57 protein-coding genes (1 of these 57 only partly in view) are annotated in these 54354 nt (G+C 70.2%); 32 read left to right on the forward strand and 25 right to left on the reverse strand.

The window, feature by feature from the left end; genetic code table 11:
- The first annotated feature begins 161 nt into the window (after positions 1-161).
- The 9 genes from ACFY3C_RS20420 to ACFY3C_RS20460 all read left to right on the forward strand — a co-directional run bounded on the left by ACFY3C_RS20420 (position 162) and on the right by ACFY3C_RS20460 (position 7970).
- On the forward strand, positions 162-806 hold the full coding sequence (locus ACFY3C_RS20420; RefSeq protein ID WP_390771756.1) for an HAD family hydrolase: 645 nt from the start codon (positions 162-164) through the stop codon (positions 804-806).
- Between the two features lie 93 nt (positions 807-899).
- Positions 900-1649, forward strand: coding sequence for a VC0807 family protein (locus ACFY3C_RS20425; RefSeq protein ID WP_386576961.1), 750 nt, complete (start codon positions 900-902; stop codon positions 1647-1649).
- An 83-nt stretch (positions 1650-1732) separates the two neighbouring features.
- Positions 1733-2956, forward strand: coding sequence for an MFS transporter (locus ACFY3C_RS20430; protein WP_390771757.1), 1224 nt, complete (start codon positions 1733-1735; stop codon positions 2954-2956).
- Positions 2907-4079 carry an acetoin utilization protein AcuC gene (locus ACFY3C_RS20435; protein WP_390771758.1) on the forward strand — a complete coding sequence of 391 codons (1173 nt, stop codon included), beginning with the start codon at positions 2907-2909 and terminating at the stop codon, positions 4077-4079. The genes ACFY3C_RS20430 and ACFY3C_RS20435 overlap by 50 nt, the downstream gene beginning before the upstream one ends.
- Before the next feature lie 158 nt (positions 4080-4237).
- Positions 4238-5053, forward strand: a complete 816-nt coding sequence (locus ACFY3C_RS20440) for a phosphatase (RefSeq protein WP_390771759.1) — start codon at positions 4238-4240, stop codon at positions 5051-5053.
- A gap of 129 nt (positions 5054-5182) precedes the next feature.
- Positions 5183-5395 carry a helix-turn-helix domain-containing protein gene (locus ACFY3C_RS20445; RefSeq protein WP_004984898.1) on the forward strand — a complete coding sequence of 71 codons (213 nt, stop codon included), beginning with the start codon at positions 5183-5185 and terminating at the stop codon, positions 5393-5395.
- 133 nt (positions 5396-5528) lie between these two features.
- Positions 5529-5627 carry a 30S ribosomal protein bS22 gene (locus tag ACFY3C_RS20450; RefSeq protein WP_003948845.1) on the forward strand — a complete coding sequence of 33 codons (99 nt, stop codon included), beginning with the start codon at positions 5529-5531 and terminating at the stop codon, positions 5625-5627.
- Positions 5628-5838: 211 nt separating this feature from the next.
- Positions 5839-6900 carry an NAD-dependent epimerase/dehydratase family protein gene (locus ACFY3C_RS20455; RefSeq protein WP_390771760.1) on the forward strand — a complete coding sequence of 354 codons (1062 nt, stop codon included), beginning with the start codon at positions 5839-5841 and terminating at the stop codon, positions 6898-6900.
- A 14-nt stretch (positions 6901-6914) separates the two neighbouring features.
- Positions 6915-7970 carry a lysophospholipid acyltransferase family protein gene (locus ACFY3C_RS20460; RefSeq protein WP_390771761.1) on the forward strand — a complete coding sequence of 352 codons (1056 nt, stop codon included), beginning with the start codon at positions 6915-6917 and terminating at the stop codon, positions 7968-7970.
- A gap of 71 nt (positions 7971-8041) precedes the next feature.
- On the opposite strand, the gene ACFY3C_RS20465 is transcribed toward ACFY3C_RS20460, so the two are convergent.
- From ACFY3C_RS20465 to ACFY3C_RS20475, 3 genes are all read right to left on the reverse strand, one after another.
- Positions 8042-9271 carry a DUF5667 domain-containing protein gene (locus tag ACFY3C_RS20465; protein WP_390771762.1) on the reverse strand — a complete coding sequence of 410 codons (1230 nt, stop codon included), beginning with the start codon at positions 9269-9271 and terminating at the stop codon, positions 8042-8044.
- A 256-nt stretch (positions 9272-9527) separates the two neighbouring features.
- Entirely contained in the window at positions 9528-10310 is a 783-nt protein-coding gene (locus ACFY3C_RS20470; protein ID WP_389187076.1) for an ECF subfamily RNA polymerase sigma factor, BldN family, read from the reverse strand.
- 402 nt (positions 10311-10712) lie between these two features.
- A complete protein-coding gene (locus ACFY3C_RS20475; RefSeq protein ID WP_386576969.1) occupies positions 10713-11651 on the reverse strand; it encodes an HAD family hydrolase in 939 nt (312 codons plus the stop codon).
- Positions 11652-11745: 94 nt separating this feature from the next.
- Here ACFY3C_RS20475 and ACFY3C_RS20480 point away from each other — a divergent pair, with 94 nt between their 5' ends.
- The 7 genes from ACFY3C_RS20480 (at position 11746) to ACFY3C_RS20510 (ending at position 19317) form a co-directional block, all read left to right on the forward strand.
- Positions 11746-12027, forward strand: a complete 282-nt coding sequence (locus ACFY3C_RS20480; RefSeq protein WP_386576970.1) for a glutaredoxin family protein — start codon at positions 11746-11748, stop codon at positions 12025-12027.
- 246 nt (positions 12028-12273) lie between these two features.
- Complete coding sequence (locus ACFY3C_RS20485) at positions 12274-13047, forward strand: redox-sensing transcriptional repressor Rex (protein ID WP_386576971.1); 774 nt, start codon at positions 12274-12276, stop codon at positions 13045-13047.
- Positions 13044-14744: a glutamyl-tRNA reductase gene (locus ACFY3C_RS20490; protein WP_390771763.1), complete on the forward strand. Its 1701-nt coding sequence runs from the start codon at positions 13044-13046 to the stop codon at positions 14742-14744. Before ACFY3C_RS20485 ends, ACFY3C_RS20490 begins: the two co-directional genes overlap by 4 nt.
- Positions 14741-15700, forward strand: coding sequence for a hydroxymethylbilane synthase (hemC, locus tag ACFY3C_RS20495; RefSeq protein WP_386576973.1), 960 nt, complete (start codon positions 14741-14743; stop codon positions 15698-15700). Before ACFY3C_RS20490 ends, hemC begins: the two co-directional genes overlap by 4 nt.
- Positions 15697-17406: a uroporphyrinogen-III synthase gene (locus ACFY3C_RS20500; RefSeq protein WP_386576974.1), complete on the forward strand. Its 1710-nt coding sequence runs from the start codon at positions 15697-15699 to the stop codon at positions 17404-17406. Before hemC ends, ACFY3C_RS20500 begins: the two co-directional genes overlap by 4 nt.
- 300 nt (positions 17407-17706) lie before the next feature.
- On the forward strand, positions 17707-18699 hold the full coding sequence (gene hemB / locus ACFY3C_RS20505; protein WP_386576975.1) for a porphobilinogen synthase: 993 nt from the start codon (positions 17707-17709) through the stop codon (positions 18697-18699).
- Between the two features lie 264 nt (positions 18700-18963).
- Entirely contained in the window at positions 18964-19317 is a 354-nt protein-coding gene (locus ACFY3C_RS20510) for a DUF805 domain-containing protein (protein WP_386576976.1), read from the forward strand.
- Positions 19318-19396: 79 nt separating this feature from the next.
- Here ACFY3C_RS20510 and ACFY3C_RS20515 read toward each other — a convergent pair whose 3' ends face one another.
- Entirely contained in the window at positions 19397-20149 is a 753-nt protein-coding gene (locus tag ACFY3C_RS20515) for a DUF4232 domain-containing protein (RefSeq protein WP_390771764.1), read from the reverse strand.
- A 183-nt stretch (positions 20150-20332) separates the two neighbouring features.
- Here ACFY3C_RS20515 and ACFY3C_RS20520 point away from each other — a divergent pair, with 183 nt between their 5' ends.
- Positions 20333-21661 (forward strand): helix-turn-helix domain-containing protein, encoded by a 1329-nt coding sequence (locus ACFY3C_RS20520; protein ID WP_390771765.1) that lies wholly within the window; start codon positions 20333-20335, stop codon positions 21659-21661.
- Between the two features lie 13 nt (positions 21662-21674).
- Here ACFY3C_RS20520 and ACFY3C_RS20525 read toward each other — a convergent pair whose 3' ends face one another.
- A complete protein-coding gene (locus ACFY3C_RS20525; protein ID WP_390771766.1) occupies positions 21675-21986 on the reverse strand; it encodes a hypothetical protein in 312 nt (103 codons plus the stop codon).
- 219 nt (positions 21987-22205) lie between these two features.
- Between ACFY3C_RS20525 and ACFY3C_RS20530 the strand changes: the two genes are divergently transcribed.
- The gene (locus ACFY3C_RS20530) at positions 22206-23408 is read left to right on the forward strand and encodes a PLP-dependent aminotransferase family protein (RefSeq protein WP_390771767.1); all 1203 of its coding nucleotides are present in this window, start codon (positions 22206-22208) and stop codon (positions 23406-23408) included.
- A 16-nt stretch (positions 23409-23424) separates the two neighbouring features.
- On the opposite strand, the gene ACFY3C_RS20535 is transcribed toward ACFY3C_RS20530, so the two are convergent.
- Genes ACFY3C_RS20535 through ACFY3C_RS20545 form a run of 3 tightly spaced genes read right to left on the reverse strand, consistent with a single transcriptional unit; the run spans position 23425 to position 25273 of the window.
- Positions 23425-24240 carry a DUF4253 domain-containing protein gene (locus ACFY3C_RS20535; protein WP_390771768.1) on the reverse strand — a complete coding sequence of 272 codons (816 nt, stop codon included), beginning with the start codon at positions 24238-24240 and terminating at the stop codon, positions 23425-23427.
- Between the two features lie 32 nt (positions 24241-24272).
- The gene (locus ACFY3C_RS20540; RefSeq protein ID WP_390771769.1) at positions 24273-24461 is read right to left on the reverse strand and encodes a DUF397 domain-containing protein; all 189 of its coding nucleotides are present in this window, start codon (positions 24459-24461) and stop codon (positions 24273-24275) included.
- On the reverse strand, positions 24458-25273 hold the full coding sequence (locus ACFY3C_RS20545) for a Scr1 family TA system antitoxin-like transcriptional regulator (RefSeq protein ID WP_390771770.1): 816 nt from the start codon (positions 25271-25273) through the stop codon (positions 24458-24460). The genes ACFY3C_RS20540 and ACFY3C_RS20545 overlap by 4 nt, the downstream gene beginning before the upstream one ends.
- A gap of 112 nt (positions 25274-25385) precedes the next feature.
- Between ACFY3C_RS20545 and ACFY3C_RS20550 the strand changes: the two genes are divergently transcribed.
- Positions 25386-25895: an ATP-binding protein gene (locus ACFY3C_RS20550; protein ID WP_390771771.1), complete on the forward strand. Its 510-nt coding sequence runs from the start codon at positions 25386-25388 to the stop codon at positions 25893-25895.
- On the opposite strand, the gene ACFY3C_RS20555 is transcribed toward ACFY3C_RS20550, so the two are convergent.
- Positions 25835-26506 (reverse strand): hypothetical protein, encoded by a 672-nt coding sequence (locus tag ACFY3C_RS20555; RefSeq protein WP_390771772.1) that lies wholly within the window; start codon positions 26504-26506, stop codon positions 25835-25837. The two genes, ACFY3C_RS20550 and ACFY3C_RS20555, sit on opposite strands and share 61 nt — an antisense overlap.
- Before the next feature lie 194 nt (positions 26507-26700).
- Here ACFY3C_RS20555 and ACFY3C_RS20560 point away from each other — a divergent pair, with 194 nt between their 5' ends.
- Positions 26701-28068, forward strand: coding sequence for a helix-turn-helix domain-containing protein (locus ACFY3C_RS20560; RefSeq protein ID WP_390771773.1), 1368 nt, complete (start codon positions 26701-26703; stop codon positions 28066-28068).
- Between the two features lie 7 nt (positions 28069-28075).
- Here the strand turns inward: ACFY3C_RS20560 and ACFY3C_RS20565 are convergent, their stop codons facing one another.
- The 3 genes from ACFY3C_RS20565 to ACFY3C_RS20575 all read right to left on the reverse strand — a co-directional run bounded on the left by ACFY3C_RS20565 (position 28076) and on the right by ACFY3C_RS20575 (position 30991).
- Entirely contained in the window at positions 28076-29698 is a 1623-nt protein-coding gene (locus tag ACFY3C_RS20565) for a cation acetate symporter (protein ID WP_390771774.1), read from the reverse strand.
- The gene (locus ACFY3C_RS20570; RefSeq protein WP_390771775.1) at positions 29695-29982 is read right to left on the reverse strand and encodes a DUF485 domain-containing protein; all 288 of its coding nucleotides are present in this window, start codon (positions 29980-29982) and stop codon (positions 29695-29697) included. Before ACFY3C_RS20570 ends, ACFY3C_RS20565 begins: the two co-directional genes overlap by 4 nt.
- 355 nt (positions 29983-30337) lie before the next feature.
- Positions 30338-30991, reverse strand: a complete 654-nt coding sequence (locus ACFY3C_RS20575) for a TetR/AcrR family transcriptional regulator (protein WP_390771776.1) — start codon at positions 30989-30991, stop codon at positions 30338-30340.
- Between the two features lie 109 nt (positions 30992-31100).
- Here ACFY3C_RS20575 and ACFY3C_RS20580 point away from each other — a divergent pair, with 109 nt between their 5' ends.
- Complete coding sequence (locus ACFY3C_RS20580; protein ID WP_390771777.1) at positions 31101-31601, forward strand: hypothetical protein; 501 nt, start codon at positions 31101-31103, stop codon at positions 31599-31601.
- Between the two features lie 46 nt (positions 31602-31647).
- Here the strand turns inward: ACFY3C_RS20580 and argS are convergent, their stop codons facing one another.
- Positions 31648-33417: an arginine--tRNA ligase gene (gene argS, locus ACFY3C_RS20585; RefSeq protein WP_390771778.1), complete on the reverse strand. Its 1770-nt coding sequence runs from the start codon at positions 33415-33417 to the stop codon at positions 31648-31650.
- 128 nt (positions 33418-33545) lie between these two features.
- Here argS and lysS point away from each other — a divergent pair, with 128 nt between their 5' ends.
- Positions 33546-35285, forward strand: coding sequence for a lysine--tRNA ligase (gene lysS, locus ACFY3C_RS20590; RefSeq protein ID WP_390771779.1), 1740 nt, complete (start codon positions 33546-33548; stop codon positions 35283-35285).
- A gap of 54 nt (positions 35286-35339) precedes the next feature.
- Here the strand turns inward: lysS and ACFY3C_RS20595 are convergent, their stop codons facing one another.
- From ACFY3C_RS20595 to ACFY3C_RS20610, 4 genes are all read right to left on the reverse strand, one after another.
- The gene (locus tag ACFY3C_RS20595) at positions 35340-35966 is read right to left on the reverse strand and encodes a hypothetical protein (protein ID WP_390771780.1); all 627 of its coding nucleotides are present in this window, start codon (positions 35964-35966) and stop codon (positions 35340-35342) included.
- A gap of 30 nt (positions 35967-35996) precedes the next feature.
- Entirely contained in the window at positions 35997-36689 is a 693-nt protein-coding gene (locus tag ACFY3C_RS20600) for a hypothetical protein (protein ID WP_390771781.1), read from the reverse strand.
- The gene (locus ACFY3C_RS20605; RefSeq protein WP_390771782.1) at positions 36686-37207 is read right to left on the reverse strand and encodes a sigma-70 family RNA polymerase sigma factor; all 522 of its coding nucleotides are present in this window, start codon (positions 37205-37207) and stop codon (positions 36686-36688) included. Before ACFY3C_RS20605 ends, ACFY3C_RS20600 begins: the two co-directional genes overlap by 4 nt.
- Before the next feature lie 179 nt (positions 37208-37386).
- Positions 37387-38664: a hypothetical protein gene (locus ACFY3C_RS20610; RefSeq protein WP_390771783.1), complete on the reverse strand. Its 1278-nt coding sequence runs from the start codon at positions 38662-38664 to the stop codon at positions 37387-37389.
- 432 nt (positions 38665-39096) lie between these two features.
- Between ACFY3C_RS20610 and ACFY3C_RS20615 the strand changes: the two genes are divergently transcribed.
- Entirely contained in the window at positions 39097-40107 is a 1011-nt protein-coding gene (locus tag ACFY3C_RS20615; RefSeq protein WP_390771784.1) for a trypsin-like serine peptidase, read from the forward strand.
- A gap of 10 nt (positions 40108-40117) precedes the next feature.
- Here the strand turns inward: ACFY3C_RS20615 and ACFY3C_RS20620 are convergent, their stop codons facing one another.
- The 3 genes from ACFY3C_RS20620 to ACFY3C_RS20630 form a co-directional block, all read right to left on the reverse strand.
- Positions 40118-41416, reverse strand: coding sequence for a DUF2637 domain-containing protein (locus tag ACFY3C_RS20620; protein WP_390771785.1), 1299 nt, complete (start codon positions 41414-41416; stop codon positions 40118-40120).
- A 99-nt stretch (positions 41417-41515) separates the two neighbouring features.
- A complete protein-coding gene (locus ACFY3C_RS20625) occupies positions 41516-42397 on the reverse strand; it encodes a DUF3558 family protein (RefSeq protein ID WP_386576997.1) in 882 nt (293 codons plus the stop codon).
- Between the two features lie 126 nt (positions 42398-42523).
- Entirely contained in the window at positions 42524-43360 is an 837-nt protein-coding gene (locus ACFY3C_RS20630; RefSeq protein ID WP_390771786.1) for a DUF3558 domain-containing protein, read from the reverse strand.
- 216 nt (positions 43361-43576) lie between these two features.
- On the opposite strand from ACFY3C_RS20630, the gene ACFY3C_RS20635 reads away from it, so the two are divergent.
- Positions 43577-44770 carry an RtcB family protein gene (locus tag ACFY3C_RS20635; RefSeq protein ID WP_390771787.1) on the forward strand — a complete coding sequence of 398 codons (1194 nt, stop codon included), beginning with the start codon at positions 43577-43579 and terminating at the stop codon, positions 44768-44770.
- A 16-nt stretch (positions 44771-44786) separates the two neighbouring features.
- Here ACFY3C_RS20635 and ACFY3C_RS20640 read toward each other — a convergent pair whose 3' ends face one another.
- The 3 genes from ACFY3C_RS20640 to ACFY3C_RS20650 are packed head-to-tail and all read right to left on the reverse strand — an operon-like array spanning position 44787 to position 46098.
- The gene (locus tag ACFY3C_RS20640; protein ID WP_390771788.1) at positions 44787-44933 is read right to left on the reverse strand and encodes a hypothetical protein; all 147 of its coding nucleotides are present in this window, start codon (positions 44931-44933) and stop codon (positions 44787-44789) included.
- Positions 44933-45706, reverse strand: a complete 774-nt coding sequence (locus tag ACFY3C_RS20645) for an SDR family NAD(P)-dependent oxidoreductase (RefSeq protein ID WP_389187145.1) — start codon at positions 45704-45706, stop codon at positions 44933-44935. Before ACFY3C_RS20645 ends, ACFY3C_RS20640 begins: the two co-directional genes overlap by 1 nt.
- A 53-nt stretch (positions 45707-45759) precedes the next feature.
- Entirely contained in the window at positions 45760-46098 is a 339-nt protein-coding gene (locus ACFY3C_RS20650; RefSeq protein WP_390771789.1) for a YnfA family protein, read from the reverse strand.
- A gap of 116 nt (positions 46099-46214) precedes the next feature.
- Between ACFY3C_RS20650 and ACFY3C_RS20655 the strand changes: the two genes are divergently transcribed.
- Complete coding sequence (locus tag ACFY3C_RS20655) at positions 46215-46679, forward strand: hypothetical protein (protein ID WP_390771790.1); 465 nt, start codon at positions 46215-46217, stop codon at positions 46677-46679.
- A 54-nt stretch (positions 46680-46733) separates the two neighbouring features.
- Positions 46734-47213 (forward strand): MarR family winged helix-turn-helix transcriptional regulator, encoded by a 480-nt coding sequence (locus ACFY3C_RS20660; RefSeq protein ID WP_386577004.1) that lies wholly within the window; start codon positions 46734-46736, stop codon positions 47211-47213.
- Here ACFY3C_RS20660 and ACFY3C_RS20665 read toward each other — a convergent pair.
- Both ACFY3C_RS20665 and ACFY3C_RS20670 read right to left on the reverse strand, forming a co-directional pair.
- Complete coding sequence (locus ACFY3C_RS20665) at positions 47210-48616, reverse strand: MFS transporter (protein WP_390771791.1); 1407 nt, start codon at positions 48614-48616, stop codon at positions 47210-47212. The genes ACFY3C_RS20660 and ACFY3C_RS20665 overlap by 4 nt on opposite strands.
- Before the next feature lie 103 nt (positions 48617-48719).
- A complete protein-coding gene (locus tag ACFY3C_RS20670) occupies positions 48720-49124 on the reverse strand; it encodes a winged helix-turn-helix transcriptional regulator (RefSeq protein WP_390771792.1) in 405 nt (134 codons plus the stop codon).
- Between the two features lie 133 nt (positions 49125-49257).
- Here ACFY3C_RS20670 and ACFY3C_RS20675 point away from each other — a divergent pair, with 133 nt between their 5' ends.
- The 6 genes from ACFY3C_RS20675 to ACFY3C_RS20700 all read left to right on the forward strand — a co-directional run.
- Positions 49258-50148, forward strand: coding sequence for an NADP-dependent oxidoreductase (locus tag ACFY3C_RS20675; protein WP_390771793.1), 891 nt, complete (start codon positions 49258-49260; stop codon positions 50146-50148).
- Between the two features lie 42 nt (positions 50149-50190).
- The gene (locus tag ACFY3C_RS20680; RefSeq protein WP_390771794.1) at positions 50191-50619 is read left to right on the forward strand and encodes a GNAT family N-acetyltransferase; all 429 of its coding nucleotides are present in this window, start codon (positions 50191-50193) and stop codon (positions 50617-50619) included.
- An 81-nt stretch (positions 50620-50700) separates the two neighbouring features.
- Positions 50701-51834: an LLM class flavin-dependent oxidoreductase gene (locus ACFY3C_RS20685; RefSeq protein ID WP_386577009.1), complete on the forward strand. Its 1134-nt coding sequence runs from the start codon at positions 50701-50703 to the stop codon at positions 51832-51834.
- Positions 51831-52451 (forward strand): FMN reductase, encoded by a 621-nt coding sequence (locus ACFY3C_RS20690; RefSeq protein WP_390771795.1) that lies wholly within the window; start codon positions 51831-51833, stop codon positions 52449-52451. Before ACFY3C_RS20685 ends, ACFY3C_RS20690 begins: the two co-directional genes overlap by 4 nt.
- 123 nt (positions 52452-52574) lie before the next feature.
- Positions 52575-53312, forward strand: a complete 738-nt coding sequence (locus ACFY3C_RS20695) for a response regulator transcription factor (protein ID WP_386577012.1) — start codon at positions 52575-52577, stop codon at positions 53310-53312.
- Positions 53312-54354 carry the 5' portion of an ATP-binding protein gene (locus ACFY3C_RS20700; RefSeq protein WP_390771796.1) on the forward strand. It continues 391 nt past the right edge of the window, so the window shows 1043 of its 1434 coding nt (coding positions 1-1043); it begins with the start codon at positions 53312-53314; its stop codon lies beyond the right edge, outside the window. Before ACFY3C_RS20695 ends, ACFY3C_RS20700 begins: the two co-directional genes overlap by 1 nt.

Below are 54354 nucleotides of genomic sequence, written 5' to 3' on the forward strand. Positions count from 1 at the left end.
GGAAGCTAAGCCTCACAGCGCCGATGGTACTGCAGGGGGGACCCTGTGGGAGAGTAGGACGCCGCCGAACAAATTTTGGGAAAACCCCCGCATCTCCGGATGCGGGGGTTTTCTGCGTTCAGGGTCCTTCAGGGTCCTTCAGGGTCCTTTAGGGTCGAGATATGCGCTATGACCTGATCATCTTCGACAACGACGGTGTCCTCGTGGACAGCGAGCCGATCTCCAACCGGCACCTGGCCGCCTATCTGACCGAGCTGGGGCACCCGACGTCGTACGAGGACTCCATCCGGGACTACATGGGGTCGGCGATGCATCGGATTCATGAGCTGGTCCTGGAGCGGACCGGGCAGCGGCTGCCCGAGGGCTTCGACGACGTCTTCCACGCGCGGGTGTTCGCCGCTTTCGAGCGGGAGTTGAAGCCTGTGGTCGGCGTCGATGACGTGCTGGAGAAGCTGGTCGCGGGCGGGGTGCCGTACTGCGTCGCCTCCTCCGGGAGCCATGAGCGGATTCGGGTGGGGCATCGGGCGACCGGTCTCGACCGGTGGTTCGAGGAGGAGAGGATCTTCAGTTCGCAGGATGTGGGGCGTGGCAAGCCGGCGCCCGATCTCTTCCTGTACGCGGCCGAGCGGATGGGCGTCGCCCCGGAGCGGTGTGTGGTCGTAGAGGACTCTCCGCTGGGCGTGCAGGCGGCCGTGGCGGCCGGGATGGACGTGTACGGGTTCACCGCGATGACGCCGGCCGAGCGGCTCACCGGCGCGAACCAACTCTTCTCCAGCATGGGGGAGTTGGCTGACCTGCTGGTATGACCCGAGCCATCGGCTCGGTGCTGACATTTGTCATGCGGACCTCCGGACGAACGTTTCTACTGGCGGACCCCTCCCGGCGGCGAAGCTGAGGGCATGACGAAGAACACGGGGATCCAGGGCCGGAGCGACGACCGGAAGCAGAGCCCGAGCGCGCTCGACAACTTCAGGCCGCTGCTCTTGGACGTGGCGGTGCCGCTCGGCTCGTACTACCTGTTCAAGGACGGCTTCGGGATGAGCACCTTCGCGGCGCTCGCCTGGAGCAGCGTGGTGCCTGCGGTGCGGACCCTCTGGAGCCTGGCGAGGGAGCGGAAGGTGAACGGCCTGGCCGGGCTCATCCTGGTCGTCAACGTCGTCTCGCTGCTGCTGAGCTTTGTCTCCGGCGACCCGCGGCTGATGCTCGCCAAGGACAGCGGGATCAGCAGCACCGTCGCCATCGGGATCCTGGTCTCCGTCCGGCTCGGGAGGCCGATGATGACGGCCGGCATGAAGCCCTTCCTGGTGAAGGGGGACGCGGCCAAGGAAGCCGCCTGGGAGCGGTTGATGTCCGGGGCGGTGGCCGGGTCCGCGGACTTCCGGCGCAAGGAGCGGGCGTTCTCCGTCGTCTGGGGCCTGGCGCTGCTGGCCGAGTGTGTCGTGCGGGTCGTGGGCGCGTACACCATCCCCGTCGACACCATGGTGTGGCTCGGGACGGTCATCATGGTCGGGACGATCGGGATCGCCACCGTGATCAGCGGTGGTCTGGCCGTTGGGCCGATGGAAGGGATGCTGGCCGCCGAGGTCGAGGCCGAGATCGAAGCCGAGGACAGCACGGCCGCGGCGCCCGTGGCCGCCGTCGCCGCCTGACACCCTCCGCTCGGGAAAGCTGAAGGAAATTCATCTTTGGCTGGATCTACCCACAGGTAGCCCGGGGCCCTACGCTCGCCGCCATGACTGATGTGCTGCGGCGCGGCAGGGCCTCGTTGGCGTTCAGCTTCTTCGCGCAGGGCGCCACCTTCGCGCTGCTGGTGACGCGCATCCCGGCGATACAGGACCGGTACGGCATCTCCGACGCGCTGCTGCCGGTCTTCCTGGCCGCCGTACCGATCCTCGCCGGGGTCGGCAGCGTGACGACCGAGCAGATGGTGAAGCGCATACGCCCGAGCCGGCTGCTGCGCTGGTCCCAGCCGGTCGTGCTGCTGGCCCTGCTCGGGGTCGGGGCGGGCGATGTGATGGCCGAGGTGGGGCTCGCCCTGGCCGCGTTCGGGCTGGCCGTGGGGGCGCTGGACGCCTCCATGAACATGCTCGGGGTGAGCCTGCAGCGCACGTACGGGCGCAGCATCATGCTGAGCTTCCACGCCGCCTACAGCCTGGGCGGGATCGTCGGGGCCTCGCTCGCCTGGGCCGGGGCGCACTGGCATCTCGCGCTGTGGGTGTCGTATCTGCCGGTGGTGGCCGTGCTGCTGCCGGCGACGCTGGCGGGGAGCCGGTGGTACGTCGACGGGGATGCGGCGCCCGTGGCGGAGGAACGGGGTGGTGGCACGGTCGTCTTCAAGGTGCTGCTGCCGCTGTGTCTGGTGATGACCTTCGCCTACATCGGGGACTCGACGGTCTCCAACTGGAGCGCGAAGTATCTGAAGGACGTGCTGGGCAGCTCGGAGCAGCTGGCTACGGTGCCGTACAACGTGTACATGGTGACCACGCTGGTGGGGCGGGCCATCGGGGACCTCGGGGTACGGCGGTTCGGGGCGGCCGCGGTCGTACGGCTCGGGGCGCTGGTGGCGGCCGGGGGGTTCGCGGTGGTGTCCGTGGCGCCGGACGCGTGGCTCGGGATGCTCGGGTTCACCCTGCTGGGGCTGGGACTGTGTGTGCTGGTGCCGCAGACGTTCGCGGCGGCGGGGCGGCACGCTTTTGAAAAACACGGCCCCGGGGCTTCGGACGCGGCGATCGCCCGGCTCAACATCTTCAACTACGTCGGGTTCCTGATCGGTTCGCCGCTCGTGGGGGCGCTCGGGGACGCCTGGAGCTACCGGGGCGCCATGCTGGTGCCGATGGTGTTGGTGCTGGTGACGCTGGTGTACGCCAGGTCGTTCGCGGCTCAACCGGACCGATACGGTGGCGGGCATGAGCGGCCGCGCACAGCTGATGTGGGACGAGGCAGTAACGGGCTATGACTTCGGCCCGGACCATCCGATGGATCCGGTCCGGCTGGAGCTGACCCGGAAACTGGTGGGTGCCTTCGGGCTCGACCGGGAGCTGGAGGTCGTCGCGGCGAAGCCGGCCGGGGAGTCGACGCTGCGGCTGGTCCACCGGGAGGACTACATCCGTGCCGTGAAGGCCGCGTCGGCGGATCCGGGGTCGGCGCGGGGGGCGTACGGGCTGGGGACGACGGACGACCCCGCCTTCGCCGGGATGCACGAAGTGTCCGCGCTGATCGCGGGGCAGTCGGTGGGGGCCGCGGAGGCGGTGTGGCGGGGGGACGCGCTGCACGCCGTGAACTTCGCCGGTGGGCTGCATCATGCGATGCCCGGAGGTGCGTCGGGGTTCTGCATCTACAACGACGCGGCGCTCGCGATCGCGCGGTTGCTGGAGCTGGGGGCCGAGCGGGTCGCCTATGTCGATGTCGACGTGCATCACGGGGACGGGGTGCAAGCCGCGTTCTGGGAGGATCCGCGGGTTCTGACGATCTCGCTGCACGAGCATCCCCGTACGTTGTTCCCGCAGACCGGGTGGCCGGAGGAGACCGGGGCCGGGGCGGGCGAGGGTGCCGCCGTGAACGTGGCGCTGCCGGCGGGCACCGGGGATGCGGGGTGGGTGCGGGCGTTTCACGCGGTGGTGCCGGAGCTGCTCGCGGAGTTCCGGCCACAGGTGATCGTTTCGCAGCACGGGGCCGACACGCACTTCGAGGATCCGCTGGCTCACCTTGCCGTGTCGTTGGATGCGCAGCGGGCTGTTCAGGTGGCTTGCCATGAGTTGGCGCATGAGTACGCGGACGGGAAGTGGGTCGCTCTGGGGGGTGGGGGGTACGCGGTGGTGGAGGTGGTGCCGCGGTCCTGGACGCATCTGGTGGGGATTGCCGCGGGGCGGGAGGTTGCTCCTGAGGCGGTGATTCCTGAGGGGTGGCGGCAGGAAGTGTTCGCTCGGACTCGGCAGTTGGCTCCGCAGCGGATGACTGATGGGCGGTGGCCGGTGTCGTTCGCGTCCTGGTCCTCCGGGTACGACCCTGCTGATCGGGTTGATCAGGCTGTGCTGGCTGCTCGGCGGGCTGCGTTTCCGCTGCGGGGGCTGCTGCCGTGAGCGTCCAGGGGGCTCCGCCCCCTGGACCCCCGTTTCCCATCCTCCCACCCGTCTCGGTCGGCTGAGAAGGCGCCCAAAGGGGAACCCGTTACGCCAACCGTGCGGTCTTTCCCCGTTCCCTGCGCCGTCGTACCCCCCAATGAGTCACCATCGCACCCGTGTTGACCGCCGATGCCCTCCGCGCGCATCTGCTGGCTGTCCGGATGGCCGGGGAGGTGGGCACCTCTCGGGAGGACAGTCTTCGTAGTTATCGGCTCTTCGCTGCCCGGGATCCGCGGGTGTTGATCGGGATCGATCCCGAACGGGTCTGGGGGCCTGGGGAGTTGCTGGCTCTGATGGCCGAGAAGTGTGGGGTCTCGGCCGATCCCCGGCATACGTCCGGGCCGGATGTGATCGATCCGGAGCGGACTCTCGCCGCGTTGGACGCCTTCGCCGAGCGGGTCCGGAGCGTGGCCCGGCGGGGTGCGCCGGTGCTGCTCGGGACCGGGCATCCGCATCGGCTGCTCGGGTTCTACGGCGGCTTGGCGGACGCTCTGTCGGCGGCGGGGTGTGAGGTGCTCACCCCGGCGCAGGGTCGCTGTGTCGACATATTGACCCGGTTCGGTCTACGCACGTACCACCTGGACTACGTACGAGGTGTTGCCTTGGTGCGGGAACCGGAGAGCGAGCGCCCCGGTTGTGAGCCGGGCGTTCATTGTCATTCACCGCTGCCGGTTCGGGTCGCCCTGGCGGCCGCCGCCGACGCCGGCGGGCCGCTGCCCGAGCTGGTGATCGGTGACCATGGCTGGGTCTGCGGGGCAGGTCAGCTGGGGTTTGAGGCCATTGGCCTCGCGGATACGGATGACCCTGCGCTCTTTGTGGGGGAGGCGGAGGGGGTGGTGTCCGTCGCCGTTCCGGTTGATGACGCTGTGCGGTCTGATTACTACTGGCCGCTTACCCGCTACGTACTCAATCGAGCGTGTCTGTCACAGTAGGCCGCCGATGGGTGCACCTCTTCCCCACTCGCATCACCCGCCCCTACATTGGGGAGTGAGCACGCAACGACGAAGAGTCACCGGAAGGGGAAGCCGGTGGCCGTCGAGTGCGGAAGGTTCAGGTGTGTCATGGCTGCAGCTGGCGAGAGGCCTCTGAACGAGGTTCAGTTCCTTACCGTGGCGGAGGTCGCCTCGGTGATGCGAGTGTCGAAGATGACCGTGTACCGGCTGGTGCACAGCGGTCATCTGCCCGCGATCCGGGTGGGGCGGTCCTTCCGCGTCCCGGAGCAAGCGGTACACGAGTACCTTCGCGAGAGTTATGTGGGGGTGGAGACGGCCTGACGACGCTTCCGGTAACCCCGGAAGACCCCTCGATTACGACCTCGGCGCTCGGGCGGGTAGGCTAGCCCCTCGTAGGTCGTGTGGGCCCATGGCGCCCAAACAACCGAGTGATGAGAAGTGAGCGAGGGTAGTCGTGGGCTCTGTTATCAAGAAGCGGCGCAAGCGGATGGCCAAGAAGAAGCACCGCAAGCTGCTCAAGCGCACGCGCGTTCAGCGCCGCAACAAGAAGTAAGCGGCGCCGCGAGAGCGTGTCCCTGTGGCCCCCTGTCCGTAAGGGCGGGGGGCCACAGTCATGTCCGGGGGTACTCGGTCCGGACCAGGGGTACTCGGCATATTCCGATTGGGGAATTTCCGTCACCTCGTGCATCGGGCGGTCATCACAGCGCAACATCGACCCGCTAGGTTGGCCGCACACGGGTATCGCGGGAAGGAAGGCGCTGATCTTGGGGAAGGTCGTGCTCGTCACCGGAGTGGCCCGGCAGCTGGGCGGCCGGTTCGTGCGGCGGATCCAGCGGGACCCCGAGGTGGATCGGGTGATCGCCGTGGACGCGGTGCCGCCGGCGCACCATCTGGGTGGGGCCGACTTCATCCAGGCCGACATCAGACAGCCCACCATCGCCCGGGTGCTCGCCGAGACGGGCGCCGACACGGTCGTCCACATGGACGTGACCGGTACCGCGCTGGGCAGCGGCAGCCGGGCCACGGTCAAGGAGACCAACGTCATCGGCACCATGCAGTTGCTGGGCGCCTGTCAGAAGTCGCCGACCGTGCAGCGGCTGGTGGTGAAGTCCAGTACGAACGTGTACGGGTCCGCGCCGCGGGATCCGGCCGTGTTCACCGAGACGATGCCGCCCAAGTCGCTGCCGAGCGGCGGGTTCGCGAAGGACGCGGTGGAGGTCGAGGGGTATGTGCGCGGGTTCGCGCGACGGCGGCCGGACGTCGCCGTGTGTGTGCTGCGCTTCGCCAACATCCTCGGGCCGACCGCGGACACCCCGCTCGCCTCGTACTTCGCGCTGCCGGTCCTGCCGACCGTGTTCGGCTACGACCCCCGGCTGCAGTTCGTGCACGAGGACGACGTCATCGAGGTGCTGCGGATCGCCTCCCACGAGCCGCGCCGGGGCACGCTGAACAGCGGCACGTTCAACATCGCCGGCGACGGCGTGCTGCTGCTCTCGCAGTGCTCGCGGCGGCTCGGGCGGCCCATCGTGCCGCTGCTGCTGCCCGCGGTCACCTGGGCCGGTTCCCTGGTGCGTACGCTGGGCATGACGGACTTCTCGCCGGAGCAGATCCGGTTGCTCACCCACGGTCGGGTGGTGGCCACGGACCAGATGCGCGAGACGCTGGGCTTCCGGCCCAAGTACACGACGGCGGAGACGTTCGCGGACTTCGCGCGCAGCCAGGGACCCGGGCTGCTGCCGCCGGAGGCCCTCGCGGGGGCCGTCGACCGGATCGCCGCGCTTGCCGCGAAGGGCAGCGGGCACCTTCCGACGCAGAGCGCCAATTGAGGAGCGCAGCAACGATGGCGGACGCCAAGGTCATTCCGTTCGACGACGACCGGTCCCGTGGGGGCGCCGCCCAGCGGCCCTCGCGGCGCCGGAGCGCGGGCAGCAGGCGCGGCGCGGTCGGTGAGTCCGCGCCGGTCCGGGAGGTCCAGCCCCTGCCCACCAGGGCCGCTGAGCAGGATGATGTCTCTGTGACCGGGGAGGATCAGCCGTCTGCCGGGCCGCGGCACGACGGTGGGCTCGAACGCCGTATCGCGAGCGGCCTGGCCTTCCTGCGCCGCCGGCTCACCGGGGACTACGAGGTCGACGACTTCGGTTACGACGAGGAGCTGACCGACCAGGTCCTGATGTCGCTGCTGCGGCCGGTGTACGAGAAGTACTTCCGGGTCGAGGTGAAGGGCATCGAGAACATCCCGGCCGAGGGCGGGGCGTTGATCGTCGCCAACCATTCCGGGACGCTGCCGCTCGACGGCCTGATGATGCAGGTCGCCGTGCACGACAACCACCCGGCGGACCGCCATCTACGGCTCCTCGCGGCGGACCTGGTCTTCGTCCTCCCGGTGGTCAACGAACTCGCCCGCAAGCTGGGGCACACCCTCGCCTGCGCCGAGGATGCCGAACGGCTGCTGGGGCAGGGGGAGCTGGTCGGGGTGATGCCGGAGGGCTTCAAGGGCATCGGGAAGCCGTTCGGCGAGCGGTACAAGCTGCAGCGGTTCGGCCGGGGCGGTTTCGTCTCCACGGCGCTGCGGCAGGGCGCGCCGATCATCCCGTGCTCGATCGTCGGGGCCGAGGAGATCTACCCGATGATCGGCAACTCCAAGACGCTTGCGCGGGTGCTCGGTTTTCCGTACTTCCCGCTGACCCCGACCTTCCCGTGGCTGGGGCCGCTCGGGGCGATCCCGTTGCCGACCAAGTGGACGATCCAGTTCGGGGAGCCGATTGCGACGGACGGCTATCCGCCGGAGGCGGCCGAGGACCCGATGCTGATGTTCAACCTGACCGACCAGGTCAGGGAGCAGATCCAGCACACGCTTTACAAGTTGCTGGTGCAGCGGCGGTCGGTGTTCTTCTGAGAGGTGTACGGCAACGGGGGCGCCCCTGCTCGGAAAGGGGCGCCCCCGTTGCTGTGTTTCCTGTGGGGCTACTAGGTCGCGTCCTCGCCGTCGATGCCCAGGCCGGGCAGCAGGCCCGGGAGGAGCGGCGGGAGGGTGACGTCCGGCTCGGTCAGCGGCGGTTTGGTGGTGGACGTGGTGCCGCCGTCGTCGCCGATCTTCGGCGGGTCGAGCAGACCGCCCGTGTCGCCCCCGATCAGGCCGCCTCCGCTGTCGCCCGTGGCGGAGCCGCTGGGGCTGCCGGAGCCGCCCGCGTGCTTGCCGGCGGAGGGGGTGCTGCCGGAGCTGGGCGCGGTCGCGCGGTGGGTGCCGGAGGTGCCGGTGGACGCCGAGCCGGAGCCCTGTCGCGTGCCCCCGCCGGTCTGGGCGGGCTGCTGCGGGAGCAGGGACTGCAGCGGGGCGACCTCTTCGTCTATGGCGTCGAACACCGACGACACCTGCTGTTTGACGTCTCCCAGCTGCACCGGCAGCTTGTCGCTGAGCAGGCTCCAGGCCTCGCGGTGCGACCGGGAGAAGGCGTCCAGGGCCTGGATGGGGCCCAGGGAGCCGGGGTCGCGCTCATAGGCCGCGTGCAGCAGGCGGTGGCCTTCGGTCACGTCCTGCTGCATGCCGGACAGGGTGCGGCGGATCTCGCCGATGGACTCGTGGTCGAGGTGACCGCCGCGGCCGCGCTCCATCAGCCGACGGGCCTCGCTCAGCCGGGTGGAGGCCTGGTCGAGATAGGTCTGGCCGCGCTCGTCGTCTCCGTCGCTCAGGTAGTTGAGTTTGATGTCCTCGATGCCCCGCTTGAGGCCGTACAGCGAGTCGCCGGGCAGTGCGTCGGAACTCGCGGCGGCGACCCCGCCGAAGGCTCCGGCGGCCACACCGACGCTGAGCCCGCCCGCTGCGAGCCCCTTGGTCAGCCTCGAACGCGGGCGCAGCTTGCCCAGCGGGCTCGCCCGGTGCGCCCCCCGGCCACGGCCGCGCTGCTCGGGCACTGCCGCACCTGCCGCCCCGGTCCCCTCCTTGAGCATGGCCTCCATCGCGGCCACCAGTTGGGCGCGCTGGACGACCTTGACCTCGGGGTCGAGCTGCGGCCTGGGCAACGCGCCGAGGCCCGCCGCGAGGGCCAGCAACACGCCCCGCTCGGTCCCTTCCTCGGCGGTCGGCGGCGGATCCGCCACCGCTGCGGACTGCTCGGCCGCCGTGTCCCGGTCGGACTGCTCCTCCAGGGCCTGGGCGAAGGCGTTCGCCCGCCGGTGGGCCGATACGTTCGCGATCACAGGCGGCACCTCCTCTCGTCATCACCGTCGACTCCCCAGGGGGTCCTGAGGGTTGCACGCCCACGACCACTTCCACTCGATCGAGCGATCAGGGTCGGCCAGGACGTGACCACAGGGAGCCTGTATCCCGCACAACGAGCGGCTCGGCACTTGGGTTACGGACGGCGGATGATCGGGTCAGATTGGCAACGGGCGTTCACGGAACGTGAGTTGAACGTCGCCTGCCGTCGCCCTGAGTGGCGGACGGCAGTGGGCCTCAGCGGGCGTCGTCCGGCAGGAGCCGGGCGAGGGTGCGCACGGCCCGGTACTGGAGGGTCTTGATGGCGCCCTCGTTCTTGTTCATCACCCGGGCGGTCTCGGCGACCGAGAGGCCCTGGAGGAAGCGGAGCGTCACGCACTCCTGCTGCTGGGGGTTGAGCCGGCGTACGGCGTCGAGGAGCGCGGCGTTGGAGAGGGACTCCAGGACGGAGTCCTCCGGGGAGCGCTCGACCTCGTTGGCGTCGAGCATCTCGCCGGTGGTGACCTCCAGGCGGAACCGGCTGGACTTGAAGTGGTCCGCCACGAGGTTCCGGGCGATCGTCACCAGCCAGGCGCCGAAGTCGCGGCCCTGCCAGGTGAAGGTGCCGATCCTCCGCAGCGCCCGCAGAAAGGTCTCACTGGTGAGGTCCTCGGCGGTCGCCTTGCCGCCCACCCGGTAGTAGATGTACCGGTACACCGTGTCGCTGTACTGGTCGTAGAGCCGTCCGAAGGCCTCGGCCTCGCCGGACTGGGCGCGCTCCACGAGGTCCATCATCCGGGCGCTGTCACTGTCGGCGGCCGGCCGGCGGGCGGTCGTGGCACCGGACGTGCGGCCGCGTCTGCCGACAGCCGCGCTTCCCTCGGCCAGTGCGTAGCACGGGCCGACGGGCGCTGCGGCGGTGGCGAAGGCGGGGACGGCGTACGCGGTGGGGACGACGCCGCGCAGCGTCTCTTTGACCGCCGCGACTGTTGCGCGCAGCGTAGCCAGGCCCGAGGCGTCAACCCCGACGTGTGGGTACACGGGACTCCCAGAGGCAGAGCTTCCATCACGTGCAGTGCGGGACCTTTCACCCGTCGTAGCGACGGAGGGGTACCGGTTTGCGTCTGAGGAGAATAACGCTTCGTGCAGGCACTGCTACACCGAGTTGCTCAAATCATCGATTGCGTCGCTTCTGTAACCGATTGACGCCCCTTCAAGTGCCGTAGATTGATCGGTCGTTGATCGGAAAAGGGTGGGTTTCGGCGAAGTGGGGGGCGTGTTGGGGAAACGCGGGCACAATCCGGCGGCAGACATCACGATTCGGCACCCATGGGCACATGACAAGTGGCCCGGCGTTGCGCCCGGGCGTGACTGGGAGCGCCCCGAAGGGGCGCGGGGCTGATCGACAGCTCTACGGCGAGTACCCGCTGATCACGCGCGGGACTAGCGACGGCGCCGGCTCAGTGCGATCGCTGCTGCGGTGCCACCGGCGACCGCGCCGACGCCCGCTGCCGCCGGGATGCCCACCTTCGCCGCCTTGCGGCCCGTGCGGTAGTCGCGCAGGCGCCAGTCCTTTTCGCGGGCGTGTCTGCGCAGTTTGGTGTCGGGGTTGATCGCGTAGGGGTGGCCGACCAGGGACAGCATGGGGATGTCGTTGTGGCTGTCGCTGTAGGCGGCGCAGCGGGAGAGGTCCAGGCCCTCCGCGGCGGCCAGGGCGCGTACCGCCTCCGCCTTGGCCGGGCCGTGCAGCGGTTCGCCCACCAGCTTGCCCGTGTAGACGCCGTCGACCGACTCCGCCACCGTGCCGAGCGCGCCCGTCAGGCCGAGGCGGCGGGAGATGACCTGGGCGATCTCGACGGGGGCGGCCGTGACCAGCCACACCTTCTGGCCCGCGTCCAGGTGGGCCTGGGCGAGGGCCCGGGTGCCCGGCCAGATGCGGTCGGCCATGTACTCGTCGTAGATCTCCTCGCCGATCGTCTCCAGTTCGGCGACGCGGTGGCCCTTGACGATGGAGAGGGCGGAGTCGCGGGCGTCCTGCATGTGCTCGGGGTCCTCGACGCCGGCCAGCCGGAACCAGGCCTGCTGCCAGGCGAACCTGGCCAGGTCGCGGGTCTCGAAGAACTTCCGCTTGTACAGGCCCCGTCCGAAGTGGAACAGCGCGGCGCCCTGCATCACGGTGTTGTCGAGGTCGAAGAAGGCGGCGGCCCGGTCGTCGCCGATCACCGGGAACTCCGGTTCCTGCTCGGCGGCCTGCGCGGCCTCCTGCGCCTCCTGCGCTTCCAGCGAGGACTTGCGGGCGGCCTCCGCCGAGGCCTCGCCTGCCAACACGCTCCGCGCCGTGGCGGAGCGCCTACGGGGAGTGAGCCATCCGAGAGCGGCCATGGCGTGAGCATAGCCAGTTTGTTCGGTGGTTCCGGAGTCGAGAGGTTGGAAGGGTGTGAACTCTCCGCGTCCGCGTCGTTAAAGAAGCGCGAGAATGGCCGACATGAGTCCCCTCTTCCGGCGTAAGGCCGCCCCGCAGGAGCGACTGGTCACGCTCATCCGCAAGCCCGGCTGCCATCTGTGCGACGACGCGCAGGCGGTGATCGAGAAGGTCTGCGGCGAACTCGGCGTCCCCTGGGAACAGAAGGACATCACCCAGGACCCGCAGCTCCACGACCAGTACTGGGAGCAGATCCCCGTCGTCCTCGTCGACGGGGAGCAGCACACCTTCTGGCGGGTGAACGAGGGCCGCCTCCGCAAGGAACTGACCGACTAGTACAAGTCCGCGCCGAACGTCCCTTAGGATCGACGGCGGTTTGGTCTCGGGGGCGGGATTCACGAGGAGTGTGTCGGTTTTGCCCCCAGGAAGGGCCCAGGGATGACGCGCGTGACCCCGGTCACGTTGGCCGGGCAAATCGGACACCATCTTTGTGCACGCGTTCACAAAGACATAGCCTGCTGTCGACGGGGCGGTCTGGGGACGTATGACCGCCTGCAGCCCCGCTCAACCCGCAGGAGCACCGTGGCAACTGGCCGAACACACCGACCGGCGACCCGTAGCCGAGGGATTCCCGAGGCCACCGTCGCCCGGCTTCCGCTGTACCTCCGAGCCCTGACCGCACTGTCGGAGCGCTCGGTACCCACGGTCTCCTCCGAGGAACTGGCCGCCGCGGCGGGGGTCAACTCCGCCAAGCTGCGCAAGGACTTCTCGTACCTGGGCTCCTACGGAACGCGCGGTGTCGGCTACGACGTGGAGTATCTCGTCTACCAGATCTCCCGTGAACTCGGCCTGACCCAGGACTGGCCGGTTGTCATCGTCGGTATCGGTAACCTCGGCGCCGCCCTGGCCAACTACGGCGGCTTCGCCTCCCGTGGCTTCCGGGTCGCAGCGCTGATCGACGCCGACCCGGCGATGGCCGGAAAGCCGGTCGCGGGCATCCCCGTCCAGCACACCGACGACCTCGAGAAGATCATCAAGGACAACGGGGTCTCCATCGGTGTCATCGCCACCCCGGCCGGTGCCGCCCAGCCGGTCTGCGACCGGCTCGTGGCCGCCGGGGTGACCTCCATCCTGAACTTCGCGCCGACCGTGCTGTCCGTCCCGGACGGCGTCGACGTACGCAAGGTCGACCTCTCCATCGAGCTGCAGATCCTCGCCTTCCACGAGCAGCGCAAGGCCGGCGAGGAGAGCGCCGAGGGCGGCCCGCTGCCCGCGGCCGCTCCCCAGGGCGCGGCCGCCGACGATTCCGCCGACCAGGGACCCGACGGGGACGTACCCGCCGTGATGCCGGCATGAGTCTCCTCGTCGTGGGTCTGAGCCACCGCAGCGCCCCGGTCAGCGTGCTGGAGCGGGCCGCGCTGAGCCCGGACGCCCAGGTCAAGCTGCTCCAGGACACGGTCGCCGCCGAGCCGGCCACCGAGGCCGCGGTGCTCGCCACCTGCAACCGCATCGAGCTGTACGCCGACGTGGACAAGTTCCACGCCGGTGTCGCCGAGCTGTCCACGCTGCTCGCCCAGCACAGCGGAGTCGGCCTCGAGGAGCTGACGCCGTACCTCTACGTGCACTACGAGGACCGGGCCGTCCACCACCAGTTCTCGGTGGCCTGCGGTCTGGACTCGATGGTCGTCGGCGAGGGGCAGATCCTCGGGCAGATCAAGGACTCCCTGGCCCGCGCCCAGGAGCTGCACACCGCGGGCAAGCTGTTGAACGACCTGTTCCAGCAGTCCCTGCGGGTCGGCAAGCGGGCCCACTCCGAGACCGGCATCGACCGGGCCGGCCAGTCCCTGGTCACCTTCGGCCTGGAGCAGCTGGCCGCGGGCGGGGACGTCGAGGAATGGGCCGCGGGCCGCCGGGCCCTGGTCATCGGTGCCGGGTCGATGTCGTCCCTGGCCGCCGCCACGCTCGCGCGCGCCGGGGTGGCCGAGGTCGTCGTCGCCAACCGCACCGTCGAGCGCGCCGAGCGCCTCGCACAGATCCTGACCGAGGCCGACGACACGACGGTGACGGCCCGTGCGGTACGGATGGACGCCGTGCCGGACGAGCTGACACGTGCCGACGTCGTCGTCTCCTGCACCGGCGCCACCGGCCTGGTCCTGACGGCCGAGGCGGTCGCGCAGGCGGTCGAGGGCCGCACCGGGCAGCCCGTGGCCGACCTCGCCGACGATGCTCGTACGACCGTGAAGCCCGCGCTGCCGGCCACCGGCGTCGCCGCCGAGGAGAACTGCCCGCTGGACCTGGCCGCCGTACAGGGCGCCACCGGCTTCTCCGTGCATGGCGAGGCCGCCGTGGCCGGCATGAACGCGGCCACCCTGGAGCAGCACGCGGCCTGGGTCGCGGGCGGCACCGTGGACCGGCGCGAGGCAGCCCGGCGCAGCCCCGAGGTCGACGCCGAGCTGATCACCGCGCTCGCCGCGACGGCCGCGACCGTCGGCCGTATCCCCGAGCGCCGAAAGCCGGAACCGGCCGCCGTCATCCCGCGCCCGGCCCCGGCCGTGTTCTTCCTCGACCTCGCCATGCCCCGCGACATCGACGCGGCCGTGCACCGGCTGGCCGGGGTGCGGCTGGTGGACATCGAGTCCCTCGCCGAGGCCTCCGCGGACGCGCCGATGGCGGCCGACGTGGACCAGGTCCGGCGTATCGTCTCCGACGAGGTCGCGGCCTTCGGCGCGGCACAGCGGGCGGCACACATCACGCCGACCGTCGTCGCGCTGCGCGCCATGGCCGCCGACGTCGTCGCCGGTGAGATCGCGCGGCTCGACGGCCGCCTGCCCGACCTGGACGAACGCCAGCGCGGCGAGATCAGGCAGGCCGTGCACCGAGTCGTCGACAAGCTGCTGCACGCGCCGACCGTACGGGTCAAGCAGCTCGCGGCCGAGCCCGGCGGCGCCGGGTACGCGGACGCGCTGCGCACCCTGTTCGACCTCGACCCCGAGACGGTGGCCGCCGTCTCCCGGGCCGAGGACAGCACAGACAAGAAGGACCGACCGGCATGACTGAGAAGGCACTGCGACTGGGGACGAGGCGGAGCAAGCTCGCCATGGCCCAGTCCGGGCAGGTGGCGGAGGCCGTGAGCCGGGTGACCGGCCGGCCCGTCGAGCTGGTCGAGATCACCACGTACGGCGATGTCTCCCGCGAGGCGCTCGCGCAGATCGGCGGTACCGGTGTGTTCGTCACGGCGCTGCGCGACGCGCTGCTGAAGGGCGAGGTGGACTTCGCGGTTCATTCGCTCAAGGACCTGCCGACCACGCAGCCCGACGGGCTGGTCCTGGCCGCGATCCCCGAGCGCGAGGACCCGCGGGACGTGATCGTCGCCCGGGACGCGCTGAAGTTCACGGACCTCCCGCGGGGCGCCCGCATCGGTACCGGCTCCCCCCGCCGCATGGCGCAGCTGAACGCGTACGCGCGCGCCCACGGCCTGGACATCGAGACGGTCGCGATCCGCGGCAACGTCGACACGCGGATCGGATACGTCCGCGACGGCGAGCTGGACGCCGTCGTACTGGCCGCCGCCGGACTGAACCGGATCGGCCGGATCGACGAGGTCACCGACTTCCTGTCGGTCGACACGGTTTTGCCCGCCCCCGGCCAGGGGGCCCTGGCGATCGAGTGTGCCGCGGACAACGCGGACCTGATCGCGGCGCTCGGCGAACTCGACGACCCGTTCACGCGGGTCGCCGTGACCGCCGAACGGTCACTGCTCGCGGCCCTGGAGGCCGGCTGCAGCGCCCCCGTGGGCGCGCTGGCCGACCTGCTGGCCGACGGGGAGATTGTCAAGGAAATGCGCCTGCGGGGCGTCGTCGGCACGACCGACGGCACCCGCATGGTGCAGCTGTCCACCACCGGTCCCGTGCCCCAGACGGATGACCAGGCGATGGCACTCGGTCGCGAACTCGCCACCGAGATGCTCGCCCAGGGCGCGGCCGGTCTGATGGGGGAGCGAGCACATTGAGCCCCACCACCCTTCCCGCCGGTCCGGAACACGGGCACGTCACCTTCCTCGGTGCCGGACCCGGGGATCCGGGACTGCTGACTCTGCGCGCAGTGGAGGCACTGTCGAACGCGGACGTCCTGATCGCCGAGCACGAGGTGCTCGACGTGATCCGGACGCACGCCCGGCAGGGCGTCTCCGTGGTGCGAACGGACGGGGATTCCTCCTCGGTGTCGCCGCCGGGCGCGGGCACGCCGCAGCTCACGGTCGTTGACGGTGCGTCAACAACCGCTGCGGTCCCGTCCCCTGCCCGGGATGCCGCTCATCTTGTCATGGAGGCCGCGCGGGGCGGCAGGCGGGTCGTCCGTGCGGTGTCCGGGGACCCGGGACTAGATACGTACGCGGCCGAGGAAATGCTCGCCTGCGCCGACGCCGGTGTGCCCTTCGAGGTCGTACCGGGTGTGGCGGCCGCGGTCGGCGTGCCCGCGTACGCCGGTGTACCGCTGCGGGACGCGCAGGGCGCGGACGTCCGGTTCGTGGACGCCCGTACCGCCTCCGACCGGTGCTGGACGGAGGTGGGCGCCTCCGACGGCACGGTGGTCGTGTCGACGACGCTGGACGCGGTGGCGGCGGCCGCCGGCGAGCTGGTGTCGGCGGGCCGCAAGCCGGACACCCCGATGTCGGTCACGATCGCCGGTACGACGACCCGTCAGCGGACCTGGACGGCGACGCTCGGCACCGTCGCGCAGACGCTGAAGCAGGCGAAGGCGCTGCCCTCGCCGGACGGCGGCCGGCCGGTGATAGCCGTGGTCGGCGAGCGTTCCGCCGCCGCCCGGCGCGACCAGCTGTCGTGGTTCGAGTCCAAGCCGCTGTTCGGCTGGAAGGTGCTCGTGCCGCGCACGAAGGAGCAGGCGGCGTCGCTCTCCGACCAGCTGCGGTCCTACGGCGCCGTGCCGCACGAGGTGCCGACGATCGCCGTCGAGCCGCCGCGGACGCCCCAGCAGATGGAGCGGGCCGTGAAGGGGCTCGTCACCGGGCGGTACGAGTGGATCGCCTTCACCTCGGTGAACGCGGTCAAGGCCGTGCGGGAGAAGTTCGAGGAGTACGGGCTCGACGCCCGTGCCTTCGCGGGCATCAAGGTGGCCGCGGTGGGCGAGCAGACGGCCCAGGCGCTGGTCGACTTCGGTGTGAAGCCGGATCTGGTGCCTTCGGGGGAGCAGTCCGCCGCGGGTCTGCTGGAGGACTGGCCGCCGTACGACCCGGTCTTCGACCCGATCGACCGCGTCTTCCTGCCCCGCGCCGACATCGCCACCGAGACCCTGGTCGCCGGGCTCATCGAGCTGGGCTGGGAGGTCGACGACGTCACGGCCTACCGGACCGTGCGGGCCTCGCCGCCGCCGGCGGAGACGCGGGAGGCGATCAAGGGGGGTGGCTTCGACGCCGTTCTCTTCACGTCGTCCTCGACTGTCCGGAACCTGGTGGGTATCGCGGGCAAGCCGCACAACGTGACCGTGATCGCGTGCATCGGTCCGGCTACGGCGAAGACGGCTGAGGAGCATGGGCTGCGGGTCGATGTCATGGCTCCGGAGCCGTCCGTGCTGAAGCTGGCGGAAGCGCTGGCCGACTTCGGCCTGAAGCGGCGCGCTGCCGCGCTGGAGGCGGGGGATCCGGTGACGCGGCCGAGCGAGCGGCGGCCCGGGGCGCGTCGGCGCCGTACGACGACCTGAGGTACCAGGGGGCTCTGCCCCCTGGACCCCCGTTTTGCCCACGCCCACCCGCCCACCCGCCCACCGACACTGTCGGCTGGAGGGCGTCCGAGCGGTCTGAACCGTCAGTTGCGAAGCGCGCGGCCTGCCGCTGTCCGGCCACTCTTCGGCCGACCGAGTCGTAAGAGGCCCACTTCTCGACCGGCCGAGACGGGTGGGTGTGGTGGGCCAGCGGGGGTCCAGGGGGCGGAGCCCCCTGGGTGCTCGGCGTCGACAGGCCGTCGGCAAGAGGAGGCCGCGCCCGGGCGTAGCGTAGAAGCCATGACGAAGTACGGATCTTTCCCCGGTACGCGTCCCCGGCGGCTGCGCACCACCCCCGTCATGCGGCGAATGGTCGCCGAGACCCGGCTGCACCCGGCCGACTTCATCCTCCCCGCCTTCGTCCGGGAGGGCGTCAGCGAGCCCGTGCCGATCGCGGCCATGCCCGGTGTCGTCCAGCACACCCGCGACAGCCTGAAGAAGGCCGCCGTCGAGGCGGTGGAGGCCGGAGTCTCCGGGATCATGCTGTTCGGCGTGCCGGAGGAGAGCAAGAAGGACGCGCTCGGCACTCCGGGGACCGATCCGGACGGGATCCTCCAGGTCGCGATCCGCGATGTGCGCGCCGAGGTCGGCGACGACCTGCTCGTCATGTCCGACCTGTGCCTGGACGAGACCACCGACCACGGGCACTGCGGTGTCCTCGACGCGCAGGGGCGGGTCGACAACGACGCCACCCTGGAGCGGTACGCCGAGATGGCCCAGGTGCAGGCCGACGCCGGCGCCCATGTGGTCGGCCCCAGCGGGATGATGGACGGTCAGATCGGGGTCGTCCGCGACGCCCTGGACCAGATCGGCCGCGAGGACGTCGCGATCCTCGCCTACACCGCCAAGTACTCCTCCGCCTTCTACGGCCCCTTCCGCGAGGCCGTCGCCTCCTCGCTGCAGGGCGACCGCAAGACGTACCAGCAGGACCCCGCCAACTGGCGCGAGTCCCTGCGGGAGCTGGAGCTGGACCTGGCCGAGGGCGCCGACATGGTGATGGTCAAGCCGGCCGGTCCCTACCTCGACGTCCTGGCCCGGGTCGCCGACAGCGTGGACGTGCCGGTCGCCGCCTACCAGATCTCCGGTGAGTACTCGATGGTCGAGGCCGCCGCCGAGAAGGGCTGGGTGGACCGAGACCGGGCCATCTTCGAGACCCTGACCGGCATCAAGCGGGCCGGGGCGCGGAACATCCTCACCTACTGGGCGACCGAAGCGGCGCAGAAGCTGCGCTGAGGGACACGGTTCGAGATCGTTCCGGTTCCGAAAGGGCGGCGGACCGGCCTCGGTGCGGCTGCGGTTCGGAAACGGAACGAACTCGGTTTCGGTAACGTCCGGCGGCCGTACCGGGAACGGTAGGCGATCATGGGCGGACCTGCCCCGAATGCGAAGTTCCGGACGTTCTTCGACGCGAATGACGCGTCCGCCTCAAACCCCTAATCTCTGCGCCTGGCCTGATCCGTTCCGGAGGGTCTGAACGTCGATCCCTGGGGGGTTGCCATGAGCTATTTCATCGAGGCGCTGAAGAAGTACGCGGTATTCAGCGGGCGCGCGCGCCGCAAGGAGTACTGGCTGTTCATGCTGTTCGCGTGGATCATCTACATCGCGCTGGCCGCCATCGCCGCCGTGGCCCACACGCCCGCCATCGTGGCCATCGCCGTGGTCTTCCTGCTGCCGGCCCTGGCCGTCACGGTGCGCCGACTGCACGACACGGGCCGCTCCGGCTGGATGATCCTCATCGGGATCGTGCCGCTGATCGGCTCCATCGTCCTGCTGGTCTTCTACTGCTCGGACAGCCAGGCGGGCGCGAACAAGTACGGCCCGAACCCGAAGGAAGCCCCGGCGTTCGCGTAACGCCCCGCGAGTCGCCGTCCGTCGTCCGGCGTCCGCACACCGAGGCCGCCCGGGCCGTTGCCCGGGCGGCCTCGACGGTTCACCAGCCGGCGATGTCGTCCTGGTTCTGCTGCCAGTACGTGACCTTCAGCGAGCTGTCGTAGTACACGCCCTTCGCCGGCAGTGCCGGGGTCGCGGAGGCGCCACCGCTGCTGTTGGGGGTCATCCCCTGGAAGCCGACGGTCAGCTTGTGGCCCGTCATGCCGCCCTCACCGCTTCCATCGGCGGCGGAGAGCAGGACCGCCGCGTACCCGGACTCGCCGGGCGCGAGGGTCGTCACGGCCTGCGGGTGGGTCTGCTCGTCGGCCTGCGGGACCCACTGCATCTCGTCGAAGCGCAGGACGGGGAAGTAGGTCAGGTCGCAGTACTTCGAGCCGGTGTTCCTGACCGTGATGAGCATGTGGTTGAGCGGTCGGGACACCGACTGCGCGGTGACCTTGGTGTTGGAACCGTTGCACAGGACCCGGTTCTTCGGGTCCGTCGGGTCCGAGGAGCCGCCCGAACCGGCGGATCCCGAGCCCGAGGAACCGGTGGATCCCGAGCCCGACGACGTCGAGGAGCCCTTGGCGGAGCCGGACGAGCCCGAAGTGGAGCCCGAACCCGTCGACTTGCCGGAGGCCGGCATGGCGGTGCCCTTGCCGTCCGTGGTCGCGGCCGCCGCCGAGGAGGTCTTCGAGGAGGGCGTCGAGGCACCTTCGTCCCTCGTCCCCGTGCCGCTGCCGCACGCCGTGAGGGCGAGCGCGGTGAGGGCGACTCCGGTGACCGCGAGCAGGTGGGTACGGCGGGTGCGCATGGCTGGTCTCTTCTCTCGTCCGAGTGGTGGCGTGCTTGGATGGCCACAGCTTGTGGGGCGGTCCGTCCCGCCTGCCACACCTGGCGGACGATCAGGGACGCTGGAATGCCCGCATAGGCTCTGAGCTGCGGAAACATCCCTTCCCTGGAACGCGGGGACGGGACACGGGGACGGGGAGGAACAGTGCCGGACAGCACTGCAGGCGCCGCTTTCGCCGAATTGCTACGGGAGTTGAAGGACCGGTCGGGGCTCAGCTACGGCGTCCTGGCCAAACGGCTCCACATGAGTACGTCGACGCTCCACCGGTACTGCAACGGGGACGCCGTACCGACCGACTACGCCCCTGTGGAACGCCTGGCCCGCCTCTGCAAGGCCTCACCGGACGAACTGGTCGAGCTGCACCGGCGGTGGGTGGTGGCGGACGCGATGCGGGGTCGGGGCAAGACGGAGGCACCCGAGCCGGGGCCGGCGGGGAACGCGCTTGAGCCCGAACCGGATTCGCCGGCCGAACCGGATTCGCCGGCCGAACCGGATTCGCCGGCTGAGGCGGTTGCCGAGTCGTCTCCGAACGCGCCTGCCCCGACCGCTCGTCGTCGTACCCCTACCGTCGTCGTCGCCGGGATCGCCGTCGCCGCTGTGATCGGTGCCGTCACGCTGGCCGTGAACCTGACCCCGGGCAGCTCGGACGCCGGGGACGGACGTCCCCTCGCGGCGGCCTCGACGCCGGGTCACGCGACGGCGGACGGGCACACCTCCACGGCACCGCACACCCGCACCTCGCCGCCCGCTTCCCCCTCCGTCTCCGCGTCACCATCCGGGTCACCCTCCGCGTCGGCCGAGGGCGGACCGAAGACGGACGGCAAGGGCAGGGCCGAGTCCGGCGGCGGCGCCTCCGACGCCGCTCCGCTGACGGTGGCGACCAGTGCGTACACCTGGGACAGTCCCTGCGACGGGCGTTACTTGATCAACCGGCCTCCGACGGAGGTGGCCCCGCCGCCGACCGAGGAGGACGCGACCGCCTGGGTGGCCGCGCACGGCGCCGTCTCCTCGGGGAAGCAGGAGGTCACGCTCACCGTGCAGGGCACCGGCAAGAAGACCGTGATCGTGAAGAGCCTGACGGTCCGTACGATCACCAAGCGCACGCCGCTCGCATGGAACGACTACGTCATGGCCTACCCGGGCGTCGGCTGCGGCGGAAACGTCCCGACCCGCTCCTTCACCGTCGCGCTCGACTCCGCGCGCCCCGCCGTCCAACCCGAGGCAGGGCACCGGGACTTCCCGTTCAAGGTCAGCGAGTCGGACCCCGAGGTGTTCCACATCACGGCCGAGGCCTCGGCGTACGACGTGAGCTGGTCCCTGGCGCTGACCTGGTCCAGCGGCTCCCGCCACGGCGTGCTGCAGATCGACAACCACGGCCGGCTGTTCCGCACGAGCGGCAACAACGGGCGCCCCGGCTACGAGTTCCCGCTGGGCGGCTCGGGGTGGGTCAAGGAGGGCACCACCAAGTTCTGAGAGTGCCCGCCGCTCAGCCGCCGGGGCCCTGCGGATAGGTCTGCACGATGTACGCCCAGCGTGCCGCACCCACCACCAGGAAGAGCAGCGAGGGCGCCAGCCACCATCGGCTGAGGGTCTGGCGCCGTACGGGCAGCAGGGCGAGCAGGAACGTGACGACGCTGAGCGCGATCAGCAGCGCCGAGGCGACCTCGATACCGGTCAGCGTCGATTCGTCCCAGGCCCCTTGCGGCTGGGTCACGAGTGCCGCGTACGCGACGTAGGCGCTGAGCAGGTTCGCGAGGACGAGGATGACTCCCCATGGCCCTCGCAGCAGGACGGTCACTTCAGGGCGCTCCTCGCGTCGTCCAGATTCTTGTCGAAACCACGGCCGTAGGCCTGGGCCTTGTCATCCTGCCAGTAGGAGCGGCCAGGAACTCCTGGTCCTGTACTGAGGGTGGCGGCCGGTGCGGACGTCCGGATCGCGAAATGACCGGTGTAGGCAGCATGTAACTCCCTAGGCTGCGGACGGAGACGACCTCCCGGAGCCGAAGGAGAGCCGACCATGTCCGTTGCCGAACCCGCGCCGCCCCGCGCCGCCGTTCCGCCGCTTGCGGCCCGTGCCCGCAGCGTGGGCGGATCGCCCGTCCGGGACATCCTGGCGGTCACCGCACGCCCCGAGGTGATCAACTTCGCAGGCGGTCTCCCGGCGCCCGAAATGTTCGACCACGAAGGCATAGCGGCCGCGTTCCGGGACGTGCTGGCGGAGACCCCCGCGCAGGCGCTCCAGTACGCCACCACGGAGGGCGAGCCGGTCCTCCGGTCCAAACTGGCGGACCGCATCACCGCGTTCGGCCTGCCCACCGCCCCTGACGACCTACTCATCACCACCGGCTCCCAGCAGGCCCTGTCCCTGCTGGCGACGGCGCTGATCGAGCCCGGCGACACCGTGCTGGTCGAAAGCCCCTGCTATCTGGCGGCACTTCAGGTCTTCGGGCTGGCGGGGGCGCGCGTGGTGGCCGTGCCCGGGGACGAGGACGGGGTCGACCCGGCGGCGCTGGAGGAGGCGGTGCGGCGCGAGCGCCCGAAGCTCCTCTACCTCGTCCCCACCTTCCAGAACCCCACGGGCCGTACGATGCCTACCCCGCGCCGCGAGGCCGTCGCCGCCGTGGCCGCCCGCCAGGGGCTGTGGATCATCGAGGACGACCCCTACGGCGAACTCCGCTACGACGGCACCCGCCCGCCCTGGATCGCCGCCTGCCCCGGCGCCGAGGACCGTGTCGTCCTGCTCGGCTCCTTCTCCAAGGTCATGGCGCCCGGCCTCCGCCTCGGCTGGCTCCGCGCCCCCGCGGAACTCCGGCGCGCGTGCACGGTGGCCAAGCAGGCGGCGGACGTGCACACGGCGACCCTCAACCAGCTGGCCGCGGCCCGCTATCTGCACGTCCTGGACGCCCACGTGGCCCGCGTCCGCGCCGTCTACGGCGAACGCCGGGACGCCATGCTGGCAGGCCTCCCCGACGCCCTCCCCGAGGGCTCCACCTGGAGCCGGCCCGAGGGCGGCATGTTCCTGTGGGTCCGCCTCCCGGAGTCGTACGACACCACGGCCCTGCTCCCGGGCGTGGTGAAGCAGGACGTGGCCTACGTCCCCGGCGCCCCCTTCTACGCCACCGCCCCCGACCCCTCCACCCTCCGCCTGTGCTTCGTCACGCAGACACCCGAGGAGATCGCGGAGGGCCTGCGGCGGCTGGGCAGAGGGCTGCGGGGCTGAGTTCCGCCGGCGGGCGTCAGTCCCACCAGAAGGACCAGGTCGGCTCGCCGATCAGCCCCTTGGCGTACGCACGCAGCGCGTCCGGGCCGTTCTGCGTGACGTTGTCCGGGCAGAACGCGAAGTGCTCCGCCGCCACCGCCTCGGCCTCGGCCAGGGTGGCCGGCGGCGCCGCGACGGAGACGGTCAGCGTGTCGAAGGTCAGCGCCACCACCCGTATACCGAAGCGGTCCTCCCAGGAACGGAGGACGGTGCACAGCCGGGCAACGTCGTCCTCGTAGTTCAGCGGCCCCGACCAGCCGATCGCCGCGGGGATGTCCGCGGACCGCCGCGCCGGAACGAGGGCGAGGTGAGGGTCCTTCAGCCATGCCCGCGTGCCGTCCGTCAACGAGTTCGCTACCTGGGCGGCACGGGTGTCCGGATCAGCGGTGGGGGACAGGGCGGGCGCAAGACCGGGCCACTCGATCCCGAACGGCTCCGCCTCCTCGGCCAGTTCCTCCTCCGCGCAGTCCTCCCAGTACTCCGCGAGGACGTCCTCGGCGTCATGATCGCCCGGGTACGACACCTCGTCCGGCGCCAACCCCCAGTTCACCGGCCCGCCCTGATCGTCCTGCACATCCACCAGCACGGGAAGGAGCCCGGCACGCGCGGCCGGTGCGCCCAACGCCTTCCAGGTGCCGGGCGCGGCCGCCTTCTCCGCATGCCACAACAGCGGCTCGTGCCAGGGGCCTTCGTCCGTCGCGTCGATCAGCCTGCCGGGCGGCAGCTGCAGCCCGAGGGACCGACCACTCGGGTCCGTCGTCAACTTGGGCAGCGGGTTGGGAAGAGTCGCCATGTCAGTGACTGTAAGGGGCGGCACTGACAACGCTAGCGCGAGGTGAACTCCGTGAAGGCAGCCCAAGTGGCCGGGGCCACCTGGAGGGTTGGGGCGTCGGAGGGGGTCTGCTTCGAGTCGCGGATGTGGATGGTGTGGGAGGAGACGGCCACTTCGAGGCACTGGCCGCCCTCGCTACCGCTGTAGCTCGACTTGAACCACTGAAGTGCTTCGGCGCTCATTGTTCTCCTACCAGGCGGTCGAGCAGGCCCATCGAATCCTGCGTGGTCAGGGCCTGTGTCCGCAGCATCGCATACTTACGCGAAAGGATGGACACCTCATCTGCGTCAGAGACCCACTGGCTGCCGCGTTGCGACTCGGTGTACGCGACATGCTGGTGGTCAGGGGTTTCCAGGAGCGTGAACGGGCCGTCGACCCCCGCGTGGAAGGGACTGCTCAGCGGCAGGACCTGAAGCGAGACGCAGGGCAGTTCGGCCATCTCGCGTAGGAACCGCAGCTGTTGCCTGCACACCCCGGCCGAGCCCAGCTGCAGGAGCAGAGCGGGCTCCCAGACCACGAAGCTCAACGTCGGTGGGTTCTTTCGGCGCAGGATCTCCTGGCGGTCGAGGCGCAGCCTCAGGGAGTTCTCCAACTGCTCCTCTTCGTAGGCCGGAACGCGGTTCTGCAGGACCGCGCGCGCGTACGGCTCGCTCTGAAGCAGGCCAGGGATGACCGCGTTGTCGTACCAGGACAGGGTGATGGCCACCCGCTCCTGATCCATGTACTCCTCGGCCCACAAAGGAAACTGATCCACCTCCGGCAGATTTGCCACCCCCGCCGCCAACGTTCCCTTAGTCCCGAGGAACTCGTCGAAGATCTCGGCGATGTCCAGCTTCAGTGACCGTCGGCCCTGCTCGATCGATGCGATGGTCTCCTCGTTGATGTTCAGCGCGACGCTCAGGCCGGACTGGCTCAACCCCGCCGCCCTGCGTGCCGCGGCCAGTTGACGGCCGAGCATCTTCATGGCCGACTGGTTCTTCCGAGAAGTCGTCATGCTGCTGAACTCCCACGCCTGCCCGTGCCCGACCCCCGCACAATCCCGTACAAACGCTTTGTACGGGATCACGTACTGATCCAGACTAGTCACTCTGCGCGACAGTCGCCCCGTGAACGCGCAACTCGAACTCCCTTACCAACGCGACCAGTTCTACGGCCGCGCCCGCCGATCCGTGCCCGCGGCCAGGCGGTTCACAGAGTGGTCGTTGAGGTACTGGGGGCTGGCCGAATGGGACCGCTTCGCCGATCTGTCGCTCTGTGTGAGCGAGTTGGCCACGAATGCGTTGGTGCACGGGGCGCCGCCGGGGCGGGGGTTCCTGTTGCGGCTGCGGTACGACGGGCTGGTGGTGCGGGCCGAAGTGCATGACAGCGGATCCGGTGTGCCGAGGATCGCCGACGACCCGGACGAGGGCGGGCGTGGGCTGCTGCTCGTCGCCGCACTCAGTGACAAGTGGGGCGTGGCGGAACGCAGCCCTGGGAAGCTGGTGTGGTGCGAGTGGTACCGGGACGCTGTGGGTGCCGACCGTGTCACGGCCGGCACCCGGACGGGGTCGTGTCCTTACGCGGCGGAGAGCGCGTCGGCCGCGGAGGGCTCCCAGACCGAGATCCGCGGTGCGTGAACGTGTGCCTTCACCGGGATACGGAGGGTGTCGCCGCTGTCCAGCTTCACGGTCAGGTACGAGGTGTCGCTGCCCTGCCCCGGGGCGTCCTGCTGGTCGAGTGCGACGCCCTCGTAGTTCGACTGTCCGGGACGCAGGATGTTGGGACCGCCGCCGATGCCGTCGGGGGTGGTTGCCCGGACGCGTCCGTCGAAGGTGACGAGGCCGATGATGCCGAGGTCGCAGCGGGCGCCGCTGGTGTTCTTGGCGGTGATCAGCAGGTGGTTCACGGGCTGTGAGACCGGGGCGGCGGTGACCGTCAGCTGGTCGGCACGGCACGCACCGGCTCGGGTGCCGCCGCCGGTCCCGGACGCGGTGCCCGAGCTGTGCGCGCCGGTCTGCTTGGCGGCCGTGGGCGTGGACTTGGCCGAGCCGTTGCCCTCGGTCGCCGTTCCGGTGGAGGCGCGGGACGGCTCGGCGGTGGGCGAGGCGGTGGCGTGCGCCGGAGCCGAGGCGGTGGTGGCCGTGCCGGTGGGAGCGGAACCCGTGGCGGAGCCGGGGTCGCAGGCGACGAGGGCGAAGGAGCCGAGGGCCAGGGTGGCCGCGGAGACCAGGAAACGCTGGACGGACATGTGGTGCTTCTCCCGTTGGTTGGTTCGGTCGGGGCCGGATCGGGTGAACCGGCCGATGACCTGAACCGTGCGGTGCGATCCGTCTCACCCGCCATATTCCACGGGCAGTTGGGAACCCTGAAACGGTTCCACGCCGTCTGAACTGGGGATACGTCGGGGCCTGGAACGCCGTTCTGGGATGGTGGGGAGAGACGATGGCGGACGAGTCCCAAGAACTGGCGAAGCTGCTGCTCGCGTTGAAGGAGCGTTCCGGCCGCAGCTACGGCGCGCTCGGCAAGCGGCTTCACATCAGCACGTCCACGGTGCACCGCTACTGCAACGGCACAACCGTGCCGAACGACTACGCTCCGCTGGAGCGGCTCGCCCGCGTGTGCGGGGCCACTCGGGACGAGTTGGTGCAGCTGCACCGCCACTGGATCCTGGCGGACGCCGCTCGCCGTCGGGCGACCGAGACGCCTGGCGCTCCTGAGGCCGAGGTGGTGGCTGAGCACGCCGAGGCTTCCACCGAAGTCGAACCGGTCGATGCCCCCGATGTCGCCGTAGTCGCCGACGCACCAGCCTCAGTGGAGGCCTTAACCGAACCGCCACCGACTGCCATGGCCGCCGCCCCGGCCGTACGGTCCCGCAGACGGCGGTCCGCCGTCGTGGCCGCTGCCGTCGTGAGTGCAGTCGCCGTCACGGCTGCCGTGGCCGCTGCGGCCACGCAGTTCGGATGGGCCTCTGACGGGGAGAGGACCGCAGCGCGTGCGACCGGGCAGTCCGGCGCCGCACATGGCGCGGCGACCACGTCCGACCGCGCAACGGTCAAGACGTCCGCCCCGGCGTCCACCACATCGCCGTCCTCATCAGCTGATGCCAGTCGCTCGCCCGGGACGCCGACGGAAACCGGCAAGCCCTCGGAGAGCAGCGCCACAGCCGCCGGCACCGCACCGCCGTTCCACGTGAACGTCCTGACGAACAACTGGGACAGCCCCTGCGACCAGTGGTTCCTCCTCCAGCGCCCGCCGGGCAGCGTGCCTCCGCCACCGGCCGGTCAGGCCACCGACGGCTGGGCGGCCGCCCTGGGCGCCGCACCGGCCGGGCATCTGCGGCTCCAGGTCACCGTGCAGGGCAGCAGCAGCCGGCCCGTCGTGCTGCACGCGCTCCGGGTCCACACCACCAGCACGCGCACGGCACCGAAGGGGAACGCCTACATGATGGGCAGCGGTTGCGGCGGCGACCTGGCGCCCGCCTCGTTCGCCGTCGACCTCGACGCACCGGCGCCGAACGCCAAGCCGGTACCCGGCCACGAGGGCAACATCGAGACGCGCGCGACGAACTTCCCGTACAAGGTGTCCGTCGACGACCCGGAAGTACTGAACATCGACGCGAGCACCGCCGCCCAGGACGTCGGCTGGTACCTCGAACTGAGCTGGAGCAGCGGAGACCAGCAGGGCACGGCCCGGATCGACGACCACGGAAAACCGTTCCGCACGGTGGGCATGCGTGGGGACAAGGCCTACTGGTACAACGCCGACGGCACCAACAAGTGGCTGCCCTACAGCCCGCCGAACGCGGGCTGAGACGTGTCTACGACGAGTCGCTGCCCACGAGCATGCGCAGCTCGAAGGCGGACCGGGTGGCCGGATGGGTCCTCTCCTTACCCATCACGGAGCCCAGCCATCCGAGCAGGAAGGCCAGGGGGACCGAGACGATGCTCGGGTACTTGAGCGGAAAGACGTCGAAGTCCATACCCGGGAACAGCGCGGCCGGATTTCCGGAGACGGCAGGAGAGAGCACGGCCAGGGACACCGAGCAGATCAGGCCGCCATAGACGCTCCACAGTGCTCCGGTGGTGGTGAAGCCCCGCCAGTACAGGCCGAACAGCAACGAGGGGAGGATCGCCGAGGCCGCAACGGCGAACGCCAGCCCGGCGGCGAAGGAGACGTTGAGACGTGAGGAGAAGAGGGCGATGGTCGTCGCCCCGGCGCCGATCACCACCACCGACGCCCGGGCCACCAGAACTTCCTGGGACGCGGTGGCGCGCCCCTTCATGATCACCGCACCATAGACATCGTGCGCCACAGAGGTCGCGGCGGCGAGGGCGATGCCCGCCACGACGGCCAGGATGGTCACGAACGCCACACACGACATCACGGTGAGCAGCAGCGACCCGCCGAGCGAACCCCCCAGCAGCAGCGTCGCCGTGTTCCCCGAGGCATTGCTGCTCACGACCGTCCGAGGCCCCAGCAGGCCTGCCGCGCCGAACCCGAGGACCCCTGCGGTCACGCAGAAGACGCATGTCAATGCGGCTGTCCATTGGACGGAGCGCCGGGCGGAGCGTGGGCTGGGCACCGCGCGCAGGCGCAGCAGGAGGTGCGGGAGGCCGGCTGCTCCGAGCACCGCTCCCAGTTGCAGGCTCAGCGCGTCCAGCTTGTCGGTGCCGGCGCCCTGGGACCGCGCTCCGGGCGCGAGGAACGTCTCGCCGACGCCGCTGCGTTCGGCCGCGACCCCCAGCAGGTGACTGGGGTTCCAGCCGAACTTGCCCAGTACCAGCAGACCCAGGTACACGCTGGCAACCAGCAGGAAGGCGGCCTTGAAGCACTGCACCAGCGTCGCGCCGTACATGCCGCTGATGGCCACGTAGATGATCATCAGGATGCCGAGGAACAGCATCAGGAAGTTCTGGGCCGGGACTCCGGTGATGCCGAGCAGAGGGGCAGCGAGGGCACCGGCACCCACCAGCTGAGCCGTCAGGTAGAACAGCGAGATCACCAGCGTGGCGATGCCCATGGCCATGTGGACGGGGCGTGGCCGCAGATACCGCGCCAGCACATCGCCGACCGTGTACTGCCCGGCGTTGTGGAACGGCTCGGCGACCAGCAGGAGGATCACAGCCCAGGCGACGATGGGACCCAGCAGGTAGGGGATGCCGTCGAACCCGGCCAGGGCGATGAGACCGGGGGTCCCCAGCAGCGTTGCGGCGGAGATGAAGTCGCCGAACAGGGCGATGCCGTTGCGAGGGGAGGACAGTCGGCGACCGCCCGCGAAGAAGCGCCGGGGTGTGTCCGATTGCGAGGCGTCCAGCAGGGAGATGAGCACGACGCCGACGACGAAGACCGCGAAGACGGTGATGACAACCCCGGTGTGGGTCGTCTGCGCGAGCACGGGAGACGCGAGCACGGGAGACGCGGGCACGGGAGATGTGGTCACTGCTCCTCCCCTCGGTATCCCAGTCCTGCGCGCACTTGGTCGACGAGCGGATCCAGGCGGGTTCGCGCGTAGCGTGCGTACCACCGACAGACCGCGAGCGTGGTGCCGCACTGCAGCAGCGCCAGCGCCAGGCCGACGTTCAGATGGCCGATGAGTCCGATCGCCATCACGTCGGGCGCCCAGCTGGCCATGAGGGCATTGACCAGGTACAAGCTGATGACAGCGGCGGCGACGGGAAAGATCCTGGAGCGGCGCTCGGCACGCAGCTGGGCGAGGGACGTCATCACCTCGGGCGGAGTGCCCCACTCCTCAGGAGCCTCACGGACATACAGCGGCGGTTGCCCGTGCGGCGACGGTTGCCAGTGCGGCTGAGGGAACCCGTAGCGCGACTCATGAGGCCCGTACACGGCATCAACTCCTTGCTGCGAGCGGTGACGCGAGGCCGTGTTTGAGCAGGGATAGCCCCGACACCACAACCGAACGCCGTTCGGTTTGGGAGCTTAGAGTGGGGTCCTGCGCCCGACAAGGTGTGGGACCGCGGCAGGTTGAGGTGTCACCGCGCTGCGACCGGGTGGTGCGGATCGGCAATGGGCCACTGGGCGGATCTGGAGCCACCGCCGGGTCGGCGGGCGGGGCGGATCAGGAGCCCGACACGGACGCCTTGGGTTCCGTCACGCGCGCGTGCAGCACGCTGAGGCCGTCTAGGAACATCTCCAGGGCCAGTTCGAAGCTGTCCCGGTCGATGGTGTCCGCGTGGTCGCTCAGGCGGTGGGCGTCGGCCAGGTGTGCATATCGCTCGACGTAGACCTGTACGTCGTCGTCGAACCCTCGGGCGAAGGAGCTCATCGCCGACCCGATGACCAGGTACTTGGTCGAGGCTCCGATCATCGTGGCGTAGCGCGGGGGCCAGCCGGCGCCGACGAGGCCGCCGTGCACGGTGTCCGCGCGCCGCAGCGAGGCCTCACGGCGGGCCGGGCCGTGGGCCAGGAACGGAACGATATGGGGGTGGGCGGCGAGGGCGGCGCGGTAGGACCGGGCCCAGGACGCCACGCCGTGCCGCCAGTCGCCGGTCTCGAAGCCGGAGACGTCCACGCTCTCCATGATGGTGTTGGTGACCTCGTGGAGGACGTCGTCCTTGGTCTTGACGTGCTCGTAGAGGGAGGAGACCTGAACTCCGAGCTCCCCGGCGAGCTTTCGCATCGACAGCTCGGCGAGCCCCTCACGGTCCACGATGGCGAGTGCCGCGGCGCAGATGCCGCCCCGGCTGAGGATCGGCTTGGTCGGTCGGGCCACCGCTGCACCCCCACATCGCTGCGCGCTCCGTCCTTCGTAGCGCCGTTCGCTCAGCTTTTACGGTACACGCACTCCGATAACCGAACATTGTTCGGGGGGGTGGGGTCGTGTGCGGGTCGAGGGCGGCCTCCCGGCTCCCCTGAACGACCTCATCCTGAACCTCCTCGCCAAACGCCCGGATGACCGCCCGGCGGACGCGGGGGCCGTCTGCGAGACACTGAGCACGCTGCTCGCCGACCACGTCGTGACGATGCCCGGCGGCAACATCCTGGACGTCATGCAACTGGGCCACGGCCACTCGGTCTCCGGGCTGATTCTGAGACGAGCATGGGAGTTGCGCGCCGAGGCCGAGAGGATTCGCGAAGAGGCCCGCGAGGAAGCCGTTCGACTGAGGGAGGAGACAGCCAAGTTCGCCGAGGGGTTCCGCGATGAGGCCTTCTACCAGATCTTCAGGCAGTCGATTGAAGGCAGCTACCCCACCTTCGACCGGTTCAGCGACGGCGTGAAGGCGACGTACGGCATCATGCTCCCGCCTGATCAGGCCGCTCGCATGGTCAACCGCTTCATCAACCGCCATACGGCGGAACTGCAGGACGACCACATCGCGTAGAGGCCGTCTCCGGGTGCGCCGACGCCGGAGACGGGCTCACAACCGGTCAGAGCTTCTCGGGCGTCCTGATACCCAGCAGCGCCATGCCCTGGTGCAGCGTGCGGGCCGTGAGGTCCACCAGGAACAGACGGTTCTCCACCTGCTCGGGCGTCTCGGCCTTCAGGACCGGGCACTGGTCGTAGAAGGACGTCAGCAGACTCGCCAGCTGGTACAGGTACGCGGCCAGCTTGTGCGGGGCGTACTCCTTGGCGGCCTCGGCCACCGTCTCCGCGAAGGAGTCGGCGTGCAGGCCGAGGGCGCGCTCGGCGTCGGCCAGAGCCAGCTCCGGGTGGGCCGCCGGGCGGACCTCGCCGGCCTTGCGGAGGATGGACTGGATACGGGCGTAGGCGTACTGGAGGTAGACGGAGGTGTCGCCGTTCAGCGAGACCATCTGGTCCAGGTCGAACTTGTAGTCACGGACCGCGGAGGTGGACAGGTCCGCGTACTTCACCGCACCGACACCGACGTAGCGGCCGTTCTCGATGATCTCCTGCTCCGTCAGGCCCACCTTCTCGGCCTTGTCCCGCACCACCGCAGTGGCCCGGTCCACAGCCTCGTCCAGCAGGTCCTCCAGCTTGACCGTCTCGCCCTCACGCGTCTTGAACGGCTTGCCGTCCTTGCCGAGGACCGTGCCGAAGGCCAGCTGGAACGCCGTGACGTCGTCGTTCAGCCAGCCGGCCCGGCGGGCGGTCTCGAAGACCATCCGGAAGTGCAGGGCCTGCCGGGCGTCGACGACGTACAGGATCGTGTTCGCCTTCAAGTTGAAGACACGGTCGCGGATCGCCGAAAGGTCGGTGGCCGCGTAGCCGTAGCCGCCGTCCGACTTCTGGACGATCAGCGGGACCAGGTTGCCGTCCGGGCCCTTGATGTCGTCGAAGAAGACACAGAGCGCGCCCTCGGAGCGGACGGCGACGCCGGACTCTTCGAGCAGGCGGCAGGTCTCGGCCAGCATGTCGTTGTAGCCGGACTCGCCGACGATGTCGGGGTCCTGGATCTCCATGTCCAGCTTCTCGAAGACGGAGAAGAAGTAGATCTTCGACTCGTCCACGAACTTCTGCCACATGGCGAGGGTCTTCGGGTCGCCCGCTTGGAGGTCCACCACCCGGCGCCGGGCACGGGTCTTGAACTCCTCGTCGGCGTCGAACTTCTTCCGCGCGGCCTTGTAGAGGCGGTCGAGGTTCGACATCGCCTCCTCGCCGGTCACCTCGGCGGCCTTGTGGTCCAGCTCGTGCGGGTGCTCCTCCAGGTACTGGATGAGCATGCCGAACTGGGTGCCCCAGTCGCCGATGTGGTGCCGCCGGACCACGTTCTCGCCGGTGAACTCCAGGAGCTGGACGACCGAGTCGCCGATGACCGCCGACCGCAGGTGGCCGACGTGCATCTCCTTCGCCACGTTCGGCTGCGCGTAGTCGATCACCGTCGTGCCCGGCTCAGCGGCGAGCGGCACGCCGAGGCGGCCCGTCTCGTCCGTGTACCGCGCGGCCAGGTTCTCGGTGATCGCCCGGTCCGTGATCGTGATGTTCAGGAAGCCGGGGCCGGAGACCTCGATCTCCTTGATCACGTCACCGGCGACGATCTGGGAGGCGACCTGCGTGGCCAGCTCCCGCGGGTTCGCCTTCGCCTTCTTGGCGAGCGCCAGGATCCCGTTGGCCTGGAAGTCGGCCCGGTCGCTACGTCGCAGCAGCGGGTCCGCGCCGGCGGCCTCCGGCAGGGAAGCCGAGAGGGCGGACGCGAGCTGCTGCTGGACGGAATCGCTGAGGGACGTGACCGAGGCCATAGGAATGGGTGCCGTTCTCCTCGTGGGGATGGATAGACCCAGCCAGTATCCCATGGTGGGTAAAGCGGTTTTCGCCGACGCAAGTCCGTCTGTGAGAATGGGGTGTCACCCCGTTCAGAAAGAAGGACGTGCCGATCGTGGCTCAGAGCACCGAGACCACCGACTGGGTCTCCCGTTTCGCGGATGAGGTCATCGAGGAGTCGGAGCGTCGGGCCCCGGGCAAACCTGTGGTCGTCGCGTCCGGCCTCTCCCCCTCGGGTCCGATCCACCTGGGCAACCTGCGTGAGGTCATGACCCCGCACCTGGTCGCCGACGAGGTCCGCCGCCGCGGGCACCAGGTCCGCCACCTGATCTCCTGGGACGACTACGACCGGTACCGGAAGGTGCCGGCGGGTGTCGCGGGGGTCGACGAGTCGTGGGCCGACCACATCGGCAAGCCGCTGACCTCCGTCCCGGCGCCGGAGGGCTCCGCGCACCCGAACTGGGCCGAGCACTTCAAGGCCGCGATGATCGAGTCGCTCGCCGAGCTGGGCGTCGAGTTCGACGGGATCAGCCAGACCGCGCAGTACACCTCCGGTGTCTACCGCGAGCAGATCCTGCACGCCATGAAGCACCGTGGCGACATCGACGCGATCCTCGCCCAGTACCGGACGAAGAAGGCTCCTGCCAAGAAGCAGCAGAAGGCCGTCGACGAGGCCGAGCTGGAGGCCGAGGAGGGCTCGGGCGCCGCGTCCGAGGACGACGGCAGCTCCGGCTCCGCCGGGTACTTCCCGTACAAGCCGTACTGCGGCAACTGCGAGAAGGACCTGACGACCGTCACCTCGTACGACGACGAGAGCACCGAGCTGGCGTACACCTGCACGGCCTGCGGGTTCTCCGAGACCGTCCGGCTGAGCGAGTTCAACCGCGGCAAGCTGGTCTGGAAGGTCGACTGGCCGATGCGGTGGGCCTTCGAGGGTGTCGTCTTCGAGCCGAGCGGTGTCGACCACTCGTCCCCGGGGTCCTCGTTCCAGGTGGGTGGCCAGATCGTCGGGATCTTCGGCGGCAAGCAGCCCATCGGTCCGATGTACGCGTTCGTCGGCATCTCCGGCATGGCGAAGATGTCGTCCTCGCGGGGCGGCGTGCCCACCCCCGCGGACGCTCTGAAGATCATGGAGCCGCAGCTCCTGCGCTGGCTGTACGCCCGCCGCCGGCCCAACCAGTCCTTCAAGATCGCCTTCGACCAGGAGATCCAGCGGCTCTACGACGAGTGGGACAAGCTCGCGGGCAAGGTCGCCGACGGGTCCGCGCTGCCGGCCGACGTCGCCGCGTACACGCGGGCCGTGGGTACGGCCGCCGGTGAGCTGGTGAAGACGCCGCGTCCGCTGCCGTACCGCACGCTCGCCTCCGTCGCCGACATCACCGCCGGGCACGAGGACCAGGCGCTGCGGATCCTTTCCGAGCTGGACCCGGAGCAGCCGCTGTCCTCGCTGGACGAGGCGCGGCCGCGGTACGACAGGGCCGAGGCGTGGATCAACACGCACGTTCCCGCCGACCAGCGCACGATCGTCCGGGACGAGCCGGACGCCGAGCTGCTGAAGTCCCTCGACGAGGCGTCCCAGCAGTCGGTACGGCTGCTGCTCGACGGGCTCGCCGAGCACTGGTCGCTCGACGGGCTGACCCACCTGGTGTACGGCGTGCCCAAGGTGCAGGCCGGGTTCTCGGCCGACGCCACGCCCAAGGAGCTGCCGGCGGAGATCAAGACGGCTCAGCGGTCGTTCTTCGCGCTGCTGTACCACCTGCTGGTGGGCCGGGACACCGGGCCTCGGCTGCCCACGCTGCTGCTGGCGGTGGGGCAGGAGCGGGTGCGGGCCCTGCTCGGGGAGTAGACCGCGTCATAGGAGGAGGGGGCGCCCGGTGACACCGGGCGCCCCCTCCTGTGTTCACTGGCTCTTCGTGGAGATGTCGCGGGTGGCTTCGAGGAGCGGCAACTTGTGGACACCGTCTGCGGGCTCCTTGTCGGAGGGCGGTCCGTCCGGCTGGACCGACATGACGACGACGACCTGGTAGTCGCCGGGGTGCTTGTCCACGTCGGACCATGTGGTGCCGCGGCAGAGGCTGTCGAGCGCCAGGGTCTTCGTGTACGGGCGCTTACCGACGGGATACCCGATGGCCGGGCTGCCGTCCGGGCCCTTGTCGGCGGGGGGCTTCTGGCGGCCGACGATGACGCCGTGCTTGAGCAGGAGGGCCGTGGGCGGGATCTCACCGATCGGCAGGCTGAGCATCTCCTTCCGGTCGCCGGAGGTGATCTTGTAGGTGGTCCGAAGGGTGGAGCCCTGGCGCCGCAGGGATGTGACGGTCAGTTGCAGAGGCTCGTCGGGGCCACTGACGACGACGGGGCGTTCGACGGTGCTGTCGCAGGGCAGGGAGCGGTCCTGTTGCTTCAGCGGCGGACTCGTGGTGGTCGGGGCGGGGTGGGCCTGGTCACCGGTCACCGCGTCGGAATTCCCCCCGCACCCGGCGAGGGCGAGCAGCAGGACGGGGACGGCGGGCAGCAGGGTGCGGCGCATGGGTTCCTCCGTGAGATGTCGAGAGGCCGTTCATTCGGACAGCGGGGCACGGGCGACGATCAATGAATCAGGGGCCCGGGTACCGGAGGGCACGGTCTGCTGGACGGCGAGGACGACGGCCACTTCGTAGCCGCCCTTCCACACCGAGTTCCAGTTGGTTCCAGCGCAGGGACGGCCCGGCACGGGCGCGAGCCGGGTGCGGTGCGGGTGGTCGGGGGTGATGGTCACCGGGTTCGTGGTGTTCTCGGATGCCGGTCCGGACGGCTGCTGACCGGCCACGACCCGGCCGTCCTTCAGGACGAGAACCAGTGGCCCGCCGGACAGGACCGCCGGGGCGGTCGCATGCACCGCGTAGGTGACCTGCGGGGTTCCGTTCGGGGCCGCGCGCACATCGGAGATGCGTACGGTCACGGCTCCGCGGCCGGAACTCGCCGGGATTCTCGTGCCGCAGGTGTGGTCAGGGAGTCCCGGAGCCGCGCTACTCGCCGCCGAGGGCTGCCTGACCGAGGAGTCCGCCGGTGTCTTGGTCTCCGGTGTGGAGGCGGACGGCAGCGTGTTCAGCACCACCGCGGCGGCCACGGCCAGGCCTGCCCCGGCCACGGCGGTGTAGCGGGCGCGCCTGCGCCGGCGCACCCGGGTCCGGACGAGCTCGGTGTCGATCTCCGGTGGCGGTGTGCGGTGCGCGGCGGCCAGCAACTGTTCGCGCAGGTCCTCGGGCTTCATGTCTCCAGCCTTTCCTCCGCGACGTGATGCTGTGGTGGCCGCAATTGGGCGCCCAGCCGTGCCAGCGCGTCGCTCAGATGACGCTTGACCGTGCCTTCACCGCAGCCGAGCCGCGCCGCGATGCCCGCGGTGGACATGTCCTCGTAGTAACGGAGCACCACGCACGCCCGCTGCCTCGGCGACAGTCCGTGCATGGCGTCCATGAGGTCGACCCGGTGCAGGACGTCCGTGCTGTGGTCGGCGACCGGCTCCGACGACACGAGCCGTGGGAGCGCGCGGATCCAACGGGCGCGGCGCCGGTGCAGGTCCAGGTAGCGGTTGAGCATCGTGCGACGCACGTATGCCTCCGCCTCCCCCAGTTCCCACGCACGGCGGGGCTGGGAGAAGACCCGTACCAGTGCCTCCTGAACCAGGTCGGCGGCCTCCGCGCGGTCGCCGCACAGCAGGAAGCCGTACCGGTTCAGCTCCGCGCCGCGCTCCCGCGCGAGCTCGGACAGCAGCCTTGACCATTCGGCCACGTTCCCTCCGATCCCCTCACCCGGTATCACGAACAACTCCCCCGTCCGGTTGGGGCCTTGCGGCCAGGAAGTTCGACGGGCCGCCGCGGACGGTGCGGCGCGGGATGCCACCCACACGCGCGAAGGGCACCACAGGCTCCGGGTGGAAGCTCTGTGGTGCCCCTCGCGGCGGTGCCGGGTTACTGGTGCGGGTTCAGCTTCAGGCCGAAGCTGTGGAGGATGTCAGTGGCCTCCGTCCACTCGATCTCCTGCGTACCGTTGCCGGCGGAGACGATTCCGCGCGCCTGGCGGCGGCGGCTGTCGTTGACCGTGAAGACGAGGCCACCGGAGTCGCCCTCGGTGCCGGTGTAGTGCCCCTTGCCCTGGACACCCCGTACGTTGTGGAGGGAGCCGTCGTCCCACCTGATCCTGTACCGGTAGTCGTCATTCACGGTCGTGATGTCGCAGGGGACACCCTGGTGCTCGTAGAACGAGCGGGCGCCGTCCTGGCAGACCCTCTGTCCCTTGTAGGAGTAGGCGTAGTTGTTGACGGCGTACCACTTGCCGGCGGGCGTGTCGGCCTCGTCCGAGTTGAAGCCCTTGCCGTTGTAGAGGCCGCTGTCGATGAGCTGGGCGTCCCACCCGTCCTTGGTGCTGGTGACCTTCCCGAAGTACTTGCCCTTGGTGTAGGTAAAGTGGCCGACGGTCCGGCCGGCCTCACCGTAGACGCCCGCACCCTTGGGGAAGCAGTGGGCGGCGGTGATGAGGTAGTCGCGTCCGTGCGAGTTCTCGGCGGCGATGCCGGCGGTGCACTGCGAGACATAGCCGGGCTTGCGGTTGTTGCCGATGAGGACGTCGCCGCCGATCTGCGGACGGCCGTCGTTCCATCGCCAGGAGGTCGCCGTCTTGATCTTGCCGGATACGTAGGTGACGGGGATGCCGTCCAGCCGGTTGCCCTGCGCCTTCACCCGGCGCAGTGCGTTCGGCTTGACCTCGACGGTGATGCCGGAGCCGTCGGCCTTGGGCGTCGCGCCCAAGTACACCTCCTTCGAGGCGTCCTTGACGGCGCCCAGCGGGAAGATCTTGTCGATCTCCCGGTCCAGCGCCTTCCTGCTGAAATCGGCGTGCTGAACGCGTATCAGCGCGGTGTTGATCGTCGGGTGGGCGTGCTTGGCGGCGGCGATCAGCTTCGCGGCCCGGGCGCTGTCGGTGGCGTAGAGGGTGACGAAGCCGCCGTCCTCGTCGACGTGCTGGTCGCTGTAGGTGTCGGTGAACGCGCCACGGCCCTGGTTGCCGAGGGCGTTGGCGACGGCGTTCAGCGGCGCGACCTTCTTGGCGTGCGCGAGGAGCGCGGCGTCGGTGGTGGTGGCTCGCTGTCCGTCGTTGGCCTCGGCCGCCGGCGTCACGGTGACGGCCAGCAACGCGGCTAATGCCGAGGCGGTAGTGAGCGCGAGCAGCTTGGTACGGGAACCGGGCATGCGAATCCCCCTGAAGGACGTGAATTTCCCCGTGTGACCATACGGTCGATCGACATCGAAACTCAGAGCAGGATCTTCGTCAAAGGAGTTATTTCGAGCCAACCTTGCATGTGTGCAGGAGGGCCGGAAAACGGAGGAGATGATTCAGTAAATTTCGGTCGGCCGCTCCTGGTGATCCGCTTCTTCGCAGGTCAGATGCATGGTGAGGTGCCAGGCGAAGTTGCCGAAATCTGGGCCGGAGCGAGCTCCCTTGTGTGCGAAATGATTTACATTGAAACTGTGCGGGAGGGTGGCGTTGGGTGCTCGGAGCGCCAATCTGGCCTTTGCCTTCTCAAGGCAAAGAAGAGGTAAAAGTAAATGGTTCGACTCTCGTTTGGTGACCCCCTATCGTCGGCTCGTCCTGTCCGATCGCCCACTGAGGGAGTGCACCAAATGAAGCGCCATATAGCGTTACGTAGGGCCGCCGGAGCGATCGCCTTCCTGGTCTCGACGTCGGGTGTCGTAGGCACGGCCAGTGCCGCGGACCCGTCGCCTTCCGGGCACGTGGCGGCGCCCCGCTGGACCGCCGCGGCGGCGCAGCGGTTCTGGACCGACAAGCGCATGGCCGAGGCGAAGCCGCTTCCGGACGACGGGCGCCCGGCGTCGGCGGATGCCACGTCGCCGGACACGGGAAGGTCCCGGTCACAGCGTGCCGGGGTCGGCCCGGGGAGTTCGCACTTCGGCGGGCTGCCGATGATCGGGCGGATGTATGTGCAGAGGGGCAGCGGCTCCTACTTCTGCACCGCGAGTGTGATCAACAGCGCGCACCACAACATCGTGCTCACCGCGGGCCATTGCCTGGACGCCAGGGCCGGGGCCGGTTCCCTGGCGTTCGTGCCGCAGTGGACTGCGGCCAGGCCGCGACCGCATGGGATCTTCCCGGTCGACACCGACTCCAGAGGGCGCAGCCAGGTCTGGATCGACAAGCGCTACTACGACCGCGGGCACACGAAGGGCGCGCCGTGGGACGTGGCGTTCGCACGGGTCGGAGCGCGCAGCGACGGCAAGCGGGTGCAGGACGTCGTGGGCGGCAACAACCTTGTCACCGGGCGCGGTTACGCGTTTCCCCGAGTCCGTCTGATCGGCTATCCGGGCACGGACCGGCAACCTCTGACCTGCACCAACTCCACGAGGAAGTTCACGCCGACCGACGGCACGCCCGGCTCGTACCTCCGGATCGCCTGCGACGACTACCGGTCGGGCACCAGCGGCGGCCCGTTCCTGGCGAACTTCAACACGCACACCGGGAGGGGTGATGTGGTAGGGAGCATAGGCGGCTGGAAGACGGGCGGGCCCACCGCTGACGTCTCCTACAGCCCGTACTTCGGCTCCGACATCAGGCGCCTGTACGACGCGGCCGTGGCCGGCACCACGCCCGCCCGGCCCGGAGTGCTGTGCCCGTGACGCGTAAGCGTTACGCGATGTGGTCGTCCTGCAGTTCCGCCGTGTGGCGGTTGGTGAAGCGGTTGACCATCCGTTCGGCGTCGCGCTGCGGCATGGCGATGCCGAACGTCGCCTCCACGTCGCCGCGGAACTGGCCGGCGGTGGGGTAGCTGCCGTCGATCGACTGGCGGAAGACCTGGTAGAAGGCCTCCTCGTCGGGTTCCGGCGGGCCGCCGCCCTCGCCCAGTTCACGGGTGCGGTTCGGGCCCACCGGGATGGGGAAGCTGCCGGTCTCCTCGGACGGGTTCGGCTGCTGGAACTGCTCCGGGGGCTGTTCCTCGTACCACTCCTCGTACTGTTCCTCGGGAACGTACTGGGGGTCCGGGGGCGGGTTGTAGGCGGGGTCGTAGCCGCCGTGGTAGTCGACCTCGCGCGGGGTCTGGAACCAGGGGCTCTCTTCGTCCGGGACGTTCTCCGGTTCCCCGGTGCGCTGGTGGGGGAGCAGGGGGCGCTGCTCACCGGGAGGTGCTGCCGCGCCCACCTGTGCCGCCCCGGCGGCGTGACTGCCCGCAGTCAGGGCGCCGGGCGCGGGCTGCAGGCTGCCCGTCGGCTGTGCACCGGCCGTGGCCGCCGGCTGGGGCTGCGGGGACGGCGGCAGCAGCGCCGGCTCGATGCCCGCCGCCGCCAGGCCCGCCGGCGCCGTTTCCGCCAGGGGTACGCCGTAGCGGGCCAGGCGCAGGGGCATCAGCGACTCCACCGGGGCCTTGCGGCGCCAGGCCCGGCCGAAGCGGGCGTGCAGCCTCGCCTGGTAGACGAGGCGCTCCTGCTCCAGCTTGATGACCTGGTCGTAGGAGCGCAGCTCCCACAGCTTCATGCGGCGCCAGAGGAGGAAGGTCGGGACCGGGGAGAGGAGCCAGCGGGTGAGGCGGACGCCCTCCATGTGCTTGTCGGCCGTGATGTCGGCGATGCGGCCGATCGCGTGCCGGGCCGCCTCGACGGCGACCACGAACAGGATCGGGATCACCGCGTGCATGCCCACGCCCAGCGGGTCCGGCCAGGCGGCGGCGCCGTTGAAGGCGATGGTCGCCGCCGTCAGGAGCCAGGCCGTCTGGCGCAGCAGCGGGAACGGGATGCGGATCCAGGTCAGCAGCAGGTCGAGGGCGAGGAGGACACAGATGCCCGCGTCGATACCGATCGGGAAGACGTAGGAGAAGTTCCCGAAGCCCTTTTTGATGGCCAGCTCACGGACGGCCGCGTACGAACCGGCGAAGCCGATGCCGGCGATGATCAACGCACCGGAAACGACCACGCCGATGAGTATGCGGTGCATCCGAGTCAGCTGCATTGGCGCGGCCACTCGTCATCCCCTCCCCTTGCGTGTTGTTGCGCGCAACAGAGTGGCATACGCGTGCGACGAACGTGATGCCGGTCAGTTCTTCGTGGTGGCCGACTTGGACGGAGATGCGCCGGAGGAGGCGGACTTGGACGCCGACTTGGAGGGCGAGGAAGAGGGCTTCGTGGAGGAACTGCCCTTGGAACCTTCACTGTTGGCGGCCGAGACCGCCGCGATCGCCTCCTTGACGGCCTTCTCCGCCGCCTTGGCCAGCTCGTTCGCGTCCGGCGTCTTCTCGCCCGCGAGACCGGCGCCGTTGTAGTCGAGCGTGATGACCACGTTCTCGACCCGGGCGACCACCGTCTGCTGCTTGAAGGCGCCCTCCTTCTTCTTCAGGTCGTAGCGCACCGCCGTCGCCTCGGTGCCCGTCCCCGAGACCGGCTCCGACTTGGCGTTCTTCGCGCCGGAGACACTCCGCGCGTCGCTGACCTGCTGGGCGTAGTACGTGTGCGCCTGCTTGTCGGCGGAGCCGCGGTTCGCGTCCGAGTCGAAGCGCAGCAGGGAGACGTTGAGCCAGCGGAACTGGGAGCCCTTGGTGCCGTTGTTGTCCAGGCTGCTCCAGGAGCAGGAGGAGCGGGTGGCGGTGTCGTCGGAGGTGCCCTCCTTGCCCGACTTGGTGCCCTTCGGCACCAGATTGCCCAGGGTGTTCTTCGACAGCACCGCGCACGGCTCGGGAAGCTTCTTGTACGCGGCCGCCTGCACGGTCGGGGAGGCGCTCGCCGAGGGCTCCTGCGTGGAGCCGCTGCTCGCGGTCTGCTGGGCGTCGGCGCCGCCCTTGTCCTTGGAGTCGCCGCTGTCCGAGGAGCAGGCGGCGGTGATCAGGACCGCGGGAACGGCTGCCGCGCAGACAAGGGCGCGGCGCAGGCGCTTGGCTCGCTGGGCTCGGGCAAGGTCGTCTCGCTGGGCTGCTCGCTGCATGGTTCCTTCACTCGTGACGCTCGGTGTTCGTGCGGGTTCCTGCGGGGCCACCGTACGCGGTGAAGGAGCTGTGGGGTTTCCGTTCGCGCGCTTTGCGGGTGGCGGCGGAAGACGCCTCGGCGGGGGTCAGCTGCCCAGTGCGTCGTCCAGTTGGGAGGCCAGATCACGGGCCCTGTCCTGCATTTCCTTGCTGTCCGGGACCGTTCCGGTGACCGTCGGCTGCTCCTCGTACTCGATGGTGACGACGACGTTGGACGTGCGGAACACCACAGTCACCGTCCGCGGTTCGGCGGTCGAGCCGGAGCTGCCCAGCTGGTCGTCCAGATACGCCTCGTCACCGAGATCGGACAGCACGCGGGGCTGGAGATCGGTCGGAGTGGCGTCCGGGGAGGTCTCCGTGGCGGAGGGGGACGCGTCATCGCTCGCGGTGGCCGTGGGGGTGGGCGTGGCCGTGGGGGTGGGCGTGGCCGTGCCGGCGGAGGACGCAGAGGTGGAGGGGGTGGCGGAGCCCGGCTCGGGCAGGTCGGCCGCCGTCTCCTTCTCCTCGAACAGCTTCTGCGCCTGGTCGTCGTCGCTGACCGCGTTGTCGTACGACACCACGCGCTCGAAGTCGACGGCGAGGCGGTCGGTGGCGTCGGCGGACTCCACCTTCCAGCGGCAGCCGACCTTGCGGTCGGTGTTGTAGGTGAGCGTGGCATCGCCCTGGTACGCCCTGTCCCGCTGCTCGGGGTCGGTGAGCTGCTTGATGCCGGGCAGCAGCGAGTCGAGGGTGTCGTGGTCGATCACGCCGCACGGCTCGGGCAGGGTGCGGTACTTGCCGGGCTGGGCCGCGACGGTCGCCGTACCGGTGTCGCCGGGGTTGGCGTTGTCCGTCGGGCCGTCGCCGCCGGAGCCGCTCGTGCAGCCGGCCAGCAACGCCGCCAGGAGGGCGGCGATGCCGGTTACGTACGCCTTCCGCTGCACGGTCGGTCTCCTCTCGACGGTGTGTACTCGCTCGGTGATCCAGTGTCCCCGCTGGTTAATGGCTTGCCGTGGCGGGGCGCTCCCTGGACACAATGTGTATCGCACGCACTGCCGTGGACGCCGGTCCCATGTCCCTTTTCAAAGACCTTGGCGCCGCTTTTGCGTTTTGTTGCTTTTAAGCCATTTTTTGTGTTGCCGGGGGAATTGAGGAACGTCATGTCGTACGTGGAGATGCCGGGCGCGAAGGTACCGATCCGGATGTGGACGGACCCCGCGACGGTGGAGGACGTGGCCCTGCGCCAGCTCCAGAACGTCGCCACCCTGCCCTGGATCAAGGGCCTGGCCGTGATGCCGGACGTGCACTTCGGAAAGGGTGCGACGGTCGGGTCGGTCATCGCCATGCAGGGCGCGGTGTGCCCTGCCGCGGTGGGCGTGGACATCGGCTGCGGGATGTCGGCGGTGAAGACGTCGCTGACCGTCAACGACCTGCCGGGGGACCTGTCGCGGCTGCGGTCGAAGATCGAGCAGGCGATTCCGGTCGGGCGCGGGATGCACGACGACCCCACGGACCCGGGGCAGTTCCACGGGCTGGCGACGGCCGGGTGGGACGACTTCTGGAAGCGCTTCTTCGGCGTCGCCGAGGCGGTGCACTTCCGTGAGGAGCGGGCCACCAAGCAGATGGGCACCCTGGGCTCGGGCAACCACTTCATCGAGGTCTGCACGGACACCACCGGCGCCGTCTGGCTGATGCTGCACTCCGGTTCCCGCAACATCGGCAAGGAACTCGCCGAGCACCACATCGGCGTGGCCCAGAAGCTCCCGCACAACCAGGGCCTGGTCGACCGCGACCTCGCCGTCTTCGTCGCGGACACCCCGCAGATGGCGGCCTACCGGCACGACCTGTTCTGGGCGCAGGAGTACGCCAAGTACAACCGCATGCTCATGATGGCGCTCCTGAAGGACGTGATCCGCAAGGAGTTCAAGAAGGCCAAGCCGACCTTCGAGCAGGAGATCTCCTGCCACCACAACTACGTGGCGGAGGAGCGGTACGAGGGCATGGACCTGCTGGTCACCCGCAAGGGCGCGATCCGCGCCGGCTCCGGCGACTACGGGATCATCCCGGGCTCGATGGGCACGGGCTCGTACATCGTCAAGGGCCTCGGGAACGAGAAGGCCTTCAACTCGGCCTCGCACGGCGCGGGCCGGCGGATGAGCCGCAACGCGGCCAAGCGGCGCTTCTCGACCAAGGACCTGGAGGACCAGACCCGGGGCGTGGAGTGCCGTAAGGACTCCGGTGTCGTGGACGAGATCCCTGGCGCCTACAAGTCCATCGACCAGGTCATCGACCAGCAGCGGGACCTGGTGGAGGTCGTGGCCAAGCTCAAGCAGGTCGTGTGCGTGAAGGGCTGAGGGCGGCCGCCGTGCGTCACTTCGCGTGGCGCACGGCGTAGATCATCACGAACGCCACGATGTGGATGCCGAAGAGGAAGTAGGCCAGGAAGTACCAGACCTGCCGTTCGTTCTTCGTCTCCTGGGCCAGGCGGCGCTTTTCGAGCGAGTCCTCGTCCGCCATCACAGCTCCCGGTGCACTTTGGTGTTGGAGGCCTGGGCGCGGGGGCGTAGGACGAGCAGGTCCACGTTGACGTGGCTGGGGCGGGTGACCGCCCAGGTGATCGTCTCGGCCACGTCGTCGGCGGTCAGGGGCTCGGCCACGCCCTGGTAGACCTTGGCCGCCTTCTGCTCGTCGCCGCCGAAGCGGGTCAGCGCGAACTCGTCCGTCTTGACCATCCCGGGGGCGATCTCGATCACCCGGACCGGCATGCCGACGATCTCCAGGCGCAGGGTCTCGGCGAGGACGTGCGCGCCGTGCTTGGCGGCCACATAGCCGCCGCCGCCCTCGTAGGTGCCGTGGCCCGCCGTGGAGGACACCACGACCACCACGCCGTCGCCGCTCGCCTCCAGCTTGGGGAGCAGGGCCTGCGTGAGGTTCAGGGTGCCGAGGACGTTCGTCTCGTACATCGTGCGCCAGTCGGCCGGGTCGCCGGTGGCCACCGGGTCCGCGCCCAGGGCCCCGCCGGCGTTGTTGACCAGCACACCGATCGTCTGGAAGGCCGTCGCGAACTCGTCGACCGCCGCGCGGTCCGTCACGTCCAGCTGGTACGCCGTCGCCGAGTGGCCGGCCGCGTTGATCTCCTTCGCCAGAGCCTCGATGCGGTCCACGCGACGGGCCGTGAGGACGACGCGGTAGCCGGCCTCGGCGAGCTGCCGGGCCGTGGCGGCGCCGATGCCGCTGCTCGCACCCGTGACGACGGCGATGCGGGAGGCTGCGGACGGGGCGGGGGCCATGGGCTGCTCCTGGACGAGAGAAGGGTTGGCGCTCCCTCCAGCGTATTCGAGGCTCAGGCGCCGCCTCGCGGGGCCCACATGATCACGGCCATGCCGGCGAGACAGATGAGGGCACCGGTGATGTCCCAGCGGTCGGGCCGGAAGCCGTCGGCGACCACGCCCCACAGGATCGAGCCGGCCACGAAGATCCCGCCGTACGCGGCCAGGATGCGGCCGAAGTGCGCGTCCGGCTGGAAGGTGGCGACAAAACCGTAGGCGCCGAGCGCGAGGACCCCGCCGGTCATCCACAGCCAGCCGCGGTGCTCGCGCACTCCCTGCCAGACCAGCCAGGCGCCGCCGATCTCGAACAGCGCGGCGACGACGAAGAGGGCGGCGGAGCGGAGGATCGACATGGCGGCAGCTTCGCACGCGGGTGCGGTGTCACCTGATGGAGGGCGCCTGACGACCGGCTCGCGTGGCATACATCCGTACGGCATACCGGACGAGGTCAAAGCGAGGTGGCATGCGGATGAGGGCATGGGTGCTGGGTGCGTGCGGTGCCGTGATGGTGGCCGCAGGTGTGGCCGGGCCGGTCGGGGCCGCGACCGGGCCCGAGGCCGATCTGTCGTTCCACGGGAGCGCCGTCCTGAAGGAGGACCAGGTGGAGGTCCGGGTCAGTCCCCGCAACGACGGGCCTTCGGCCGTATCGGGCGCGAGCGTGCAGCTGCGCTGGTCGGTGCCGCTCGCCGAGCGGCAGCTGTTGCCGGGCGGGTGTGCGCGGACGGACGCGCGGACGGTGGTGTGCGACACCGGGGCGCTGGCCGAGGGCGAGACCGGGGAGCAGCTCACGCTGGTGGCGCGGCTCGCCGAGGCGCCGTCGGAGTTCACGCTGGAGGTGGACACCGGCTGGAACGGCGGTGCGGTCGACCGGGACCGCTCGAACGACCGGCTGAGGGTCCTCGTCCTCGACACCGGGGACGCGTACGCCTTCTGAGGTGTCCGGACCGTCGTACGATCTCTGCACCACGCAGGCGAAGGGGAGTGCGGCATGGCCGGGAACGGGACCGGGCGGTCCGGGCTGCTGGCGGAGCTGTCCGTGGTGTCCCGGCGGTACATGGCGTCGTACGCCCTGTTCAACCAGGCCGTCGCCGACCGGATCGGGCTGCACCCCACCGACCTGCAGTGCCTGAACCTGCTCACGCTGGAGGCGGAGCCGGTCACCACGGGCCGGGTCGCGGAGCTGACGGGGCTGACGACCGGGTCGGCGACCCGGCTGGTGGACCGGCTGGAGCGGGCGGGGTACGTCGTACGGCAGCGGGACGACACGGACCGGCGGCGGGTGCTGGTGGCGACCGTGCCGGAGAAGATCGCCGAGTTCGGGCGGATGTGGGACTCGCTGGCCGGCGACTGGTCCCGGATCTTCGACGAGCTGGACGACGCCGAGCTGGCCGTGATCGTCCGGCACATGGAGCGGACGGTGGAGTTCAGCGGGGAGCAGATCGCGCGGCTGCGGGAGGGGCGCGGCTAGGCAGTGGCGCTCGGCCGGTGTGATGCCTGGGCCACGAGGAGGAGCAGGAGTCCGCAGGCGGCGACCGTGATCCAGCCCGGCCGGGACGCGTGGGCGAGCCCCGCGGCGCTGGTGCCCGCGGCCAGGCCGCCCGCGATCGCGATGCCGAGTGCCGAGCCGAGCTGGCGGGCGGTGGAGGTGATGGCTCCGGCCACACCGGCCCGGGCGGGCGGCAGTCCGCTCACCGCGGTGTTGGTGATCGGGGCGTTGGCGAAACCGAATCCGGCGCCGATGAGCGCGTAGGCCGCAAGGAGCAGCGGCAGGCCCGTGTGCCGGTCGAGCCCGAGCAGGCCGAGACCGCCCGCGGTGATGAGGCCGCCGGCCAGGAGGAGTGGGAGCCGGGGTCCGGTACGGCCGACCAGGTGCCCGGACAGGGGTGCGCAGACGGTCGCCCCGAGGGCCATGGGCAGGGTCGCGGTGCCGGTGGCCAGGGGGGTCCATCCGCGGGTGTGCTGCAGGTAGAGGGTGTTGAGCAGCAGGGTCACGTTCAGGGCGACGAAGACCGCCACGGCGCCGAGGACCGCACCGCTGAAGGCCGGCCGGCCAAAGAGCCGCAGGTCCATGAGGGGCTCGCGGCGACGGGTCTCGACCCGCACGAAACCGGCCGTCGACAGGGCCGCGACCGCGTACGCGGTCAGTGCCGCGGGCGAGGTCCAGCCGATGCGCGGCCCTTCGATGAGGACGGCGACCGTGACCCCGATGACCGCGGTCAGCAGGATCTGACCCGGGACGTCGAGCCGCCGCCCGCCGTGCGCGGCCCGGGACTCCGGCACGAACAGCGCGCTGAGGACGAGGGCGGCCACGATGACCGGTGCGTTGATCCAGAACACCGACCGCCAGCCGAACGCCGCGATGAGTGCGCCGCCCGTGACCGGGCCCGCCGCCATGCTGAGCCCGAAGACCGACGCCCAGACGCCGATCGCCTGCGCCCGCTCCCTCGGATCCGGCATGGCGTTCACCACGATGGCCAGCGCCACGGGGCTCAGCATCGAGGCGCCCACTCCCTGCAGCGCGCGGGCCCCGACGAGCACGCCCACCGACGGCGCGAGTGCGCACAGCAGCGAGGCGGCGCCGAACACGGCCAGGCCCGACTGGAACACCCGGCGGCGGCCCAGCCGGTCCGCCAGCGCGCCGGAGGAGATCAGCAGACTGGCCAGGACGAGTGTGTACGCGTCCACGGTCCATTCCAGGCTCCGTGTCCCGATGCCCAGACCTTCGCCCATGGCGGGCAGGGCCACGTTGACGATGGTGGTGTCGAGGCCCACCAGGAACATGCTGAGGCAGCAGACGGCCAGCACCGTCCAGCGCCTGCGTGCGCTGAGGAGGGGCGGCTGGACAGGGTGCGGCGCGGCGATTGCGGTCACGGCCTACCTCGCGGTTCGGGGAGCGTCTGTCCGGCCATGCTGTGGCCGGACACCGGCCGCGCCCCAGCCCTTTTGCCGAGGCGGCAAAAAGCCCGTCTCCCGGCTAGGCGGGGTTCTCCGCGTCGTAGCGCTCGCGGGCTTCCTGGACCTGATCGAAGTGGGTCTCCGCCCACGTCTTCACCGCGGTCAGCAGGCCGGCGAGGCTGCGGCCGAGCGCGGTGAGTTCGTAGTCGACCCGGACCGGGACGGACGGGGTGACCGCGCGGGAGACGATGCCGTCGCGCTCCAGGGTGCGCAGGGTCTGAGTGAGCATCTTGGGGCTGACGCCGGCGACCTTGCGGCCGATGTCGCTGTAGCGCATGGGCCCGGGGGACAGGGCGGCGACGACGAGGCCCACCCACTTGTCGCTGAGCCTGCCGAGCAGGTTGTTGGTGGGGCAGGCCGCCAGGAAGGCGTCGTACTCGATCCGGGCCTGCTCACGCCGCTGGGCCGCGCTCATGGTCGCCATGGCTCTCCTCCGGGTCCCCTACGCACTCTCAGGTAACTACTTACCGATGGATAGTAGCTCTCCTATGGTTGGTGCTGCGGCCGGGAAATTGCCGCGAAGTACATCAAATGCCTTGTAATCGGGGAGAGTTGACATGCGTGCTGCTGTGGTGACGACGTTCGGCGGTCCGGAGGCCGTGGAGATCGTGGACGTGGCGGTGCCCGAGCCGGGGGCGCGGCAGGTGCGGATCAAGGTGGCGGCCGGCGCGGTGAACCCCGTGGACCTGGCCCTGCGGGCCGGTCTCTTCGGCGGCGCGGGCGGGCCGCTGGGTCTCGGCTGGGACGTGGCCGGGACGGTGGACGCGGTGGGCGAGGCCGCGGCCTGGCAGGTCGGCGACGAGGTGGTGGCCCTCGCGGCGGGCGTGAGTGATCCGCTGGGCGCGCACGCCGAGTACGTCGTCGTACCGGCGGACGCGGTGGCCAAGGCCCCGGCCACGGTCGACGCGGTGCACGCCGGAACCCTGCCGCTGAACGCGCTGACCGCGATCCAGGCCCTCGACCTGATGGAGCTGGCGCCGGGTGCGTCGCTGCTGGTGACCGGTGCGGCGGGCGCGCTGGGCGGGTTCGCCGTGCAGCTGGCCGCGCACCGGGGGATCGCGGTGACCGGGCAGGCCCGGGCGGCCGACGAGGAGCTGGTGCGGTCCTTCGGGGTCACTTACTTCACGACCGAGGGAGCCGCCCCGGCGAGCGTGGACGCGGTGCTGGACGCGGCGATGCTCGGTGAGCCGGCGCTGGAGTCGGTGCGCGACGGGGGCGTCTTCGTCAGCGCCCGGCCCGGCGGCCAGCCCGACTCCGTCCGCGGGGTGCGGACCACGGCCGTGATGGTGAGCGCCGACGGGGCCCGGCTGGCGGAGCTGGCCCGGCTCGTGGACGAGGGGGTGCTGAGCCTCCGGGTGGCTGGGACGTACGGCCTGGAGGAGGCCGCGAAGGCGCACGCGCGGCTGGCCGAGGGCGGGGTGCGGGGTCGCCTGGTGCTGGTCCCGTAGTGCGGGTGGGGTGTGCCGGGGTGTGCCCCCTAGGGTGCGGACATGAAGATCATGGAGCTGGAGCCGGGGGACCCGCGGCTCGGGACCGAGGTGCTGCCCGTGCTGCGGGAGCTGCGTCCGCATCTGACCGAGGAGCTGTTCGCCCGGGTGTACGAGGAGGGGAGCGCGCAGGGGCTGCGCTTCTCCGCCGCCTATGACGAGGAGGGGGCCTGTGTAGGGGTGGCCGGCTGGCGGGTGCTGGTCAACACCGTCTCGCTGCGTCAGCTGTACGTCGACGACCTGGTGACCGCCCCGGCCGCCCGGTCCGGCGGGGTCGGCCGCGCGCTCCTCGTGTACCTGGAGGAGCGCGGCCGGGCGCTCGGCTGTCATGAGCTGAACCTCGACTCGGGCACCCAGCGAACCGACGCTCACCGCTTCTACCTGCGGGAACGCATGGAGATCGGGGCCTTCCACTTCGCGAAGCCGCTGTAGGGGGACGCCGGGAATAGCTCGGAGGGGGCCACGGTTCCAGGGGTATAGTTGAACCGTCAACAACCTGGAGGGTGAGCGACCATGCAGTTCGGGATCTTCACGGTCGGCGACGTCACGCCGGACCCCACCACGGGGCGTACGCCGACCGAGCGCGAGCGGATCAAGGCCATGGTCGCCATCGCGCTCAAGGCCGAGGAGGTCGGCCTCGACGTCTTCGCCACCGGCGAGCACCACAACCCGCCCTTCGTGCCGTCCTCGCCGACGACCATGCTCGGCCACATAGCGGCGCGGACGGAGAACCTGATCCTCTCCACCTCCACCACGCTGATCACCACCAACGACCCGGTGAAGATCGCGGAGGACTACGCGATGCTCCAGCATCTGGCCGACGGCCGGGTCGACCTGATGATGGGCCGCGGCAACACCGGGCCGGTCTATCCGTGGTTCGGCCAGGACATCCGTGAGGGCATCAACCTCGCCATCGAGAACTACGCCCTGCTGCGCCGGCTGTGGCGCGAGGACGTCGTCGACTGGGAGGGCAAGTTCCGCACGCCGCTGCAGGGCTTCACGTCCACGCCGCGGCCGCTGGACGACGTGCCGCCGTTCGTCTGGCACGGCTCGATCCGCTCCCCGGAGATCGCCGAGCAGGCCGCGTACTACGGCGACGGCTTCTTCCACAACAACATCTTCTGGCCCGCCGACCACACCAAGCGGATGGTCGAGTTCTACCGGAAGCGGTTCGCCCACTACGGGCACGGCACCCCGGAGCAGGCGATCGTCGGGCTGGGCGGTCAGGTCTTCATGCGGAAGAACTCGCAGGACGCGGTGCGCGAGTTCCGGCCGTACTTCGACAATGCGCCGGTCTACGGCCACGGGCCCTCCCTGGAGGACTTCACCGACCAGACCCCGCTGACCGTCGGCTCCCCGCAGCAGGTGATCGAGAAGACGCTGGGCTTCCGCGAGTACGCCGGCGACTACCAGCGCCAGCTGTTCCTGATGGACCACGCGGGCCTGCCGCTGAAGACCGTGCTCGAACAGCTCGACATGCTGGGCGAGGAGGTCGTACCGGTGCTGCGCAAGGAGTTCGCGAACGGGCGCCCGGCCAACGTGCCGGAGGCTCCCACGCACGCCTCCCTGCTGGCCGCCGCCGCTGACTCCACTGCCACTGCTGACTCCTCTGCCGTTTCCGAATCCGAAGGAGTGACCGCCGAATGAAGCTCGTCGTCGTCTCGGCGGGGCTGAGCGTCCCGTCCTCCACGCGGCTGCTGGGCGACCGGCTGGCCGCCGCCGTGGACCGTCACACGCCCGTCGACATCCAGGTGATCGAGCTGCGCGACCTCGCGGTCGAGATCGCGCACAACTTCACCAACGGGTTCGCGGGCCGTGCCCTGGCCGCCGCGCAGGACGCGGTGACCGGGGCGGACGGGCTGATCGTGGTCACGCCCGTGTTCACCGCCTCGTACAGCGGGCTGTTCAAGTCGTTCTTCGACGTGCTGGACAAGGACGCCCTGGCGGGCAAGCCGGTGCTGATCGCGGCGACCGGCGGTACCGCCCGCCACTCCCTGGTGCTGGAGCACGCGCTCCGTCCGCTGTTCGCCTACCTACGGGCCGTGGTCGTACCCACCGCCGTGTACGCCGCCTCGGAGGACTGGGGCGCGGAGGGCCTGCCCGAGCGGACCGAGCGGGCGGCGGGGGAGCTGGCGGCCCTGATGCAGGGACTGTCGGCGGCCCGGCCTGCCAAGGACGGCCTCTCGGCCGAGGGCGACCTCCCGGCCGGGGACGACCTCGCGGTCGTGCCGTTCGAGGAGCAGCTGGCCCGGCTCGGCGCGTGACGGTGGAAAGACGGTAGGCCTCCGCTGCGGGTTGCTCCTGTGACGGTGAGAGGCGGGTAAAAAGGGTGATCGTAGACCCGCTCGTCCCGGCCGAACCGCCGGAGGCCTTGGCAGACTGGGGACGTGCCCCAGACTGTGCTGCTCGCCGAAGACGACCGTGCCATCCGTCATGCCCTGGAGCGTGCCCTGACCCTGGAGGGGTACGAGGTGACGGCGGTGGCCGACGGCGTGGAAGCGCTGGCACAGGCCCACAGGACCCCGCCGGACGTCCTCGTGCTCGACGTGATGATGCCGGGCATCGACGGGCTCCAGGTCTGCCGGGTGCTGCGGGCCGAGGGCGACCGCACCCCGATCCTGATGCTCACCGCCCTGGTGGAGACCGCCGACCGCATCGCGGGCCTGGACGCCGGCGCCGACGACTACGTGGTCAAGCCGTTCGACGTGGAAGAGGTCTTCGCACGGCTGCGGGCCCTGCTGCGCCGTACCAGCCCGGTACCGGCGGGCGGTGTCGGCGCCGCGGGCACCGGCGGTGACGGCGGGCGGGACATCCAGGTCTCCGACCGGCAGGTGGAGGCCGCCGGGATCCGGATGGACCTCCAGGCCCGCCGGGCCTGGCGCGGCCGGCGCGAGCTGGAGCTGACCCGCACGGAGTTCGAGCTGCTGGAGCTGCTGGTCCGCAACGCGGGCATCGTCCTCGACCACTCCACGATCTACGACCGCATCTGGGGCTACGACTTCGGGCCCGGCTCGAAGAACCTCGCCGTGTACGTCGGCTACCTGCGCCGCAAGCTGGACGAGCCCGGCGCCGCCCAGCTGATCCACACCGTCCGGGGCGTGGGTTACGTGCTGCGGGAGGACTAGTGAGCCACCGCTGGCGGCTGCCGGCCGGGCCCCGGCCCAGGCTCGTGTCCCTGCGCACCACCTTCGCGGTGTCCTTCGCGGCCGTCACCGCCGCCGTGGCCGTCCTCGTCGGCATCCTGTCCTACAACTCCGCGGCGCGCCTGGTCCGGGTCGACCAGCAGTCGGTGTTCACACAGGTCGTCCAGGACGTGCAGGACGAGGTGCGGCAGCACGAGATGGTCCCCGAGGACTTCTCCTCCTCCCGTCCCGGCCATGATCTGGTCCGGCCGGCCCGGACCGACGTACAGGTGCTCGGCGCGCTGGGGCAGATCGTCGACCACGGCAGTCCGGTGCTGCCCGTCACCGCCCGGGACAAGGGCGTGGCCACCGCGCGGGAGGCCGGCAGGGTGGTCCAGTACAAGGACGTCCGGGTCGGCGAGGACCTGTTCCGCATCGCCACCGTCTCCCTCGGGGACGGGAAGGGCGCGGTGCAGGTCGCGCAGGAGTTCAGCGACACCGAGGATCTGCTGCGGGCGCTGCAGCAGCGGACGCTGATCCTGATGGCGGCGGTCGTGGTCGCCGCGGGTCTGTTCGGCTGGTGGCTGGCCCGCCGGATCACCCGGCGCCTGGTGATCCTCACCTCCGCCGCCGAGGACGTGGCCCGCACCCGCCAGCTGGGCATCGAGGTGCCCGTCGCGGGCCTGGACGAGGTGGGCCGGCTCGGCCGTGCCTTCGACCGGATGCTCGGCCGGCTCGCCCAGTCGGAGGAGGACCAGCGCAGGCTGGTCCAGGACGCCGGGCACGAGCTGCGGACACCGCTGACCTCGCTGCGTACGAACATCTCGCTGCTGCGCAGGATCGACGAGCTTCCCCCGGCGACCCGGGAGGAACTCGTCGCCGACCTCACCCAGGAGGCCCGGGAGCTGACCGACCTGGTCAACGAGCTGGTCGATCTCGCGGCTGGGCAGTCCGACGCGGAGCCGCCGCAGCGGGTGGACCTCGCCGACATCGCCGAGGACGTGATGGGGCTGGCCAGGCGGCGCACCGGCCGGGAGATCGTGCT

Origin of the sequence: Streptomyces sp. NPDC001410, from assembly GCF_042895235.1 — a bacterium.
GTDB lineage: Bacteria > Actinomycetota > Actinomycetes > Streptomycetales > Streptomycetaceae > Streptomyces.

Excerpts from the sequence above, each read along its gene's own strand:
- ACFY3C_RS20420 (WP_390771756.1), top strand. The coding sequence starts at position 162 with ATGCGCTATGACCTGATCATCTTCGACAACGACGGTGTCCTCGTGGAC.
- ACFY3C_RS20425 (WP_386576961.1), top strand. The coding sequence starts at position 900 with ATGACGAAGAACACGGGGATCCAGGGCCGGAGCGACGACCGGAAGCAG.
- ACFY3C_RS20430 (WP_390771757.1), top strand. The coding sequence starts at position 1,733 with ATGACTGATGTGCTGCGGCGCGGCAGGGCCTCGTTGGCGTTCAGCTTC.
- ACFY3C_RS20435 (WP_390771758.1), top strand. The coding sequence starts at position 2,907 with ATGAGCGGCCGCGCACAGCTGATGTGGGACGAGGCAGTAACGGGCTAT.
- ACFY3C_RS20445 (WP_004984898.1), top strand. The coding sequence starts at position 5,183 with ATGGCTGCAGCTGGCGAGAGGCCTCTGAACGAGGTTCAGTTCCTTACC.
- ACFY3C_RS20460 (WP_390771761.1), top strand. The coding sequence starts at position 6,915 with ATGGCGGACGCCAAGGTCATTCCGTTCGACGACGACCGGTCCCGTGGG.
- ACFY3C_RS20475 (WP_386576969.1), bottom strand. The coding sequence starts at position 11,651 with ATGGCCGCTCTCGGATGGCTCACTCCCCGTAGGCGCTCCGCCACGGCG.
- ACFY3C_RS20480 (WP_386576970.1), top strand. The coding sequence starts at position 11,746 with ATGGCCGACATGAGTCCCCTCTTCCGGCGTAAGGCCGCCCCGCAGGAG.
- ACFY3C_RS20490 (WP_390771763.1), top strand. The coding sequence starts at position 13,044 with ATGAGTCTCCTCGTCGTGGGTCTGAGCCACCGCAGCGCCCCGGTCAGC.
- hemC (WP_386576973.1), top strand. The coding sequence starts at position 14,741 with ATGACTGAGAAGGCACTGCGACTGGGGACGAGGCGGAGCAAGCTCGCC.
- hemB (WP_386576975.1), top strand. The coding sequence starts at position 17,707 with ATGACGAAGTACGGATCTTTCCCCGGTACGCGTCCCCGGCGGCTGCGC.
- ACFY3C_RS20510 (WP_386576976.1), top strand. The coding sequence starts at position 18,964 with ATGAGCTATTTCATCGAGGCGCTGAAGAAGTACGCGGTATTCAGCGGG.
- ACFY3C_RS20515 (WP_390771764.1), bottom strand. The coding sequence starts at position 20,149 with ATGCGCACCCGCCGTACCCACCTGCTCGCGGTCACCGGAGTCGCCCTC.
- ACFY3C_RS20530 (WP_390771767.1), top strand. The coding sequence starts at position 22,206 with ATGTCCGTTGCCGAACCCGCGCCGCCCCGCGCCGCCGTTCCGCCGCTT.
- ACFY3C_RS20535 (WP_390771768.1), bottom strand. The coding sequence starts at position 24,240 with ATGGCGACTCTTCCCAACCCGCTGCCCAAGTTGACGACGGACCCGAGT.
- ACFY3C_RS20540 (WP_390771769.1), bottom strand. The coding sequence starts at position 24,461 with ATGAGCGCCGAAGCACTTCAGTGGTTCAAGTCGAGCTACAGCGGTAGC.
- ACFY3C_RS20545 (WP_390771770.1), bottom strand. The coding sequence starts at position 25,273 with ATGACGACTTCTCGGAAGAACCAGTCGGCCATGAAGATGCTCGGCCGT.
- ACFY3C_RS20555 (WP_390771772.1), bottom strand. The coding sequence starts at position 26,506 with ATGTCCGTCCAGCGTTTCCTGGTCTCCGCGGCCACCCTGGCCCTCGGC.
- ACFY3C_RS20560 (WP_390771773.1), top strand. The coding sequence starts at position 26,701 with ATGGCGGACGAGTCCCAAGAACTGGCGAAGCTGCTGCTCGCGTTGAAG.
- ACFY3C_RS20570 (WP_390771775.1), bottom strand. The coding sequence starts at position 29,982 with ATGACGTCCCTCGCCCAGCTGCGTGCCGAGCGCCGCTCCAGGATCTTT.
- argS (WP_390771778.1), bottom strand. The coding sequence starts at position 33,417 with ATGGCCTCGGTCACGTCCCTCAGCGATTCCGTCCAGCAGCAGCTCGCG.
- ACFY3C_RS20595 (WP_390771780.1), bottom strand. The coding sequence starts at position 35,966 with ATGCGCCGCACCCTGCTGCCCGCCGTCCCCGTCCTGCTGCTCGCCCTC.
- ACFY3C_RS20600 (WP_390771781.1), bottom strand. The coding sequence starts at position 36,689 with ATGAAGCCCGAGGACCTGCGCGAACAGTTGCTGGCCGCCGCGCACCGC.
- ACFY3C_RS20610 (WP_390771783.1), bottom strand. The coding sequence starts at position 38,664 with ATGCCCGGTTCCCGTACCAAGCTGCTCGCGCTCACTACCGCCTCGGCA.
- ACFY3C_RS20615 (WP_390771784.1), top strand. The coding sequence starts at position 39,097 with ATGAAGCGCCATATAGCGTTACGTAGGGCCGCCGGAGCGATCGCCTTC.
- ACFY3C_RS20620 (WP_390771785.1), bottom strand. The coding sequence starts at position 41,416 with ATGCACCGCATACTCATCGGCGTGGTCGTTTCCGGTGCGTTGATCATC.
- ACFY3C_RS20625 (WP_386576997.1), bottom strand. The coding sequence starts at position 42,397 with ATGCAGCGAGCAGCCCAGCGAGACGACCTTGCCCGAGCCCAGCGAGCC.
- ACFY3C_RS20635 (WP_390771787.1), top strand. The coding sequence starts at position 43,577 with ATGTCGTACGTGGAGATGCCGGGCGCGAAGGTACCGATCCGGATGTGG.
- ACFY3C_RS20640 (WP_390771788.1), bottom strand. The coding sequence starts at position 44,933 with ATGGCGGACGAGGACTCGCTCGAAAAGCGCCGCCTGGCCCAGGAGACG.
- ACFY3C_RS20645 (WP_389187145.1), bottom strand. The coding sequence starts at position 45,706 with ATGGCCCCCGCCCCGTCCGCAGCCTCCCGCATCGCCGTCGTCACGGGT.
- ACFY3C_RS20650 (WP_390771789.1), bottom strand. The coding sequence starts at position 46,098 with ATGTCGATCCTCCGCTCCGCCGCCCTCTTCGTCGTCGCCGCGCTGTTC.
- ACFY3C_RS20655 (WP_390771790.1), top strand. The coding sequence starts at position 46,215 with ATGAGGGCATGGGTGCTGGGTGCGTGCGGTGCCGTGATGGTGGCCGCA.
- ACFY3C_RS20660 (WP_386577004.1), top strand. The coding sequence starts at position 46,734 with ATGGCCGGGAACGGGACCGGGCGGTCCGGGCTGCTGGCGGAGCTGTCC.
- ACFY3C_RS20670 (WP_390771792.1), bottom strand. The coding sequence starts at position 49,124 with ATGGCGACCATGAGCGCGGCCCAGCGGCGTGAGCAGGCCCGGATCGAG.
- ACFY3C_RS20675 (WP_390771793.1), top strand. The coding sequence starts at position 49,258 with ATGCGTGCTGCTGTGGTGACGACGTTCGGCGGTCCGGAGGCCGTGGAG.
- ACFY3C_RS20680 (WP_390771794.1), top strand. The coding sequence starts at position 50,191 with ATGAAGATCATGGAGCTGGAGCCGGGGGACCCGCGGCTCGGGACCGAG.
- ACFY3C_RS20685 (WP_386577009.1), top strand. The coding sequence starts at position 50,701 with ATGCAGTTCGGGATCTTCACGGTCGGCGACGTCACGCCGGACCCCACC.
- ACFY3C_RS20690 (WP_390771795.1), top strand. The coding sequence starts at position 51,831 with ATGAAGCTCGTCGTCGTCTCGGCGGGGCTGAGCGTCCCGTCCTCCACG.